Origin of the sequence: Marinobacter sp. UBA2688, assembly GCF_002352785.1 — a bacterium.
GTDB classification, from domain to species: domain Bacteria; phylum Pseudomonadota; class Gammaproteobacteria; order Pseudomonadales; family Oleiphilaceae; genus Marinobacter; species Marinobacter salarius.
Genome location: NZ_DELU01000021.1, coordinates 88,050 through 142,353, shown reverse-complemented (window position 1 = coordinate 142,353; position 54,304 = coordinate 88,050). Strand labels below are relative to the sequence as shown.

Below are 54,304 nucleotides of genomic sequence, written 5' to 3'. Positions count from 1 at the left end.
GCGACGGTTTACTCGTCGCGAGCCTCAATTACCTGCTTGCCACGGTAAAAACCGTCCGGCGACACGTGGTGACGACGATGCACTTCACCAGTCGTGGTGTCAGTGGACAGAGCTGCCGTGCTCAGAGCATCGTGTGAACGACGCATACCGCGCTTTGAGCGGGTTTTTCGATTTTTCTGTACAGCCATGATTATGCTCCTGACCTGATAAACGTGTGTTCGTTAAATTCGCGACGGTTTCCAGGGAAAACGACGCCTGATTAATGTTTCTTTGTCTTGAGATCCGCCAGTACGCTGAACGGGTTGTCTTCAGACTTCCTGACCGGCTCGTCCCCGGATTCATCCGGTTCAAAGGCTTCCAGCTCTTCTCGGGCGGGACATTCGTCACGCTCATGAAGCGGAAACGGCGGCAGAACCAGCAACAGTTCGTCCTCAGTCAAGGACCACAAATCCGCGCTGAAATCGTCCGTCAGAAACGGTTCAAGCTCTTTTGGCAACTGCTGGGCCTGCTCATCGCTGGTCACCAACCCCAATGTAAAGTGGGAGACCAGTGTCTTTTGCATGGGCCCCATGCAGCGCTGACACTCCAGGGTAACCGGTGCTTCCAGCTCACCTGTCACCATGCGTCGGCGTTCGCCGTCCATGGAGAATGACAGGCTCACCCGGCACACTGCGCCGTCCTCAAAACCAAATACAGAATCACCAAAACGAGACAATGCCTGCAGAGGAATTTCTCCCTCCAACACTATTTGTTGCTCTGCCAATCGGTAAGGATCGACAGTTTTGGGCAGCTCGGTGCTTGAGGCTTTTGACATAGGCGCGCAATTTTAGGGACCTGACCGCCCGCTGTCAAAGACTTCATGCGCTTTTGGGCAAGGGTTACACTGCGGATAGGTGTATTCTACGATAATGCCAAGCAATGACATAAGGAACCCAATGCAACACCGCCCACTTCTGCTTGCCTCATCATCACCTTACCGGCGACAGCTGATGGAACGGCTGGGACTGCCCTTCCAGGCCGCATCACCGAACGTCGATGAATCACCAGAGATAAGTGAAGGCCCGGAACAGCTGGCCGTGCGACTGGCGCTAAAGAAAGCCGAAGCGCTCGCCGGGGATTATCCTGACCACTGGATCATCGGCTCTGACCAGGTTGCCTGCCTCGAGGATGGCACCGTGCTGAACAAGCCGGGAAACCATGAGCGCGCCGTGCAGCAGCTGAAGCGCAGCAGCGGCCAGAGAGTCTCATTCCTGACGGGCCTGGTACTGCTGGATTCCGGCACTGACGAACGGCAGAGCCACTGCGAACACTTCCACGCCCATTTCCGGGAGCTAGACGCGGACGAAATCGACAACTACCTACACATTGAGACGCCCTACGACTGCGCAGGCAGCTTCAAAATGGAAGGCTTGGGCATCACCCTGTTCAAGCGACTGGAAGGGGACGATCCGAACAGCCTGATCGGGCTGCCGTTGATCGCACTCACCAGAATGCTGCTAAATTGGGGGCTGAATCCACTGCATCAGCCCCACGACCCTCAGCGCAGCTCCAGCCGCGATTCAGCGAAGTAGCGGGCAATACCACTGCCCACAGAAACGCCGAACTGGTCAACAATTTCCTGGAACGGCGATTCTCGGCGGCTGTAGTCCACAAGATCCTCCTGGCCGATAACCTGTCTTGCCACATGCGAAGAACTGCCAAGACCATCGATCAGGCCAAGCTCAAGCGCCTGCTCACCACTCCAGACCAGCCCTGAGAACAGTTGCTCGTCATCCGCAAGCCGATCACCCCGCCCCTTCCGCACACTCTCGATAAACTGACTGTGAGTGGTTTCCAGAACGTCTTGCCAGAATTGCACCTCTTCTTCTTCCTCCGGTGAGAACGGATCCAGGAACGCCTTGTTCTCACCCGCCGTGTACAGACGGCGGTCGACCCCCAGTTTGTCCATGATCCCGGTAAATCCGAAACCTCCGGCCACCACACCGATGGAACCCACGAGACTCGCCTTGTCGGCGTATATTTCATCAGCAGCCGCAGCAATATAGTAGGCGCCAGAGGCACCAATATCGGAAATCACCGCATACACTTTTTTCTCCGGATACTCACCCCTCAGCCGAACGATTTCGTCATAGACGTAACCGGACTGGACCGGACTGCCGCCCGGACTGTTGATGCGCAGGATCACCCCCACCGAATTCTCTGCCTCAAACGCTTCGCGCAGGGAACCTACAATGTTGTCGGCGCTGGCGAGCTCATCCGCCGCAATAGTGCCCTCGATCTCCACGAGTGCCGTATGCTTTCCCTTGGCAGCGGATTCCAGCGCACCGCTTAGCGGGAACTGGATCATCAGCAGCAAGGCAAAGAGATACCCGAACGTCAGCAGCTTGAAAAATATCCCCCAGCGGCGGCTTTTTCGCTGCTCTGACTGCAGAGACATCACCAACTTTTCGATCAATTTCCAATCACGAGCCGACTCCGGCGGCATCGCCGGCTTGCGGCGACTTCCCTCAGGCCTTTTCGCCCCGCTTTCCGGGTTTTCTGGTTCGCTCCCCCAGCCAGGATGCCTGTCTGATTCCCAATCGCTCATTGCTACTTCCTGTTACTGTTGCGGCTCAGAGGCCGAGTACGTCGCGCAGGTCTTTTACCGAATCGACGACCGCGTGCGGTGCGTAATGCCCCAGCACATCACGTTTATGCACACCCCACTCCACACCAATAGACGGCATCCCGATACGCTGGGCCATCTCAAGATCGTACCGGGTATCGCCGATCATAACCGCTTCCGCCGGCTCAATGCCGTAAAAGCGGATGATCTCTCCGAGCATCGCCGGGTCGGGCTTGGAACGGGTTTCATCCGCGCAGCGAGTAATATCAAAATGCGGCCCAAGCCCGCTGGACACCAAAGCACCTTCCAGGCCGCGGCGGCTCTTGCCGGTGGCCACCGAGCAGCCGCGCCCCGCTGCACGAAGGTCAGCCAGTACGTCCGCCATGCCCGCAAACACATTCTGGGGCGTAGTCACCTTGGAGAAAAAATAACGGGCATAACCTTCGCGAATTGCCGTCATTTCCTCCCGCGTTATACCGGGATACAGCTTTTCCAGAGCTTCAATCATGCCCAGGCCGATGATATCGCGATAGGCTTCCCGCTCCAGTTCCGGATACCCCAGCTCGGTGGCCGCCTGATGAAGGCTGTCGGCAATATGATCAACGGAATCCACCAGCGTTCCGTCCCAGTCAAAAATCACGACCTTTACGTCCATTGATACTACCTTGGTGCGGTCATTCTGCTTGCGAACCACAGAACAACGGATTATTCGGAGGCCTTCCGGCGCGCCGCCAGCTTGGCCATGAGTTCGCTGAAAGCCTCATCATAGGGAGCCTCAAGATGAACTGACTCTCCCGTGGAGGGCAGCGTAAAGTCCAGGGCGCGGGCGTGGAGCATTAAACGCTGACCGCCGGCGGAACGAAATGCCCGCAGGCTTACATCATCCATATACTTGTCATCGCCGGCAATCGGATGCCCCGCCCAGGCACTGTGAACACGGATCTGATGGGTACGACCGGTTACCGGTGAGGCCTCAACCAGGGTATACCCTGAAAAGGAGTCCAATACCCGGAAGCGGGTGAGAGAGTCCTTTCCAGCCTCATCCACGCGAACACGGCGCTCACCGGAACCAAGCTCAAACCGCAGCAACGGCTCGCTGACCTTCCTGACAGCCCCAGGCCAGTCGCCCGCCACCAGAGCATGATAATGCTTACGAATACGCTTGTGACGCAACTCGTCCTGCAAATAACGCAACGCAGAACGCTTCTTTGCAACCATCACCAATCCCGATGTATCCCTATCAAGCCGATGCACGAGCTCCAGAAACCGGGCCTCCGGCCGCGCCGCCCGCAAGACTTCGATCAGCCCGAAATCCAGCCCGCTACCACCGTGAACCGCTATACCGGATGGCTTATTAACCACCAGCATCTGATCATTTTCAAACACCACCGCGTCCTGCATGACCCCCTGAACCCGGGAGCCTGGAACTACCTGCGCCGGCTTTTCCTTTCGGGTAACCGGTGGAATGCGCACCTCATCACCCGTATTCAGACGGGTGTCGGGCTTCACCCTGCCCTTGTTCACGCGCACCTCGCCCTTGCGGATAATCCGATAGATGATACTGCGCGGTACATCCCGGATCTGCGCCATCAGGTAGTTGTCCACGCGCTGACCGTGGTTATCCTCATCAACCACCACCTTTCGCACACCCTGCCTGATTTCGCCACCTCTGGAGCCGGGCACAGAGCTACTCTTTTCGCCACTGACAGGCTGCGATGACGAAGAAGGACGTTTTTGCCTGGTCGATCTGGACATGGATACCTTACCGCTGGAAACCCTGCGGGATTGAAGGAGCCGGCGAATACTGTTATATTCCGGCGTGCTCTGCCGTTTGTCTACGGCCTGGCCAGTATGCCAGAAGCCGGAGCGGCAGGAGTATACCGACACTATTTGAGAGTTTGAACGCCGAAAGCCCAATCATTACCGGGCTCGGCGATTGAAATCCTCCCGGGCCAAAACGGAAGACGCTGATTACAGCGACTGTCCAGAAGCCGGGGGAACAAGAAACCGTACGGAAAACCGTCGGGCGACATCGCGAAGAATCATTACCAGCACGCAGGGCCGGGCCGTCCAGCATACGAATACGACGTGAGACCCAGGCACCCGCGTGAACCTGAAAACGGATAACATGCGCCAACAGACTCTGACCCAAAGCGACTCTTTCCTGCCCACAGGCAGGCGAACCGTCGGCGGTGGCCTCGGAACCCCGGGAAAATTCCCCGCAGGGATCTGATTCGTCTGGCCGTCGGATTACCCCTGTTACAAGGGGCCCACGGCACGCAAGTTCTGCTTCGCTGATGCTATTCCCCAGGTTTTCTGTCCAAACCAAACGACAGGAACCATTTCTTTCCATGAAAAGAATGCTGATCAATGCGACTCATCCCGAAGAGTTGCGCGTAGCCCTGGTTGACGGCCAGCGTCTGTTTGACCTCGACATCGAATCCAGCTCCCGTGAGCAGAAGAAAGCCAATATCTACAAGGGTCGCATAACCCGTGTAGAGCCAAGCCTGGAAGCCGCTTTTGTGGACTTTGGCGCGGAACGCCACGGATTCCTTCCTCTCAAAGAAATCTCCAAGGAGTATTTCAAGAAATCACCCGGCCAGATTGAAGGCAAGATCAACATCAAGGATGTGGTTGCCGAAGGTCAGGAAGTCATTATTCAGGTGGATAAGGAAGAACGTGGCAACAAGGGTGCCGCCCTCACCACCTTTATCTCCCTTGCGGGCCGATACCTCGTGCTCATGCCCAACAATCCTCGCGCCGGCGGCATTTCCCGTCGTATCGAAGGTGAAGAGCGGGCGCAGCTGAAAGAGGCCATGAACGATGTACAGGTGCCCAAGTCCATGGGCATCATCGTTCGTACCGCCGGCATCGGCCGCACCACCGAAGAGCTGCAGTGGGACCTGGACTACCTCGTCCAGTTCTGGGAGGCCATTACCCAGGCCGCCGGTGAGCGCAAGGCGCCGTTCCTTATTCACCAGGAAAGCAACGTCATTATCCGCGCTGTACGCGACTATCTTCGCCAGGACATTGGTGAGGTACTGATTGACGCCGCAACGGTGTACGAGGATGTATTGAACTTCGTTCGCGCCGTCATGCCCTCGTTCGAAAACAAGATCAAGCTGTACAAGGACGAAATCCCCCTGTTCAGCCGTTACCAGATCGAAGGCCAGATCGAGACCGCGTTCCAGCGTGAAGTGAAGCTGCCCTCCGGTGGCTCCATCGTGATCGATCCCACCGAGGCACTGGTGTCCATTGACATCAACTCCTCCCGTGCCACCAAGGGCCACGACATTGAGGAAACCGCGCTCCAGACCAACCTGGAAGCGGCGGAAGAGATTGCCCGCCAACTGCGTCTCAGGGACATGGGCGGCTTGATCGTGATCGACTTTATCGACATGACCCCGGCCAAGCACCAGCGCGAAGTCGAGCAGAAGATGCGCGAAGCACTGGAAATCGACCGCGCCCGGGTACAAGTGGGCAAGATTTCACGCTTTGGCCTGCTTGAAATGTCTCGCCAGCGTTTGCGCCCATCCCTGGGCGAGACCCGCAGCGAAGTCTGCCCTCGCTGTGAAGGCCAGGGCACCATCAGGGGCATTGAGTCTCTGGCCCTGAGCATCATGCGCCTGATCTACGAGGAATCCTCCAAGGAAAAGACCGGCCAGGTCCGTGCCGTGGTGCCCGTCGCCGTTGCCACATTCCTGCTAAACGAGAAGCGTAAGCAGTTGGCCGACATCGAAGCACGCCAGGAAGTGGAAGTGGTGGTGGTTCCCGCACCTCACATGGAAACACCTCACTTCGAGATCCTGCGCATGCGTGACGATGAGACCGGCGTGGAGCATGTATCGAGCTACCAGGTCGCTCAGGAATACAGTGAACGGGAAGAAGAAATCTTCGAGGCCCCTGCTGCCCAGCCACCGGTCCGCGAACAGGCGGCGGTGAAAGCCATTCGCCCGGTTGCGCCCGCACCTGCCCCGGAAAAGGCAGCGCAAGAGACCCCGGCCGAACAGACCGATGGCCTGTTCCGCAAACTTGGCCGTAAGATTGCGGATTTCTTCAGCGGTGAGGAAGTCATCGGTGAACCACCGGTGAAACGGGAACAGCCTAGCGGCTCCAACCGTGACGACCGCCGTACCCAGGACCGCCAGGACCGTCGTAAATCCAGGGTGGCCCGTGACGACAACCGTTCCGGAAATCGCAGTGGCGCTGACCGCCGTCAGGCCGGCGCCAATCGTGGCGACAGCAGCCGCAGCGATGACAACCGGGGACGTAACCGAGGTGCAAACCGCAATCGCGGAGACGACCAGGGCCGCAGTGGCCAGGGCCAGCAGGGAAGTGCTGACAAGAGCGCCGACAAGACAGCCGATAGCCGCAGGGATGGCAACCGCAAAGACGGCCAGGGCCAGGGACGCGGGCAGGGGCGCAACAAGCCCCAGACCAGCAGGGACCAGAAGGACCGCCAGGAACAACAGGACACCAGTTCCCAGAAAAGCGCTGCCGCCGACAAGTCCGGCTCCGATGAAAAACGTCGCAAACCAAGACGTAATCGTAATCGCGACGGCTCCCCTGCTGAAAACCCGGCGTCAACACCGGCAGATCGGAAGTCCGCCCGCAGCGAAAGGCATCAGAAGGATACTCAGCCGGAAGAGCAGACCGACAAGCAACCTGCAACTCAGCCCGCAGGAAAGCCGGACGTAGCCGCGGCCAATACGGCAGAGCCCAAGCCGGCGGAAAGCGTGGCTGAAAAGCCTGCCGAAGCGACGTCAGCGGAAAGCGCGACGGAAGCACCGGTCGAGAAATCGGCGACGAAACCTGCGGAACCAGCGGCCGAAAGTGCGGAGCTCAATAAAGCGCCTGAAAAACAGCCGCAGCCGGCAACGTCTGGCACCGCGAAGCCCGACCAGCCGGACACCGCGGGCAATGAGGCAGTGAGATCTGAATCTGAGTCCGAGACTATTGCTGAGGAGAAGCCGAAACGCCCTGCCCGTCCACGCCGGTCATCCAGGAAACCAGCTGAAAAGAAGGCTGAAACCACCGACGCAGATGCGACGACGACCGACAAGGCTGAAAAGGCAACTCCGGGCAAAGAAACCCCAGAGGCCGTGGTAGAGGCCGAAACCCCCAAGCAGGAAGTGGATGCCAAGCCACAACCAACAGAAGCTGACACCAAACCCAAGGCGGAATCCAAGGCTGACAGCACTGCTGACGCTGAGCCGACGGCAACCAAAACCGAGAAAGCGGAACAACCCGATACCGCCACCCCGGCGAGCGAGCCGGCAGCAGCGGATACGGTGAAAGAACCGCAGGAAACGACCAGCAAACCAGCGGCGGAACCGAAAGCCGAGGCCTCCGAGGCAGAGGAAACGCAAAAACCTGCAGAGAAGCCGGTTGAGCCCGCGGCTGAGCAAGAAAAGCCGAGTGAGCAGGTGAATGTACCGGTAACCCCGGGCCGTGCCTACAATGATCCGAGGGAAGTCCGTAAGCGTCAGCGGGCAGCCGAAGAGGCCAAAAAGGCCGGGAGTAACTGACGAATGCTATCAGATTCGGACATCGAAGCGCTGGAAGACATCCTTTTCGCAGAACCCTGGGGCGACGAGGCCCTGGATTTCTTCGGTTTGCATGGGGTTGTCTGCGCCAGCGTGGTAGGCCCGACATCCTTGAGCACTGAAGACATCTTCAGGCTGGCCACGGGCGCCGAACAGGCGCCCAGCGGCCAGGTTCCGGATGTGTTCCGCCAGGCCGTTGAGCAACTCGGCAGGGATATGGCACACGCACTGGACATGGGCCAGCCCCTTGAGTTGCCGGAACCTGAAGATGGCGATCCGATGAATGCATTGGAGAACTGGTGTGCCGGGTTCGTGGACACCTTCCTCGAGAATGAGGAAGCCTGGCTGGAAGCCGGCGAGGAGGAAACCGCAGACCTGCTGGTGCCGATGCTCACGCTGTCTGGGCTGTTCGAGGATGAAGACTTCCAGAATGTCCGCAACAGCGAGAAACTGTCCCGGCAAATGGCGGACGCCATTCCCGACTCGCTGACCGACCTATACCTGCTGTTCCACGCACCGGATTAAACCGCTGCGGGAACCCCTGCCGGTTGTTTGAAATGATGCCAGACAGGCTCAAGCCCGTCTGGCATTTTCATGATGACCCCAAGCTCACACCAGGGTGCACCGGGAAAATGGAAATCGCTGCCCTGGGAGGCAAGCAGGTTTTCCCGACGACACAGTTCCGCCAAAAAGCCCAGATCACCGCTGGACTGCCCCGACGTTGAGACTTCAATACTCCGGCCTCCCGCCTGACGGAAGTCGGCAACGAGCGCGCGCAGTTTGGTTGCGGTAAGCTTGTACTTCCTGGGGTGAGCCAGCACGGCCACACCTCCGGCCTCTGTAATCCACCGGACTACCTCCGGCAATTCAGGCCAGAAACCCTTTACATCCCCCGCCTTGCCAGCTCCAAGGTAGCGCTTGAACGCCTGGGCGATATCCTTTACCACCCCCTCTTCCACCAGCACCCTGGCAAAATGAGGCCGACCGGGCACGTCGCCGCCCGCCTTATCCGTTGCCTTCTCGAGCAGGTTTTCAATTTTCAGCTTTGAAAGCTTGTCGGTAATGGTGCGGGCTCGGGACCAACGGTTCGTGTTCTGCCGCTCCAATGCCTGCTTCAGACGGTCGTCATCAACGTCAAAATCAAGCCCGACTACGTGTATGGTGTGACTTTTCCAGAGGCAGGACAGCTCGGTACCGGCGATCAGCGTAAGACCAGCCTCCCGTGCGGCCTCCGATGCTTCTTCAAGCCCGGCGATGGTATCGTGATCTGTTATGGCAAGGTGGGTAACACCTCTGGCGTGCGCACGTGCGACCAATTCCTTCGGTGGCAGCGCGCCGTCGGACGCCGTCGTGTGGCAATGCAGATCAATGCAGAAGTCAGCTTCTTGGGTTATAGTCACATCTTTCCCGATTTCAGAGTAAATACCATCAACGCCAGTGTACCAGCCAGGTATTACACTGTGTCAGTAAATATCCGGAGAATATCATGTACTACGCCATCATCAGCGAAGATGTCGAGAACAGCCTGCCGCTGAGGTCTTCTGCCCGTCCTGCCCACATTGAACGGCTAAAGCTGCTCAGAGACGAAGGCCGCCTTCTGGTCGCGGGTCCCCACCCGGCCCTGGACACACCGGAACCCGGTGACGCAGGGTTCACCGGCAGCCTGGTTGTAGCCGAATTTGATTCATTGGCATCGGCCCAGGCCTGGGCCGATGCCGACCCCTACGTGGATGCCGGTGTGTACCAGAAAGTGATCGTCAAACCCTTCAAGGCTGTACTGCCCTGAGGGCGCACGGTTGCCTGCACCTGGCACCATGAGCTTTTTGTAATGAACTCCACCTTGTATGACCCGGCATCTATGACAAAATTGCGCCTTAAATCGCTGTTCCAGGGAATAAAACCAGTGACGCCTTTACGTCTGATTACCTGCATTATCGTTTTGATGGTGGCTGCAACGTCAACCCACGCCAAAACCGTTTATGTCGATGACACGCTCTACGCTCCGATCCGAAGTGGTGAAGGGACACAGTACCGAATCCTGCACTCAGGAGTCCGGAGCGGAACCTCGCTTGAGCTGCTGGAAACATCGGAATCAGGGTATAGCCGTGTACGCACGCCGGACGGCATCGAAGGCTGGATGGTGTCACGCTATCTCACCGACACTCCTATTGCGCGCCAACGTCTGGAAGCCACCAACCGGCAACTGGAACAAGCCCGCAATGAACTGAATAATCTCAGGACGCAGCTTGAGGAAGTCACAACGGAACGGAACGAACTCAGGAGCTCGGAAGAGTCCCTGGAAGCCCGCGCAGGAAGACTCAGCGAAGAGCTTCGTAATATCAAGGAAGTCGCTTCGGACTCCATCAATCTGAATCGGCGGAATAGCGAGCTTCGCGAAGAGAACCAGAAGCTGCGCAACGACCTGGAAGTGCTCACTGCAGAAAAGGAGCGCCTGGAAGCCAGAAAGGAATCCGATTTCATGCTACTGGGTGCAGCCCTTGTGCTGCTCGGGGTGATTTTGGCCCTTGTTATCCCGCTGCTCAAGCCTTCACGGAAAACGGACAACTGGGCATAGAACACCTCCCCATCGCGGGAGACGTTGGAGGAAGCGCCTCTTCGAAAACCCACATATAGTGTCATTCGGGAAACCTAAATACTAAATATAAGGGCTTCCCGAATTTTTATTCCCATGAATTCTTTGACGCTTCCGCCCTTAGCATTTATAACTAACAAAACAACAACCGCGAGGTGCCGGGATGTCTGAAACCATGAAGGACTATTCAGAAAAACGCGATTTCCACCGCATGACAATGAACTCGGAAATCGAACTCACAGACAGCAATGGCGTCGCGATTCCAGGCATTTGCCGGGACCTCAGCGGCACTGGCATGCAGCTTTACGTAGAAAGGGCGTTTGCCGAAGGGGATGAAATCCACACCCTTCTACCTTCCACCAGCGAGCAATTCCCGCCATTCGAAACGGTCTGCCGCGTGCTTCGCTGTGTTCCTGACGGGGATGGGTTTCTCCTGGGGATGGAGATTGTAAAGGTAAAACGCTGACCGGTGCGGTCAAGGGAAATGTAGCCCGGTAGAGTACGGGGGAACTACCGGGCAAACGGCCGTATCAGTCGATCTTCAGTGGCTTTTCGGAAACCACGATACCGTTGTTATCGGCATAGATGTAATGGCCAGGATGGAAGGTCACGCCTCCGAAGGTGACCGGCACGTCCAGATCACCCACTCCACGCTTCTCGGTCTTGCGCGGATGCGTACCCAGCGCCTGCACTCCCAGGGCTGTCTTTCCAATGACATCTACATCGCGGATACAGCCATAGATCACCAGGCCAGCCCAGCCATTACCCGCCGCTTTCTCGGCCAGCATGTCACCCAGCAGAGCGGCCCGCTTTGATCCGCCACCATCCACAACCATCACACGACCGTTACCCGGCAGGGCAACCTGTTCCTTAACGATGGAATTGTCCTCAAAGCATTTCACCGTCACGATCTCGCCCCCGAAGGCGTCCACGCCACCAAAGTTGCGGAAACCCGGCTCTACCACCAGGATTTCGGGGTAATCGTCACACAGATCAGGGGTTACGATAGGCACGCACGTGCTCCTTTTCTCGAAATGGTCAGTCGATTTTCTCGTCCGCGAGGAAGAACCAGGTATCCAGTACCGAGTCCGGATTCAGGGATACGGAATCGATCCCCTGATCCATCAGCCATTTGGCCAGGTCAGGATGATCCGAGGGCCCCTGGCCGCAGATACCGATGTACTTATTCGCCTTCTTGCAGGCCTGGATAGCACTGCCCAATAACGCCTTGACGGCGTCATTCCGCTCGTCAAACAGGTGGGCAATGATGCCGGAGTCCCTGTCCAGCCCCAGGGTCAACTGGGTCAGGTCGTTAGAACCAATCGAGAAGCCGTCAAAGTGCTCCAGGAACTGCTCCGCCAACAGGGCGTTGGCGGGGAGCTCGCACATCATGATCACGCGCAATCCGTTCTCGCCACGCTTGAGACCATTTTCCGCCAACAGGTTCACCACCTGCTCGGCTTCTCCCACCGTGCGGACAAAAGGCACCATGATCTCAACGTTGGTCAGCCCCATTTCATTACGGACTTTCTTCAACGCCCGGCATTCAAGCTCGAAACAATCACGGAAGGTTTCGGAGATATACCGAGAGGCACCACGGAAGCCCAGCATCGGGTTTTCTTCATCGGGCTCGTAAAGGGTACCGCCGATCAGGTTGGCGTATTCATTGGACTTGAAGTCGGACAGCCGCACAATCACCTTCTTGGGCGCAAAGGCAGCGGCAAGGGTGGATATTCCCTCGACCAGCTTGTCGACGTAGAAGTCCACCGGCGAGCTGTACCCGGAGATCCGTTTCTCCACCGTCTGACGAATATCTCGCGGCAGGCCGTCAAAATTCAGCAGCGCCTTCGGGTGAACGCCAATCATGCGGTTGATGATGAACTCGAGCCTCGCCAGGCCGACACCTTCATTGGGTAGCGCCTGGAAGTCGAAGGCCCGGTCCGGGTTACCCACGTTCATCATGATTTTGAACGGTATGGCGGGCATGGAGTCTACCGTGTTTTCCTTCAGCTCAAAATCGAGGCTGCCCTCGTAGATCATCCCGGTGTCGCCTTCGGCACAGGACACCGTCACTTCCTGGCCGTCTTTCAGAATCTCCGTGGCATCGCCACAGCCCACCACGGCCGGAATACCAAGCTCCCGCGCGATAATGGCAGCATGGCAGGTACGCCCACCGCGGTCGGTTACGATGGCGGACGCCCGCTTCATCACCGGCTCCCAGTCCGGGTCGGTCATATCCGTAACGAGAACATCGCCCGCCTGTACGCGGTCCATCTCCTTGATACTGGTGATGATCTTGACCGGGCCACTGCCAATCTTGTGGCCGATACTGCGGCCCTCCACCAGGATGGTGCCGGTCTCATTGAGCAGATAGCGCTCCATCACGTTGGCCGAAGCGCGGCTCTTAACGGTTTCCGGACGGGCCTGCACAATGTAGATACGGCCGTCGTCGCCATCTTTCGCCCATTCAATGTCCATCGGGCGCTGGTAATGCTTTTCGATGATCATGGCCTGCTTGGCCAGTTCTTCCACTTCCGCGTCAGTGATGCAGAAGCGATTACGTTCGTCCTGTTCAACCTTGACCGTTTCCACAAACTGCTCTGCGGCGGGGTCAGTGTGGTAAACCATCTTGATGGCCTTGCTACCCAGGTTGCGGCGCAGAACGGCAGGCTTGCCCGCCGTGAGGGTGGGCTTGTGAACGTAGAATTCATCGGGGTTCACAGCACCCTGCACCACCGTTTCACCCAGGCCGTAGGAGCCGGTGATAAACACGACATCCCGGAAACCGGATTCCGTGTCCAGGGTGAACATAACGCCACTGGCAGCGGTCTCACTGCGCACCATTTTCTGAATGCCAGCAGACAAGGCTACCTGTTTGTGATCAAAACCGTGGTGGACACGATAGGAAATGGCGCGGTCATTGAACAGGGAGGCGAAGACCTCCTTTACTGACGTCCGCACCTGTTCCAGGCCCACAACGTTAAGGAAAGTCTCCTGCTGGCCAGCAAATGACGCATCCGGAAGATCTTCCGCAGTGGCTGACGAACGCACCGCCACCGCGAGGTTGTCGTTGCCGTCACGTAGCTTTGCGTAGGCGTCCGCAAGTGGCTTTTCCAGCGCGTCCGGAAATGGCGTATCAAGAATCCACTGGCGAATTTCGGAGCCGACCCGAGCCAACTCGTTCACATCATTGATGTCCAGAGCGTCCAAAGCGTTGTCGATCTTTTCACGAAGACCGTCTTTGGCCAGGAATTCACGGTAGGCGTGAGCGGTTGTAGCAAAGCCACCCGGAACGGTAACACCTGCGTTGGCAAGATTACTGATCATTTCACCGAGGGAGGCATTCTTTCCCCCGACCCGGTCAACGTCTGACATTCCCAGGTGATCAAACCAGATAATGTAATCTTCCAAAGCGTGTCTCCCTTGATTCATTGTAGCAAAGAGCCAAACCGGACAGGTGGAGCTGATTTCAACCCTGCAATTACTGCATTCTCCACTGCGGGCTCTCGAACTTGGCGTGTATGATACTGTAACCTGTGGAATTTACCTAGGGTAGCCGCCAAATACGGAGCCGGACCGCACACCATGAAACGAACCGCTTTCTTTATATCCGATGGCACCGGCCTGACCGCCGAGGCCTTGGGGCACAGCCTTCTGGCACAATTTGAGAAAATTGAGTTTGAACGCATTACGGTGCCATATATTGATGACGCTGACAAAGCCCGGGAGATGGTCAAGCGCATCAATAAAGCGGAGGAAATCGATGGCATGCGGCCGCTGGTTTTCGACACCATCGTTAATAGCGATATCCGCGATGTTATCGCCGGCGCAAACGGTTTCATGGTGGATATCTTCGGTACCTTCCTGAATCCATTGGAACAGGAGCTGCAGTCCTCGTCGTCCTATACCGTTGGCAAATCACACGCCATCAACAACGAAGGCAGCTACGAACGGCGCATCCATGCTGTTAATTTTGCGCTGGATAACGATGACGGCGCCCGCACGCGTCATTACGACGAGGCAGACCTGATTCTCGTCGGCGCCTCTCGCAGCGGCAAGACGCCCACCTGCCTGTATCTGGCCCTGCAATATGGTGTAAAGGCGGCCAACTATCCCATAACCGAGGAAGATCTGGACGACCAGCAAATGCCAGCTGCGCTGCGGCCTCACAAGGAGAAAATTTTTGGGCTGACCATCGAGCCGGAGCGGCTGGCAACCATCCGCAACGAACGCAGACCGAACTCCCGTTATTCATCCATGAAGCAGTGCATGCATGAAATTGAGGAAATTGAGCTGATGTACCGCCGGGAACGAATTCCTTACCTCAACACAACCGCGTATTCCGTGGAGGAAATCTCTACGCGCATCATGGTCAGCACCGGGCTTAAACGGAACCGATAGAGCAGATAACAAAAAGGCCGACGCCCTCTCCCTTAATGAGCGTCGGCCTTCCGTTTTCGGGTGCTTTCAGGTGCCTTATAGCTCCTGGATTTCCAGCCCCAGTTTTTCAGCGGTATCACGATTTTCGAAGCTGGTGACAACCGCCACACTGGCGCTGCCCGGCTTCAGCCACTCGCGGGCCACTCGTTTCATATCATCCAGGGTCACCGCCAACACCCGTTCCCGGAAACGCGCACGCTGCTCGGGCGTCCGGCCGAACAGGCGATTGTGGAAAGCATGGCGGGCTGCACCAGCTGGTGACCGTGGGCGATCCAGTTGCCCGATCACGCCGAGAATGGATTCTTCCAGCTCCTGAGGATCGTGCTGCTCGGTCTGCAGCCAATCCAGGGCGTTGTCAAAATCCTCCAACGTCTCGCCCAACCGGGGATCGCGGTATGAAAAGAAACGGAACGTGCCGTTCACGCTGTCCTGGCCAGCTCCACCGCCATAGGCGCCACCCTTTTCACGGATCGCCCGGTGCAAGTAGCCGTTGCGCAGGAAACCACCCAAAACGGTCAGTGCCGCTGCGTCCGGGTGGTCGATTGCAACCGTGCTGTAGGCTTTGGCGCAGAAGTTCACCTGGGTTGACGTTAACCACGCCTGACGCGCCTGATAACTGACGGGCTCAAGCTTCCAGGCTGCTTGCTCTCCCGCACCGGAGTCGCCCCAAACGGTCTTCATTTCCGTCAGCATCGGGTCCAGCTGCTCTTCCTCACCGATCAGCAGGAATTGACGGGACTGGTTCCGAATACGTTCGTGCAGTGCTGCAAGCCGCTCACAGAATCTGTCGAGCTCGGCCGGTTCGCTGAGGGACTTATCCAGCGCCTTGACGCCACGGATAGCTTCCAATCCCCCAAGACGGAACGACAGCCACGCACCCGGGCTGATTCCCTGCGATGCCGCCCCCATGGCCAACGCATGGCCACTGCCTGTAACCGCCTGCTCGCGGCGGGAACGAATCTGGGCAATCAGCTCCCGCACCCGCTCCTTCTCATCAAAGCGGGCGCCATCAAAGACGTCGTTCAGGAGGCGAGTCAACGCTTCGCGGTTTCGAGCCAGCGCCTTGCCATTAAAGACGATATAACCCTCAAGATCCTGAACATCGTCGATTTTTCCCTTGGCGGAGAAGGACGCACTGATGCCACCGGATTCCGCCGAAATACGATCCTGCATCTGCAGGTAATCCAAGTCGCCGCAACCCACTTCCGGAATCAGGGTGGTGTAGTACGGCAGCAACAACAGTTCTTCCTCGGTCAGGTTCGGTACCGGCAGGATCACCTGCTCGTACACCAGACCATTGGTGCCACGGGCATAAATGGTCGCAGGCATGTCGCCGGCGAACCGCGCCTCGGGTTCCGGCAACTGCAGGGGAACGTCGGTCAGGTCAACCTTCGGCAGGATGGAATCGTCGTCTTTCCGTGTCTGCCGTTCTTCCAGGGCCTGGGCGCGCTCGATAATCTGGCGAACCTCTTCGTCAGTCAACGAGGCCTTGCGGCGGGCAAGGGCATCGCGAATTGCCGCCTGGCGACGACTCTCCAGCTTGTCATCCGGACGCAGCGTGAGGGTAACGCGGTGCGGATTTTCCAGCAGTTTGCGGCGGATCAGGCCGGGCACATACTGAGGATCACGGATTTTTTCCCGCATATCAGCCAGGACCGGCTCCAAATCCAGGAGCTCAACCGGATCGCCGCCATGGACCATCGGCGAAATCGCGGTCATGATCAGTTGCAGGCCATACGGGAAGCTATCGCCGGCAATCTCGCGCTGATGCAATTCCAACTGGTGCAAAATGGCTTCCAGGCGATCCTCACTGACGCCCTCTTCCACTACCTTCGCCAACGTCTGTTCGATCAGCGCTTCAAGGTCGTCCTGCCTCTCCGGGTCACTGCCCTCAATGCCGCAGACAAAGGTCATTTCACGGTTGGAGTCTTCCAGGCCGCACATCGGAGACGGCGAATGACCAATATCGGTGGTTTCCAGCGCCCGCATCAGGGGCGACGCACTGTTTTCCAGAAGAACACTGGCCAGCAGCTGCCCCTCCAGGTTTTCCTGCAGGTCAAAGCTGTGTCCCAGCAACCAGCCCATCACGATATGGGTCTTGTGGCCGGTTTCCTCGCCCTCACTGACGGCGTAACTCTGGTCGACGCGCACCGGCGAGAACATCCGCTTCTCATCACGTACCGGCAGCTCCACATCCAGACGATCAAACCGCTTCAGAGCCAGCTCCTCGAAGCGTTCATGATGCTCGTGAGCTGGAATGTCCCCGTAGGTCGCAAAGATCGCATTGCTGGGATGGTAGTGATGACGGTAGAAGCGCAACAGGTCGTCGTAGCTCAGATCTACAATGTGGTCTGGCTCACCACCACTGTTGTAGTGGTAGGTGGTGGTCGGGAACAGGTGGCTGGACAGGTTCTGCCACAGCTGTGACGTGGGCGCACTCATGGCGCCTTTCATTTCGTTGTAGACCACACCGCGGTAGACCAGGTCGGTGGACGGATCGTCTGGCGTATCGAATTCGAGGCGATGCCCTTCCTGGGCAAAGTCCAGCGGGTCCAGAGAGGAAAAGAACACCGAGTCCAGATAAACCGTCAACAGGTTGTCGAAATCCTTGCGGTTCATGCTGGCGAAGGGATAAGCCGTCCAGTCACTACTGGTAAAGGCATTCATAAAGGTGTTCAGGGACCGGCGAATCATCATGAAAAACGGATCGCGCACCGGAAAACGCTCGCTGCCACACAGCGCCGTATGCTCCAGGATATGAGCAACACCGGTGGAGTCCATGGGAAAGGTTCGCAGGGCCACAAAGAACACGTTTTCGTCGTTATCCGCCGCCAGGTGCAAGTGGCGGGCACCGGTTTTGCGGTGACGGTATTCCTCGACCGTCACGTTCAGCGTGCTGATCCGGTGACTGCGAAGCTTTTCAAAGGCCGGATGGACGGTGTTTTCGATCACTGCAGCCATTCAAACTGTCCTGTCTTTAACTAAATGGGGATTGTAGGGTAACACGTACTTTCTATTATCATGCACTAACCAGAAGCGACAAGGCAGTACCCAACGCCATGACCACCGAACCCCACGAAATCCACACATCGGACGCTTCGCCAAAGTCGGCCAGATCCGCCCACCAGGCCGCCGGCAATCGCCGCGCCATCCACGCTCCGGAGGTGGCCGCCTATTGGGCCGAGCGCCGACGCTACCTGGAGCGCATACGCCGCGTTCCGGAAATAAGGCAGCGTTACTGGCGCGCCATCGGTATGTATCTGCTTCGCCGGGTGCTCTGGTCCTTTGGTTTCTTTCCGGTTTTCATCGCGTTCTGGGTACCTTTTGTACTTTCCAGCTTCAACCCGGTGGTCATGGCGTCCGACCTGATCCCGTTGCTCGAAGGGTTCGTCGACGCCAACCCGGAAATTCAGGCAAACACCCTGAGCACGCTGGTCATCGCCTGGGCATCGATCGGGTTCTTTTTTCTGGTCTTCGATTTTGTGCTAACGCCGTTCAAATCCCCCTACGAATATGAAGCAGACGTCTACATGCGTTCCTGGGAACAGCTCAACCATGACCAGCTTCCGGACAAAGTGTGATTTGTCCTGCATTCTCGTGAACTTCAGTGACTTTGTGTTACATAACATTGCCCCGACTGGGTAAGATGAAGCGGTGCCATCCCTCATACCCGTTGACCAACGACGATGAAACGGGCGAAACATTGGCAGTTACACGAATGCAGAATTGAGAGGTTGTCCATGGTCGATTTCAGACCCCTCCTGTTTGTCAACGCACTGGCACTGATGCTTCTGGTGACGGCAGGCTTTGCGTCTGTCCGCGATGACCTGTCCAGGGGCATGAAACCGGTAGCCACCGCCCCGGACACCGAAGAGACCATTGCCCGTGCGTCCATGGATACCCCAGTGGACGCGCAGCGTTCGGACGAACTTTACCAGCCGAATAGCAGGGAAGACGTAGCCGAAAACGACCTCGAACTGCCCTTGGAAAACGATGCCCTGGCGGCATCCGGAGAGACGCCAGTCAACGGTTCCGAGACCGCGTCCGACGCCAACCGCATAAACGCAGAGCCTTTTTCCGTTCCCGACCTGCCGGAAGACCCCAAGATGCTGGCGATGGCAGAGCCAGTGTCTGCCATGCCGGAAACGGAGGCTCGGAGCGATGCGCCAGAGCCTCCCACAACCGGGCTGCTGATCCTGCGCTCCAATGTCGTCGGCGACAACGTCACCATCAATGGTAAGAACCACGGGGCCACACGGCTGGATCTGGAATTGGAGCCGGGCAAATACGACATCATCATCCGCAAGGAAGGTTACAAGCCCTGGCAACAGACCGTGGCTATCGCCGCCGGCAATGAGAAAACCCTGGTGGGCAAACTGGAGGCCTATACGAGGGTGGAGTACCGGGACGGTACCTGGGTTGGCGGCATCAAAACCGGCGATGGCACCTACGAAGACGCCGACGGACTCAGGTATGAGGGGCACTTCGTGGACGGCGAATTTGACGGCAAGGGCACCGCCTGGCTCCCGGACGGCAGCCGCTATGAAGGCGACTGGGAAAAAGGCCAGCGTCATGGCGAAGGCACCTGGCGTGACGCGGATGACACCCGCTACACCGGCCAGTTCCGCAATGACCAGTTTGACGGCCAGGGCACGCTCACCATGGCCAATGGCGACATTCTCACCGGACAATGGTCAGGCGGCAGGCTCAACGGGCATGGCTCGCTCACCACCTCGGACGGCATGCTCTATGTCGGCGGCTTCAAGGATGACGAATTCCATGGTGAAGGCACTCTTACCTACCCCGACGGGCGCCACTACGAAGGGGAATTCTCCAACGGCGAGTTCCACGGGAACGGCAAGGAAGTCTTCGCTGATGGAAAAAAATACGAAGGCCAGTATATTGAAGGCTCGTTCCACGGCAAAGGGCTGCTACTGAACCCCAATGGCAGTTCGATTGAAGCGACCTTCCGGTACGGCGAACCCTATGGACAGGTACGCCTGACAACGGCAGCCGGGGAGGTATTTACTGCCCGGACCAAGGAACCCGGTGTTTGTTATCGGGAGAAAAGCTACCGGGCCACCCAGTGCCCGACACTTGAAGGCTGGTAAACGCCGGCCCGATAATGAACACACACGCTGTAAAGGTTGAGGTTGTGACATGGCGATCAAGAATGCACTCCTGGTAGACGACTCGAAAGTGGCTCGATTTGCCCTGAGCAAACTGCTGGAAGGCCGGGACATGGAGGTGAACATGGCTGGCTCGGCAGAGGAGGCATTGGATTTTTTGAGCTCCCATCAACGTCCAGACGTGATTTTCATGGATCACCTTATGCCGGGCATGAACGGTGTGGAGGCCACCAAGGCCATCAAGGGCAACCCCGACACTGCCGCCATCCCCATCATTATGTGTACCTCCAAGAAATCGTCGTCGTTCATGGAGGAAGCCCGCAACTTCGGCGTTTACAACATTCTGACCAAGCCCCCACACACCGAGGGGCTTAGCCTCGTTCTCGACCAGCTCGACAGTGATGTGACCGAAGGCAATCTGCCCGAACCGCCGGAACTGGATGCTGAGCCAAATGAATTGGACGATGACATCCTCGACATTCCCTCCGATGCCTCCCTGGAAATGTCACCAAAAGCCGACGATGGGCTACACGCGAGCGACAACAGCGGCCCCCAGGTTGTCCCACTGACCAGCGATCTGATCGAACAGATCGCCCGCTCAGCGGTAAAAACCCACATTAACAACCGCCTGCACGAGTTACTCAGCTCGCTGTTCGACGAGCAGTTTGACCATCTTAAGCGGGTACTGGACGAATCCAGCAAAAAGCAGGAAACCGCGGTTGAGGAACGCCTGAACACGGTGACCGAAATGATCGAAGAGCGCACCCGCAACCTGCGTGACGACGTGGCGGCGGAAGTTAACCTGAACCTGGGCCGGGAACTGGCTGACCTGCGCAAACACCTCTCTCGCAATACCGGCTTCACCAGTGACCACATGGCGGAACTCAAGGATCACATCACCAGCGTACAAACCATTGATACCGAGTTCTGGCAGACCCTGCAATCCGAGGCCATCCAGCAGGCCCATGAAATTTCCCGGGAAACCGCGGAGGACATCGCCCAGCGCACCATTGACCTGTTCGTGGCACAACAGCGCTCCGCCACCTCTCGCATCTACACCGTCGGCCTGGCCGCCAGCCTTGGTATTTTTGCGGTGGGCATCGCCTGGCTTTCAGGGTTGTTCGCCTGAAGGCAGGACAACAAAACGACGGAAATACCGAGCCGGGTTACCCGGCTCGGTATTTCTGCTCTTAGCACTGACGACGTCTTCTCAATCCCGCTATCAGAACCCCGGTCAACCCCAACGCAAACAACGGAAGACTTGCTGGAGTCGGCACAGATGCCGTTGGAGGGACATCTGGAGTGTCCGGATTGTCCGGGTTGGTACCCGGATCACCCAGGAAAAAGCTGTCTATGCCCAGGTCGGCCCTTGGCCCAAAGGTACTATGCGCTATAACTTCAAGTGTCTGGATCTCAGCAGTCGCGGTAAAAATCATGGTTTCCCACATCCAATCCGCGATTGTGCCCAGGTCGGGCATCTCCATAGCAGAGGAATTCTGACTCTCTGTCCCAAAGATGATCTCCCAATAACCTCCTGCCTCGGAGAACGCGCTATTGCTTATACTCTGCTCAAAGGAAATCTCATACTGCTGCCCAATAACCAGCCCTTCGAGACCAACCTGCAAGGCACTCTCCACATAGGGCGATCCTGCTCGACCATCCCAGCCAATACCATGAAGAAAATCACCGCCGGTGCTGCTTGATTGCCAGGCGAAATTATTCATGGTTGTACCAGCATTGAACACATCCGGCGTGCCCTCTGTTGTAGTCCAGCCGGGAGGCACATCACTGTTGAATGAGTTCGTATTGCCGGTATAACCTTCGAATCCACCGTTTTCAAAAGCGTCAAGTAACGCTGCAGACGAGTTGCCACTGGATAAGAGTAACGCCGATGCCAGCAGGCAAGGCGTCAGTGAGTTTCTAATCAGGTTATGCATGATTAACCCTCCATGCTTGATTTTGGCCTGGGAGCTCGATCAATGCCCAAACCACCACGGAGACAACGCCGAATCCCCAGCCTCCTCACATGACCAAAGCATAGCTCGCGCCAAAATCACAATTCATCGGAGTTTCATAGAGTAAGGGGTGTTTTCGATTTCTATCCGAGCGCTATATGCATAAAAACCTGACACCGTTGAGCCCCCCCAGAGACAGATCCTCTGCACCTGCAATGCCTTAATCGTAGCGGATTCGCTTCCAATCCTCTGGCGTATCCACATCGGATTCAACACCCTTGATGGCAAGTGTCCTGGCCTGATGACGAGTCAGTATACGAGCCGCACCGCGATCACCCTCCAGCATCATTATCTCTTTCCATAGGCGCCTGGGTATGTAGGCGGGAGCGCCGGGATTACCGTAGATATCTGCCGCAATCGGCTCACTCACCTCTTGCCTCGCACAAAATGCCAGAGAGCGAAGATCAGACTCCGAAACTAACGGTTGATCAAGAAGAGTGACAAATACGCCCTTGGCTCGTGGGCCCATAGTCTGGAGCCCGGATTTCAATGAAGCAGCCATCCCAAATACCCAATCAGGCGTGTAACACCAGGCAGAGGGCTGATTACGACATCGATACCGTACCAAGGGGTATCCAGAACCAGAGACAACCGTAACGTTCGCTCCCAATTGCTTGGCCTGGGACACAGCGTGATCCATTAACGTGCCATCATTGAATTTAAGTAGCGCCTTCGGCCTTCCCATACGCCTGGAGGCTCCTGCCGCCAGGAGTAGAACAGGAAAAGCGTGGTAATCGGAACCGGCAATAGTGTGCATTTGTACCTGGGTCTCCTCGCTACCCCTGACGCAAGTCATACAAGGCTGCTAGCGTTGGCGGATTTTTGCTAGAATCTGCGCATCAATCAACCTTTTCTTGCCAGGCCCCTCCGATGAATCACCTTTTCGTAGACAATCTAACGGTTATCGACTTCGCCTACCTGGATGCTTCCAGAGGGCTCGTCGGTGAAAGCTGGATTGTGGATGTGGTGCTCGGTGGCGAACTGGATGACCAAGGCATGGTGTTTGATTTCAGCAACGTCAAACGCACCATCAAGCGGGTCATCGACGAGCGCGTGGACCACCGGCTGGTGATCCCAAGAGCCTATAAGGGGCTTGAGTGGAATGAGGATGAGCCAGACAGCTTCACCTGGCATCTGACCGACGGCACCCGGATTCTTCATCGGTCCCCGGACGAAGCGGTGGTGTGGCTGTCGTCTGACCGTGTAGTGCCATCTGCCGTTGCCCGGCTGTTGGAGCAGGAGTTACGGGCAGTCTTGCCGGCAAACGTGACGGATGTGGATATTGCGTTACGTGAAGATGTGATTGAAGGGGCCTACTACCACTATGTTCACGGCCTGAAGAAACACATGGGTAATTGCCAGCGAATCGCCCATGGGCATCGCTCGCCTATTCGGATCGACCGCAATGAGCACAGAGACCGGGATCTTGAGAACCAATGGGCCAAACGGTGGCAGGATATCTATGTGGGCTCCGAGGAGGACGTAACCCAACGCTGGGTGGCCGAGGATGGCACAGCGTACGTCACCTTTGAATACGAGGCGAATCAGGGGGAATTTGCGCTGACGTTGCCGGAGAGCCGGGTTTATATGCTGGATTCGGACACCACAGTGGAGCTTATTGCGGCGCACATTGCCGGACAGTTGAAATCCGAGTTTCCGGAGGACGCCATTCGTGTCAAGGCCTATGAAGGCGTCGGAAAAGGGGCTATAGCGTCCCGCTGACATTTCCTTCAGACACAAAAAAACCGCCCGAAGGCGGTTTTTTTGATGGCTTACCGGCGGACTAAACCGGTTGAGCCGTATTGGCGTCCCCTAGGGGGTTCGAACCCCTGTTGCCGCCGTGAAAGGGCGGAGTCCTAGGCCACTAGACGAAGGGGACTAGAAATTGGTGGAGCCAAGCGGGATCGAACCGCTGACCTCAACACTGCCAGTGTTGCGCTCTCCCAGCTGAGCTATGGCCCCTCAACGGCTGCGTATATTAAGGATCGACCCTTGGGGCGTCAACCTTTTTTCCAACGTTTTTTCAGTTTCGTGAACATCCCTGTTCTGGTCGCTTACTAATTCAACAGATTGGTTATTCCGCCAGCAATGCCGCGTATTCTTTTTCCACCCGCTTGGTTTCCTTCTTGGAGAATCCACCCATTACCTCAAGAGCATGGCGCAGGCGAGACCGGGTCATGTCCGGACCAAGGATAGCCATGGAGTCCATAACGGACCAGGAGTTAGGGGTACCGGCGACAGCGACGAAGATGGCGAACATGAAATCACCCATCTTCAGCTCCATGGCTTTGGCCAGAGCTTTAACGTCGGCAAAGATATTCTCTTTGCTCCAATGGCGCTGGGCTTCAAGCTTCCACAGGGTAAACTGGAGCACCCGCTTGACCTGGCTTTCATCCAGCTTGTTGTGACCGAAGTCTTCCGGCTTGAGGTTGAGCATGCCGGAGAACATGAACGAGGCCATCGGCGATACATCACTGAACACTTCCGCCCGGCCCTTAATGTGAGGCACCAGATCCCGCAACGCCTGCTCGTTGAACCACCAGTGGCGCATGCGCTCGACGAACTGGTCGTCGCTGAGTTCGTCACGGATCCACTGACCGTTGAGCCAGCGCAGCTTTTCCACGTCGAAAACCGGGCCGCCCAGGGAAACCCGCTGGATGTCGAAGTTTTCGATCATTTCATCCAGGGTGAATTTCTCGCGCTCATCCGGCATGGACCAGCCCATACGGCCCAGGTAGTTGGTAACCGCTTCCGGCAGGAATCCCATGCGCTCGTAGAAGTTGATGCTGGTGGGGTTCTTGCGCTTGGACAGCTTGCTCTTATCCGGATTGCGCAGTAGCGGCAGGTGGCACAGTACCGGCATGTCCCAGCCAAAGTATTCGTACAGCAATTTGTGCTTGGGCGCAGAGTTGATCCACTCTTCTCCACGCAACACGTGGGTGATTTCCATCAGGTGATCGTCAACCACATTGGCCAGGTGGTAGGTGGGCATGCCGTCGGATTTCAGCAGGATCTGACTATCTACCTGAGACCAGTCGATTTCGATGGTGCCGCGTAGCATATCGTCGATTTCACAAACGCCGTCTTCCGGTACTTTCATCCGGATAACATAGGGGTCACCAGCATCCAGGCGACGCTTGACCTCTTCCTCCGTTAGCTCCAGATCGCCCTTGATTCCTGGATTCAGGCCCTGAGCCTTACGCTCTTCGCGAATGGCATCCAGCTCTTCAGGTGTGCGGAAACAATAAAACGCATGCCCCTGGGTGACAAGGTCCAACGCGTATTGACGATACGAATCCTTCCGCTCTGATTGCCTGTAGGGACCATGGGGGCCACCTACGTCAGGGCCTTCGTCCCACTCCAGCCCAAGCCAGCGCAAGGCATTCAGGATGTCCTGTTCAGACTCCTGCGTACTGCGAACCTGATCCGTGTCTTCAATCCGCAGGATGAACTGGCCACCGTGCTGACGGGCGAAGCACAGGTTAAACAACGCCACGAAGGCGGTGCCAACGTGGGGATCACCGGTGGGAGACGGTGCGATTCGGGTACGTACGGTCATGAAAACATCCTGATGGTGTCAGCCTGAAAAAGGCTATGCATTAAAAGCCACGCATTATACCGGCCACAGCCGGATTTCGCATGGTCAGGCGATCGCCCTCTTCATTCGCCGCTCGTATTGTTATATTATAACGTACCATTAATTTTCCAGAGTCTCAGTCACATGACCACTAGCCGCTTTACAGGCCTCATCGCATTGGGTGCCGCCACACTCCTGGCATCCACCAGCACCCTGGCAAGCACCCAGGTTGTCACCTCCCTCAAGCCCATCGAACTGCTGGTGAAAGCCATAGCCACTGACGATGTGGAAATCACCACGCTGGTTCAGCCTGGCGCCAGCCCGCACAACTACTCAATGAAACCCTCACAGCGCAGGGCACTGGAAGCTGCTGACGCCATTTTTTGGGTGGGCCCTGAGATGGAAACCTTCCTGACCCGACTGCTCGGCGGAAGCGAGTTCCGGGATCGCACCTATTCACTCATGCACGGCGAAAACGTGCCGGAAGTGCAGTCAGACAACTATCACGGTGACCATGACGAACATGAACATCACAACCACCATGACGACCATGAAGAATCAGGCGGTCATGACGACCATCACCACGACCACGGCTCCGGAGAGGATCCGCACATTTGGCTGGATCCGGCCCTGGCGGTTGAGATGGCGCGGGATATTCACCGGGTACTCGCAACCCTGAAAAGTGCAGACACCCACGTGCTTGACGCCAATCTGGCGCGTTTCGAGCAGGCTATGGCCGAGACCGAGACAGCGATCAATCGACGCCTGGATCCTGCTCGCGACATTGATCTCTTCACATACCACGACGCATTCACCCGCTTCGTGGGACACTACAACATGAACCTGGAAGGCATTCTGACGCTGAACCCGGAACTGTCTCCAGGTGCCGGCCACATCGCAGAAGTCCAGGAAAAACTGCGCAACGCCAATCAACCCTGCCTGCTGACTGAGCCTCAGTTCAACCGTCAATGGTGGCGCTCAATCACCGAAGGTCTGGACATAACATTCAGTACCTGGGACCCGCTCGCCACCGATATTGAAACCGATCAAGACGGCTACATCACTTTTCAACAGAGCCTTGCAGACGCTGTGCTCAAGTGCTTACCAGAGGATGCCAAGTAGAAGGGGAATAGTCACCATGGCCAGCAAGGTCTGGCCACTGATGATGCCCGCCATCAAGGGCGCGTCACCACCAAGCTGGCGCGCCAGGATGTATGAAGAAGTGGCTGTTGGCAGCGCTGCCAGCAGTATGGCCACCTGAACCATCATCCCCTCCAGGCCCAGCAGCAGTGCCAACCCTGCCGTAAGCAGCGGGAAACCTACCAGCTTTGCCATCGAGGACACCAGGAATGGCATGGAGGCGCCGCGTAGCGCCTTTAGCTGCAGGCCAGCACCCACCGTCATCAAACCCAGCGGCAACGCAAGGTCACTTAATGGCTCGAGAATACCTGCCACCAGTGGATGGAAGCCAATCTGAAAATAGCTCCAGAACATCCCAACCACCGAACCAATGATCAGAGGGTTGGAGACGACAGCCTTGAATACGGGCTTCAGCTTCACCGCACCCTGCCCCGCCACCACGGAGAACATCAGGATGCAAAGCAGGTTCAGCAACGGTACTTTCACTGCCACGGCAATGGCAATCAGCGACAGGCCGTCATCCCCAAGCAACATACCGGCTGTTGCCAGGGCCACGTAGGAATTGAAACGGATACCGCCCTGAAATACCGAGGAAAATACCGGCCCCGGCCAACGCCAGAGCCATTGCAGCGCAATGAGCAACAGGGTCATTGCGGCCAGCATGGCAACGATCAAAATGAGGATATCGCCGTAGGCTGACGCTGGCACCTGAGCCTGGCCCAACTTGAAGATCAACATCGCCGGGAAAAGGACGTAGTAGGTGAAGCGCTCCGCCTGGGGCCAAAAGTCGCCCCCTGGAAAATGCCAGCGCCGGAACAGATAACCCAACAAAATCAATACAAATACAGGCACCAGCGCCTGAACCATTACTGGCATATAAATAGCGTTCCGCAGATGTTAGTAACGCCGTATCGTATTAGAAAGCTCAATGGCATGCATCTAAATAGCGCTTAGTGCGAAATGTGATGCTTTTTGCGACATACGTCCCAGGACAGCCGGCCCGCGCTTGTCGCCTGATCAACCAATAAATACCCTAAGATCGCTAATTATCTGAAAAAAGGATGCTTTCAATGTTCCGCCGTGGATGCCTGATTATCGTCACACTTGCCTCGTTTAACGCCCTCGGCGAGACAACGGCGGGTAACAAGGCAAAAACCACTCCCTCCACTCTCGGCGCCGGCTTTTCAGCTATGACGGAAGACGATCTAATGAATGCCAATGCAGGCCTTGGCAACATGGATGCACTGCAACAAAATTTCGATCAGACAGCGGGTGCTCCCTTGCGTGATCAAACCGGGACAAGTCCACAGCCATTGAATATTAGTGGCCCCACCCTTTCGTTGCCGGCATTTGGTTCCGAACAGATGCAGCAAAGGTACATTGAAAAGGCCACCAACCACCCGCGTTGATCGTCTGGGATGTGATCCGGACCAAAAGCAGACTACTGACGCCAGAGTTTTCTTAACACACGCCGGGTCAGGGACGTGGGCGCGGATTTGGCGATGGGCCACAATGCCCGGAACTGCATGGAAACTGGTCGGTGCAGACGTGGCTGCTCGACCTGAGCCCACACCTGTGCTGCAACGACGTCCGGAGTCAGGTTAACACCCAGGCGCTCAAATAAACGGGATCCCTGCTCGTTCTGCTGCACCATGCCGGTATTCACGAACGGAGGCATCAGATCACACACGCGGATATCGTGTGGCTCCCATTCAATATCCAGAGCCTCGGTCATCGCACGTACGGCGTGCTTGCTGGCGGAGTAAGACGCGAAGTCCGGAATCCCATAGGCGGCAGATGCCGAGCTCATGTTCACCACCTGGGCACCCGGCGTTGCCTTCAGATACGGGAAGGCGCCGTGCAGAACCCTCATCAGCCCAATCACATTGACCTCTACCACGGCCCGATGCGCGGCCAAATTGATCTTCTCGAACGGGCCGACTTTCAGAATGCCGGCATTATTGTGAAGCAACCTCAACCGGCCACCCGTACGACTGGCAAAGTCTGCCAGGCTCTGCCTGACCGATGTCTCGTCCACCACGTCCATAATGTGGGTACTGCACCGCTCATCCCCAAGTTCACTCTCAAGCGATGCCAGGGCCGCCTCATCCCGGTCAGCAGCACCGACAAACCATCCCTTGGAGGCGAAAAGACGGGCGGTCTCCCGGCCAATACCGGCGGCAGCGCCAGTGATAAAAATGCAGTTGTTCATGAGGCAACCCTGTCTTTGTTATCGATCGAATGTGGATGATCTCAGGAAGTTGACGACAAAGATTGGCCAACAGGGCCATCTTCAGCATGCTCACGATAAAGTGCTCCACCCAGTGCCATAAAGTAGCCTTCAAACGCGTCGTTGATTCGCTGGCGCTGCTTTCCTTCCGGATAAAGACCTGCCCTGGCCTCGTCAGAGTAGACGGTCCCCCTGACCAGAAAATTGCTCTGCGGCTGACTGTCTTCAACAAACGCTTCAAATGCCCGGGCACAGAGTTCTTCAGGCCTCGCGTAATAAAGCACCTTCATCTGCGTATCCGCCCGCTTCGAACACTGAAACAACGAACTGGGGCTGGTGCCATCCTCATTCAGCAAGATGGCCTGAAAACAGGCGCCCAATCGTTTGTTGAGAGGATGCTCCTTCTGGTCAGCGCTATCCAGCCAACCACTGGACGCGAATCCGCCACTCCCCAGGCGGCGGAACGCCTTATGCCCCATGTAATGATCGAAAGCGTGAAACCATTCGTGGGCCAGGCTTCCTGCCCCCGCATTCTTCGCAAGCGCCAATTGTCGGGTTGCAGGGATGTAGTGCGCGGCAACGCCCGGCCGGCCGCCGATCCCATACTGCAACCCCAGTGATCCACGCAACGAGATCAGATGTTCCGGGCCCTGGAGGATACTCATAAGATCGCACAAAGCCTCATAGAACCTGCCTGCCGCCCGGTCCCGTTCAGGCGGTGTAACCCAACGACCCACTTCAATGCTCCGGAATTCGAACCGGCGCCTAACGTCAACAAAAGATACCGGGCCTTGTCCAGTCATGACGGATCCACCTGCCTGGTTGAAATTTTGAAAGGCCGAATCGAGCATGCCTTCGACCCAATACTGATTATTTATACAGTATTTTGTCGCGCATTGATCGCCACGTCAACGACTCGTGAATCCAGTCGCGACATCCGTGTTTACACTACCTTTCGCACACCCCCTCACGCCAAAAGGTGCGCTTTCCTGATAAACTGTGCCCCCTCGAATCACTTGTGAACGGTATAACTGAGCAGTCAATGAACATGAACGCGCCCCAGGAAACTCCCACTCTGAAGCCCTCCCGCCGCTTCTGCGTGGCCCCGATGATGGACTGGACCACCAGCCATTATCGCTATCTGGCGCGCCAACTCAGCCGGCACACCCTGCTCTACACCGAAATGGTCACGACCGGCGCACTGATCCACGGTGATACCGTTCGATTTCTGCGGCACGACCCGACGGAATACCCGCTGGCGCTGCAACTGGGTGGCAGCAATCCGCAGGAACTGGCCCATTGCGCCAAACTGGCTGAACAGTACGGGTTTGATGAAGTAAACCTGAACGTGGGCTGCCCCAGCGACCGGGTGCAGAACAACATGATCGGTGCCTGCCTGATGGCACACCCCGATAAAGTGGCTGAGGGCGTGCAGGCAATGATCGCCGCCACCAGCCTGCCGGTAACCGTCAAACACCGTATCGGGATTGATGGCCGTGAATCCTGGGATGACCTTTGTGAGTTTATCGAGAAGGTATCCCAGGCCGGTTGTCGTACCTTTATCGTGCATGCCCGGATTGCCGTTCTCGAAGGTCTAAGCCCAAAAGAGAACCGGGACATACCCCCGCTGAAATACGACTGGGTCTATCGCCTTAAAGCCCGCTACCCGCATCTTGAGATCATCATTAACGGTGGCATCAAGACCTTTGCCGAATGCCGGGAGCACCTCGAACATATCGACGGCGTCATGCTGGGGCGCGAGGCCTACCATAACCCCTGGCTGCTGGCTGGCGTGGATACCGAGTTTTTCGGGCAGCCCATGCCGATTTCTTCACGGCACGAAGCATTACGAGCTGTATTACCATTCATTCAGAGTGAACTGGACCGTGGCGTTTACCTCAGTCACATCTCTCGTCACCTGATGGGCCTGTTCCACGGGCAGCCCGGGGGGCGCCAGTTCCGGCGCTACATCAGTGAGAACGCCCACAAGCCCGGGTCCGGCATTGAAGTCATCGAACGGGCCATGGCGAAAGTTCCCGAGCCTGCCGAGGCCACGGTAGTGCCAGCCTGAGCACCTTGTTACCTTAATACTGCCTTGTTCCTGTCAGAGCGGCCCGTTATTGTAGGCGTATGACCCAAAGTGCCCGCCAAACGGGCGATCAATAACAAATCGATCAGGATGACAGGACGAATGACCAGCAAGCTCGAACAACTGAAAGCCATGACCACGGTGGTTGCAGACACCGGGGACCTGGAGGCCATTGCCCAGTGGAAGCCGGAAGACGCCACCACCAATCCGTCGCTTCTTCTCAAGGCCGCGGCATCCGAGGCCTACCGCCCGATGCTGGACGAAGCCGTGGCAGCCGCCCGCAAACACGGCGGTTCCGATGCGGAGCAGCTGACCTACGCGACTGACATACTGGCCGTACTCGCAGGCAAGCAGATTCTCGGGCGCATACCTGGCGTGGTTTCAACCGAAGTGGATGCCCGGTTGTCCTTCGATACCGATGCCACCCTCACCCGCGCACGTCGCCTGGTCGAGCTGTATGACCACCTCGGCATGGATACCAGCCGGGTGCTGATCAAGATTGCGTCCACCTGGGAAGGCATTCGCGCCGCTGAACAGCTGGAGAAAGAGGGTATACACTGCAACCTCACCCTGCTGTTCTCTTATATCCAGGCCGCTGCCTGCGCCGATGCCGGCGCCTTCCTGATCTCGCCGTTCGTGGGCCGTATCCTGGACTGGCATCTGGCTGCCACGGGGCGTGATGCCTTCCCGGCGGCAGAAGACCCCGGGGTCCAGTCGGTAACCCGCATCTACAACTACTACAAGGCCAATGGCTACAAGACGGTGGTGATGGGGGCCAGTTTCCGCAACACCGGCGAAATTGAAATGCTGGCTGGTTGTGACCGCCTGACCATCAGTCCGGCCCTGCTTCAGGAGCTGGAGAACGACTCCGGCGCGCTGACACGCCAGTTGTCCGCAGAGGGCGCAAAGAGCTCAGACAGGCCAGGCGACATTGATGAGCGCCTGTTCCGCTGGGAGTCCAATGAAGATGCCATGGCCACGGAAAAACTGGCCGATGGCATACGTCGTTTTACCAACGACCAGATAGAGCTTGAAAACCGCGTCCGCCGGCTGTCCCAGGCCGCCTGACGCCAGCCACCACCGGGAGGAGATTCCTGACACCATGATTGAGCGCCTGAAAAGCCTGTTTGGCTCGCCCGAAGATGAACCGACACAACCTGACAGCCACCAGCTTGCGGTGGCCGCCACGGCGCTGATGGTGCAGCTGTCCAGGGTCGACAACGATCAGGATGACGAAGAACTGAAGACGATTGTCAACTTTGCGGTTGAAGCGCACCAGGTCACCCGTGACGAAGCCGAAGAGATCCTTCAGGATGCGCTCAACCAGGCAGACGACGCCACTTCCCTTTATGAGTTTACCGGCCTTATCAACGAGCAGTTGAGTCAGGAAGAAAAACAGGCACTTCTTGAAAGCATCTGGCGGGTTGCATTTGCTGACGGCCGAATTGACAAGTACGAGGAACACCTTATTCGCCGCATGTCGGATCTGCTGCATCTTAACCACAGGGAGTTCATGCAGGCCCGCCATCGTGCTGAAGGCGCTGACTGAACCTCAAGGAGCAAGTATGTTAGCCATTCTCCACCCGGATACCGCGCTGGACAGTGAAGCCTATCGCCAAACCATGCATTTTCTGGAGAACCTGCCAGGGGTATCGGTCAGGGTGCATGAAGTCCAGGGTGCCAAGCAGCGCCTGACAGAGGTGTACCTGTTGGGCGACACCAAATCCCTGGACAAGGACGAGATCGAGGCCCTGCCTGCCGTGGAGCGCGCGATACGCATCTCCGACGACTACCGGATTCTGGGGCGGCACAAGGACGACAAGCGCCAGAGTGGCTTTACCTATAACGGCGTGACCTTCGACCAGTCCAACCTGAACATTTTCGCCGGCCTGTGCGCCGTCGACGTGCCAGAGCACGTGGAGCAGATGATGCAGGCCCTTGAGGACAATGGCCAGGTTTGCACCCGCATGGGCGCCTACAAGCCCCGGACCAACCCGTATTCCTTTCAGGGCCACGGCAAGGGTTGCCTGCCCTGGGTGTTTGAGAAAGCCGGCAAACATGGCATCAAGGTGATTGCCATGGAGATCACCCACGAGAGCCACATTGAAGAGATCGACCATTGCCTTGAGCAACTGGGGCGCCCTACCGGTGTCATGCTGCAGGTAGGCACGCGCAACACGCAAAACTTTGAGTTGCTCAAAGCCATTGGCCGCCAGAGCACTTACCCGGTGTTGCTTAAACGCGGCTTCGGCATCACCCTGAATGAATCTCTGAACGCGGCCGAATACCTGGCCAGCGAAGGCAACGCCAATGTGATTTTCTGCCTGCGTGGTATGAAGACCGAGGCTGGGCAACCCCACCGCAACATGGTGGACTTCGCCCATGTCCCGGCGGTAAAGCGCCTTACCCGCATGCCGGTATGCGTTGACCCATCCCACTCAGTCGGCAGCCGCGAACGCGCACCCGACGGCGTCCTGGATGTCATGCACGCAACCGCACAGGGCGTGATAGCGGGCGCCAACATGGTACTGGTGGACTTCCACCCGAAGCCGGAGAAAGCCTTGGTGGATGGCCCTCAGGCCCTGCTGATGCGGGAACTACCGGCGTATCTGGAAGACATTCAGCTGTGCCACGACACCTGGAAGCAACGCCAGCAAATCTATAACCGTCTGAAGGAATCTTCTCCAGAATGATCGTGTATGGACACAGGGGCGCTAAGGGGGAAGCCCCCGAAAATACCCTGGCCGGTTTTACCCACGCCTACCGCCACGGGGTTCGGCACTTTGAGCTTGACCTGGTTCTATCAAAAGATGGTATGCCAATGGTCATTCACGACCTGACCGTTGATCGCACAACCGGACAGGAAGGCAACGTTGCCAACTACACGGCATCCGAACTGGCAGACATGGACGCCCGGCGCAACACCACAGCCTGGCCGCGGAAAGCAGGCATTCCCACTCTGGAGGCGTTGCTCAACGAATTCCCGGATTTCGAGCACCTGCAACTGGAGGTAAAGAAAGACAACCGTCACCGACTGAATATTCTGTGCAATCGCCTGACAGAAATCATTCAACGTCGCGATCTTTACAAGCGGGTGGTCATTACCTCCTCCGACAGCTGGTTCCTGCAGGAAGCCCGCCGCCGGGACCGCAAGGTGCGGATCGGACTCGTAACGGACCGGAAGTTTCCGAGACCGGTCAATACCGCAGCCCGTTTGCACTGCGACTTTCTCTGTATCGGCTGGCGTATCTGCACCAGTGCCATCGTTGACGATGCCCACAGGCGCGGCATGCACGTATCCACCTGGACGGTAAACCGCATTCACGACATGGTTCAGCTTGAAGCCAAGGGCGTCGATAGCATCATCACCGACTATCCGACAAGCACGCGGATGTTCTTCGACAACCGCGCGAAAGCAGCTCTCCACCTTCCAACGCCCCAAGAGAGCGCGGAAAGCACGGACAGCACTCGGCCCGCAATCAGCAGCTAGAAAATCCGATTGAGACCGTTGAGCGCCGCTACCCGATAAGCCTCAGCCATGGTCGGGTAGTTAAAGGTCGTATTGATGAAATAGTTCAGGGAGTTGGCCTCGCCTTCCTGATTCATGATGGCCTGGCCGATGTGAACGATTTCTGCGGCCTGGTCGCCAAAACAGTGAATTCCCAGCAGTTGACGGGATTCGCGGTGAAACAGGATCTTGAGCATGCCAACCGGGTCCCCGGTGATCTGGGCCCGCGCCAGGTCCTTGAAGAACGCCTGCCCCACTTCGTAGGGAACCTTGGCTTCGGTTAGTTCCCGCTCGGTTTTACCCACCGAGCTGATCTCCGGCAGGGTATAGATACCCGTCGGCACATCCGATACCAGCCGGAAATAGTCGTCCTTCACGATGTCGGAGGATGCAGAGCGCCCCTGATCGTAGGCGGCGCTGGCGAGGCTTGGCCAGCCAATCACATCACCGGCCGCGTAGACATTCTCCACTTCAGTCCGATAATGGTCGTCAACCGCCAACTGTCCACGGCCGTTGGGCGTCAGACCGATGTTGTCCAGGCCCAGCTTTTCGGTGTTGCCGCTACGGCCATTGCACCAGAGAAACGCATCCGCACGGATTTTCTTGCCGGACTTCAGCGACAGCACGACCCCGTGATCATCACCATCGACCGATTCATACTCCTCGTTGTGTCGAACCAGCACACCGTTATTGCGCAGGTGATAACTCAGAGCATCCGAAATCTCATCGTCCAGGAACGTGAGCAAGCGGCTTCCCGGGTTGATCAGGTCCACCTTCACACCCAGGCCGGCGAAAATCGAGGCGTATTCCGAACCAATGACGCCCGCTCCATAAATAATCAGCGTGCGGGGCGTGTGGGACAGATTCAGAATGGTATCTGAGTTGTAGATGCGATGGTGACGGAAGTCTACATCCGGCGGAAGGTACGGACGAGAGCCCGTTGCAATAATCGCCTGCTTGAAATGCAGGACTTCATGGGATTTATTACCCCGTATCTCGAGCCGGTTGCTATCGATAAAACTGGCACGGCCGTTAATCAGATCCACGCGGTTCCGTGCATAGAACTGGGTTCTCAACTTGACCTGCTTGCCGATCACCTTCTGTGCATTCTGCAAAACACGGGGAAAAGAAAACCAGCGTGGCTCGCCGATATCACGGAACATCTGGTTGGTATTAAAGGTGATGATCTGCTTGACCGAGTGACGCAACGCTTTGGAAGGAATAGTGCCCCAGTGGGTGCAGTTACCGCCAACCGTGGGTTTATCTTCGATGATTGCGACACGCTTGCCGTGTTTCGTCGCATTCATCGCTGCACCTTCTCCCGAAGGGCCTGCGCCGATAACGACGACGTCGTAATGATGTTCTGCCATTCTGCAGTGACTCCTTATCTACGTCGTGAGGGAGCCTCTGAAAAGACCCTGCAGGCACGCACTGGCAGGGCGCAGGCGCTTTTCAGAAGCTCCCGGAATTTTTATAGGTTGGTGGACGCCGGATCAGCGGTCGTCTGAGCGGGAGGCGTCATACGTCAGTGCCTCCGCGGACTTGCCGTCGTTGGCAAGACGTTCGTTTTCTTCTTCACACTTCTGGGTGTTGCCGCCACAGATATCACAGGACTTGCTGATACCCATGGCACCAATGCCACCGCAAGTGCCACTGATCGGCTTGCGGCCGAAAATTACCCCGACGGACATCGCTGCAACCAGCAGCACGACAATCATCAGGACCAGCAGAAAAGTACCCATAAGGTCTCTCCGTCAATGTGTCAGGAACGAGGAAAACGCAGGCGTGTAATCCGTTTCAAACCCGTTGTCACCCCGCACAATAAAATACGCGGCTATGTTCTCACGCGTGGCAAGCGCCTTTGCCCGATCATGCCCCATCACATTAAAGGCCGTGGCGAGGGCATCTGCCGTCATGCAGTCATCCGAAATGACCGTTACCGATGCCAATGTATGGCTAATCGGTCGACCGTCTTTCGGGTCTATTGTATGCGAAAACCGGCGGCCATCCGATTCGTAGTAGTTACGATAGTCACCCGAGGTTGCCATTGCATGTCGGTCAAGGGCAACCACACGGTTGATTTCACGCATTTCCGACACCGGCTGCTCAATGGCCAGGCGCCATGCTTCACCATCCGGCTTATGCCCATGAGCCTGAACTTCGCCACCTATTTCGACAAGATACGCGACGATACCTTCATCTTTCAGGTAACGGGCCACCGCGTCCACGCCGTAGCCCTTGGCAATGGCTGACAGATCGATGTATTGATTGGGACTCGCTCTCAGTGCCGGAGGATCCGCCTGAAGGTCCAGTTTACCGTAACCGGTGGCTGCCATCCTGGCCGCGAGCTCATCGTCGCTGGGGATCGTCTCCGGACGGGCATCCGGCCCAAAACCCCACAGATTGACCACCGGGCCAATGGTGACATCGAAAGCGCCACCGGTCAGTTCGGAAACCTGATCAGCTGTTGCAAGCACTTCGTAGAGCGGCGTTGAGATCTCCACCCACTCAGACTGATCGTCCAGACGGTTAAAGCGCGAAAGCTCGGAATCTTCACGCCATGTGGACATCGACGCGTCCACGCCTTCCAGAACCTTTTCAATGCCTTGCGCCAGATTCTCCAGCCGCTCCGGATTGTCCGTCAATACGACGTTGATATGATAACGCGTACCAAACACCGGCCCGGCGATTTCCCAGACTTTTTCCTCTTCCTCAAACGAACAACCCGCCAGCGCGGCCAGGGCCAGCACCAGTAAGGCGCCGGCCGCAACCACCCTGACGGGTCGGAACATGCTGAATGTCATGTGAGCTAATTAACCCCCGAAGTCATCCAGCATGATGTTTTCGTCCTCAACACCCAGATCCTTGAGCATCTTGATGCACGAGGCGTTCATGATTGGGGGCCCACACATATAGTACTCGCAGTCCTCCGGAGCCGGGTGCTCCTTCAGGTATTTTTCATAGAGCACGTTATGGATGAAGCCGGTCTCGCCTTCCCAGTTATCGGTTGGCTGCGGGTCTGATAGAGCCACATGCCACTCGAAGTTGTCGTTTTCTTCCGACAGCTGGTCGAAATCCTCGACGTAGAACATCTCCCGGACGCTTCGTGCGCCGTACCAGAAACTGATCTTACGCTTGGACTCCAGGCGCTTGAGCTGATCAAAGATATGGGACCGCATGGGCGCCATACCGGCACCGCCGCCGATGAACACCATTTCAGCTTCGGTCTTCTTGGCGAAGAACTCACCGAATGGCCCCATAACCGTCACCTTGTCACCGGCCTTCAGGTTGAAGACGTAGGACGACATGATGCCCGGCGGATGATCCGTGCCCGGAGGCGGCGTGGCAATACGGATGTTGAACTTGAGAACACCCTTCTCTTCCGGGTAGTTGGCCATGGAGTAGGCGCGAATGGTCTCCTCCTTGTTGATGGCCTTGTAACGCCAGATATCGTGCTTGTCCCAATCTTCATGGAACTCCTCCTCAATCTTGAAATCCTTGAACGGGATTTCGTAGGGGGGGCACTCAAGCTGCACGTAACCACCGGCACGGAAGTCGACTTCTTCACCTTCGGGAAGCTTCAGTACCAGTTCCTTGATGAACGTGGCCACGTTATGGTTGGAGATAACCTCACATTCCCACTTCTTGACGCCAAAGAACTCCTCTGGCACTTCCACTTTCATGTCCTGCTTCACCGGAACCTGACAGGACAGGCGCCAGCCTTCCTTTTCCTCGCGATTGGTGAAGTGGGTCTTTTCGGTGGGCAACATGGCACCGCCACCCTCCAGGACCTTGCACTTACACTGGGCGCAAGTACCGCCGCCGCCACAGGCGGAGGACAGGAAGATGCCACTTCCGGCCAGGGTTCCGAGCAACTTGCCGCCGGCTTCCGTTGTCAGCGTATGCTCTGGGTCGTCGTTGACTTCAATGGTCACATCACCGGTGCTTACGAGTCTGGACCGTGCCGCGAGAATGACCGCGACAAGGGCCAGCACGATAACGGTGAACATGACCACGCCGAGAATAATTTCTGTATTCATGGTCTCGCCTTTTCGTTAAACCGAATCACCGGGTTGATTACAGTGAAATACCTGAGAACGACATAAAACCGAGGGACATCAAACCAACCGTAATGAAGGTGATACCCAGGCCTCGTAGCCCTTCGGGAACATCGCTGTATTTAAGCTTTTCGCGGATACCGGCCAATGCGAGTATGGCCAACGCCCAGCCGACACCGGCACCAAATCCGTAAACCACGCTTTCACTGAAGGTGTAGTCCCGCTCGACCATGAACAGTGATGCACCCAGGATGGCGCAGTTCACGGTAATCAGCGGCAAAAACACCCCAAGAGCGGCATACAAAGCCGGCATATACTTGTCCAGAACCATCTCCATGATCTGGATAAGTGCCGCAATGACACCAATGTACGTAATAAGGCCCAAAAAGCTCAGGTCAACATTCGGTAGACCCGCCCAGTCCAACGCACCTTCCCTGAGGATAGTGTTGTAGAGCAGGTTGTTCACCGGCACCGTGATCGTCAGTACCACGACAACGGCAATACCGAGGCCAGCGGCCGCTTCAATCTTCTTGGAGATCGCCAGGAAGGTACACATCCCCAGGAAGAAGGCCAACGCCATGTTTTCAACAAAGATGGCCTTCAGGATCAGGCTGATATAATGCTCCATCAGAAGGCCTCCTTAACGGTGTGGCGGGACATTTTGAAGTCCGCTTCTTCTACCTGCTCAGGCTTCCAGGTACGCAGACCCCAGATCGCCAGGCCGATGATAAAGAACGCACTCGGCGGCAGCAGCAACAGACCGTTGGGAATGTACCAACCACCCTCGTTGACGACCGGCATCAGAGACACGCCGAACAGCGATCCCGCGCCCAGCAGCTCCCGGAAGAACGCCACGAAAATAAGCAGAACGGAATAGCCCATGCCGTTACCAACGCCATCCAGGAAGCTCAGCCAGGGGCCGTTCTTCATGGCGAAACCCTCAGCACGGCCCATGACGATACAGTTGGTGATGATCAAACCAACGAATACCGACAGCTGCTTACTGATTTCGTAGGCATACGCCTTGAGGACCTGATCAACAACGATAACCAGGGAGGCGATAATGGTCATTTGCACGATAATCCGGATACTACCGGGAATCTGCGTGCGAACCAGCGACACGGCCAGGTTAGAGAAGGCCGTTACCGCGATAACCGCCATGCACATAACCAGAGTTACGTTCATGCTGGTGGTCACCGCCAGTGCCGAGCAGATACCGAGAATCTGCAAGGCAATAGGGTTGTTACTGAATATCGGCTCGAAGAGAACCTGTTTGGCTGAAGCGTCTGCCATGATCAGACCTCCCCTTCACGAAGTTTTTTCAGGTACGGTGCGAAGCCCCGGTCACCCATCCAGTAGTTGACCAACTGCTCAACACCTCGGCTCGTCAGGGTCGCACCGGACAGGGCATCTACCTTGTGCTCCTTGTCGGATGCACCGGCGCCCACGCCACCCTTGACCAGGCGAATCTGCGGCTCTTCCAACTCATCGCCGTACACTTCCTTGCCGACCCATTGGCTTTTCCAGCGGGGGTTATCCACCTCGCCACCAAGCCCCGGAGTTTCAGCGTGGTCATAGAAGCCCAGGCCCTCAATGGTGTTGGCATCGCCCTCAAGCGATACGAACCCGTAAAGGGTGGACCACAGACCGTAGCCATGGATCGGAAGGACTACCCTGACCAGTTCACCGTTTTCACTCAGGGTGTAGATCTTGGCAACGTTCGGACGGCGCTTGATGCCGGCCTTGTCTTCCGATGCAGGAATATTGACCGACATGGACGGATCAGAAGCCGCCTTGTACATGTCGTACTTCATCGGCTCCTTCACACCAACGGCCCCGGGATCAACGTAATCACCAGACTCGAGGTCAACCAACCGAACGTCGAAGCGAGAGAAGGTCTCCTCAATCTCTTCAGCCGTTGCGCCCTCTTTCAGCATTCCGGCAGCCGCCAGGATGTTGGAACGAATGTCCAGGTTCTGGTTCTGGATCTGCGCCGGTCGAAGCATTACCGCCGCTGTCGATACCACGACAGAAAACGCAACGCTCAGCACCAGAGCAACCATCAGTGTTCTGGAGACAGTTTCTTTAGCTTTAGCCACGGGCAAGCCTCCGTTTGATGTTGGCCTGAACCACATAATGGTCCATCAGCGGTGCAAAGAGGTTGGCAAACAGAATTGCCAGCATGATGCCTTCCGGGAATGCCGGGTTGATCACGCGAATCAGTACGGTCATCACGCCGACCAGGATACCGAAGCACCAGCGACCCGTGTTGGTCATCGCCGCCGACACCGGATCGGTCGCCATGAACATCATGCCAAAGGCAAAGCCACCCATCACCAGATGCCAGTGTGCCGGCACGTCAAACATTGGGTTGGTATCCGAGCCAATCACGTTCAGCAGCAGCGACATGGCAATCATACCGATCAACACGCCACCGACGATGCGATAGGACGCGATTTTCATCACCAGCAGGATAATGCCGCCGATCAACACCGCCAGCGTTGAGGTCTCACCCATAGAGCCCTGAATCGAACCCATAAAGGCTGACATCCAGCCAATCTGGGTTTCCAGTGCTTCCAGGCCACCACTGGCAGCCCAGCTCAGCGCGGTCGCGCCACTGAAACCGTCGACGGCCGTCCATACCGTGTCACCGGAAATCTGGGCCGGATAGGCAAAATACAGGAACGCACGACCGGTGAGGGCCGGGTTCAGGAAGTTCTTACCGGTGCCGCCAAACACTTCCTTGCCAATGACCACACCGAAGGTGATACCAAGGGCAACCTGCCACAGCGGAATGGTTGGCGGGCATATCAACGCGAACAGCACGGATGTCACGAAGAAGCCTTCGTTCACTTCGTGACGACGTACCGTGGCAAATAGCACTTCCCAGAAACCGCCCACCACGAAGGTGACGAAGTAAATGGGTACGAAGTACGCCATGCCGTAGACAAAGTTGTCCCAGATGCTGGCGGCATTATTGCCGGCCAGGGCACTGATAAAGGCAGTACGCAGACCACCGTCACCCATCAGCGCGTCAGGATTCTCAGCCAGGAAGCTGTTGGCCTGGAAGCCAATGTTCCACATACCGAAGAACATTGCGGGGAAGGTACACAGCCATACCGTAATCATGATGCGTTTAAGATCAATACCATCACGCACATGAGAAGTAGTGGATGTCACGCTAGCCGGTGAATAGAAAATCGTATCCACCGCTTCGTAAAGCGCATACCAGCGCTCGTACTTGCCACCTTTTTCGAAATGATGCTCGATACCATCGAGAAACTGTCGGATTGCCATCGTTTTAGCCCTCGATCTCGATTCTGGTCAGGTTCTCACGGAGAATCGGACCGTACTCGTATTTACCCGGGCACACGAAGGTACACAGCGCCAGATCTTCTTCATCCAGCTCCAACGCACCCAGTTTTTGTGCCATTTCAGTGTCGCCCACGATCAAAGACCGCAACAACTGGGTAGGCAGAATGTCCAGAGGCATGACCTTTTCGTACATCCCTACTGGCACCATCGCCCGCTCACTGCCGTTGGTCGTGGTCGTCATATCAAACCGCTTTCCGCCGACCAGTTTGGACAGGTAGATGTTCATAACCGAGAACTTGTTGGCTCCCGGCGACAGCCAGCCCATAAACTCTCGTTTGTTGCCCTCTTCCAGAACCGAAATCTGGTTGGCGAAACGACCAAGGTAGTTACAGGGCCCGTCACCACGACGACCACCGAACACAGAGCCGGAAATTTTGCGAACCTCGCAGTCCGTGGCGATTTCACCATCAAGAAGTTCATCAAGGTTGGCGCCGACACGGGTACGAATCAGGCGCGGCTTGAGGGCCTTCGGACCACCGACCGCAACAATACGGTTCACCGACAGCTCGCCGGTCTCGAACAGTTTTGCGATATCAATGACGTCCTGGTAGCCGATACTCCATACCACTTTGTCCCCGGCAATGGGATCGAGGTAATGAATATGAGTACCTACGTTACCCGCCGGATGAACACCCTCAAACTGCTGAACTTCCACGCTGTCGTCAGACGGAACCGGCACATCAGAGCCCGGCTTGCCGGTCACAAACACCTTACCGGTGGTCAGCTTGGAGAGAATCTTCAGCCCCTGTTCGAAGGCCGCACCGTTTTCACGGATGATCACTGTGGGATCTGCTGCCAGCGGGTTAGTGTCCATGACGGACACGAAGATGGAATGCGGCGCCGTATCAATGGCAGGCACCTTACTGTAGGGACGGGTCTTGAAGGTTGTCCACAACCCGGACTCGACCAGGTTATCGACGACTTGCTGACGCTCCAGACCAGCAACATCAGACGCATCGTAACGCGCAAAGGTCTCAGCTTCGTCGCCGTCGATTTCAACGACAACCGACTGAAACACACGGCGCTCGCCGCGGTTGATTTCCTTGACCACACCGGCTGCCGGTGAAGTATAACGAACGCCTTCGGTCTTCTTGTCCGTAAACAGCAGCGTGCCGCGCTTTACACGGTCACCTTCTTTCACAGCCATCGTTGGCTTCATGCCTACGTAGTCAAAACCGATCAACGCCACATGGCGAACGGGTTTGCCGTCTGTAATGGTCTGTTCAGGAGCGCCGCTGATGGGAAGATCCAGGCCTTTTTTGATCTTGATCATTAGCCTCATCCAATCATCAGAAACTATTCGATGGATTTGTAACGCCCGACGCGTGCCGCCCAGTTGTGCCAATCCGGCCTGAACCGAATGATGGCGCCAGGGCAACGGATCCACCGGCGTTAATCACAGCCAGGCATCCGGTTAAGGAAAAGCGATGGGAAGCGGGTGTCAGACGTACCCAAAATCGCGCCAATTATAGAGATTAAGGAATACTATTTCCACCAGAAACCCTACGGAGTTTGTGCCTTAACGTAATCAGAGAGTGGTTTACATGGGCCCAAAAAGAAACCCCGGTCGCGAAAACGACCGGGGTTTCTTAATTGCCTCAGAGCACTTTTGGGCTCGTCAGCCTCTAACCCGCTTCGGGAAGATCGGATAGGTAACACCCGCCATCTGATTAACCACGCGAATCACCTGGGCGCTGTAACCAGCCTCATTGTCATACCAAACGTAGAGGATCAGGCGCTTGCCATTGGCGATGGTGGCCTGCGCATCCACAATGCCGGCATGGCGGGAACCGACAAAATCGGTGGAAACCACTTCCGGCGAGTTGACGAAGTCAATCTGCTTCTGCAGCTCGGAGTGCAGCGCCATATCGCGAAGGTATTCGTTAACACCCTCCACCGTTACGTCTTTTTCCAGGTTGAGATTGAGGATTGCCATGGACACGTTCGGAGTGGGAACACGAATGGCATTACCGGAAAGCTTGCCCTTCAACTCCGGAAGCGCCTTGGCGACGGCCTTCGCAGCACCGGTTTCGGTAATAACCATGTTTAGTGGGGCACTGCGACCACGACGGCTACCCTTGTGGTAGTTATCGATCAGGTTCTGGTCGTTAGTGTAGGAGTGAACCGTCTCGACATGACCGTCCTCAACACCATACTCATCATAAATGGCCTTGAGCACCGGCGTAATGGCGTTGGTGGTACAGGACGCCGCTGACAGGATCCTGTCTTCGCGGGTGATCCAGTCGTTGTTAATGCCGTGAACAATATTCTTGATATCGCCCTTGCCCGGCGCAGTCAGCAAAACCCGGCTGACGCCCTTGGATTTCAGGTGCAGCCCAAGACCAGCCTCGTCACGCCAGATACCCGTGTTATCAATGACGATCGCATTGTTGATACCGTACTGGGTGTAATCCACCTGATCAGGGCCCGGCGAGTAGATCACCTTGATAAAGTTGCCATTGGCGATCAGCGCAGAGTTCTCTTCATCCACGGTAATCGTACCGTTGAAAGGACCGTGAACCGAATCACGGCGCAGCAGGCTGGCACGCTTTTCGAGGTCATTGCTTGCCCCACCCTGACGGACCACGATGGCGCGCAGGCGCAGGTTGTTGCCGCCACCGGCCTTTTCGATCATGATCCGCGCCAGCAGCCGCCCGATCCGTCCGAAACCGTACAGCACCACATCCTTGGTGTCGTTTTCGGCATCTTCCTGAGACTGGGTCTGGTACTCGCCGATAATCGGGCCAATCTCACGTTTGAGGAAGTCGTCAAGAGACCCACCTTCTTCCTTGAACTTCACCGCAAGCTTGCCAATATCGACATGGCCACGCCCGAGATCCATCTTGTCCATCGCCTGCAGAATAGGCAGGGTGTTGTGAACGGACAGTTCGCTGTCTTCAACCTGACGCACGAAGCGGTGTGCGCGGATGATGTCGATGACCGACTGGTTGATAATGGACCGGCCATACACGGACGTGACCACATTGTTTTTACGGTAGAGGCGACCGATCAGCGGAATCATGGCTTCCGCAGTGGATTCTCTTTCCGTCCAGTTAGACAGGTGCTGGTTGATCTGTTCGTGACTCACGCTTGAACCTCTGCAGTTGGAACCTGGAAAATTGGGGCAGTATTATCCAACGTTATTTCTCAGACAGCAAATACACCCCGTTAATCCTTTCGTAACTGTTGGACCGCTGTCATGACAGCGACACTTCTGGCCGGTAGAATACGCGCCTCGCCACTCCCCGGCTCCCAATGCATCCAGGAGAAAGAACCAGCCCATGACGCAAGCCGCCGCCCACTCCGACAGACACACCGCACTGGTTGCGCCGGTCGCACCTGTCAAGGCTGCGGATCACCGCATCTGGGGGCAACTGCATGGCAGCAGCGACGCCCTGGCCATCTGCGAGAGCGCCAGGGCCCATCAGGGCCTGACACTGGTAATAACCCGCAGCACCGAGGAGTCCATCCGCCTCGAGCAGTCCATGCGATTCTATCTGGGCCTGCCCACCGATGAAGACCAACCGGCCATCACACCGGATGGACTCGAGCTACTGTCGCTGCCCGACTGGGAAACCCTGCCCTACGATCTGTTTTCACCACACCAGGACATTACCTCCCGTCGAATCCGGGCTCTACACCGGTTGCCAACCACAAACCACGGCGTCCTGGTGGTGCCCGCCCGCACCCTGATGCACCGGCTGCCGCCGGTCAGTTACCTGCAGGGCAACACTCTGCTTCTTGAGGTTGGGCAGTCACTGGATATCGACAACTGGCGAATGCAGCTGGAATCAGCCGGCTACCGGCACGCCGATAATGTCTATGAACACGGCGAATACGCAGTGCGCGGAGCTATCCTGGACATTTTTCCCATGGGCGCCACCCGCCCCTACCGCATCGATCTGTTCGATGATGAAATTGAAACACTGCGAACCTTTGACCCGGAAACCCAGCGCTCGATCGACCGAATCGAACGCATTGAGCTGTTGCCCGCCAACGAGTTTCCCTGGCATAAAGAAGCCCGCTCAGGGTTCCGCAATCGATGGTTCGAGCAGTTCCCCCACGCCGACAAGGACGCCCCGATCTACCAGGATGTCACCCACGGCATTACACCGCCGGGGATCGAGTACTATTTGCCCCTGTTCTTCGACCAGACCGCAACGCTCTTTGACTACCTGCCCGGCGAAACCCTGGTATTCACAGCATCCGGACTTAACGAGGCCGCCAGCGCCTTCGACGCCGACACCCGTGCACGCTACGAGGACCGTCGCCACGACCGGATGCGTCCTATCCTGCCGCCAGCAGAACTGTTTCTCCAGAAGGACGAGCTGTTCGGCCTGCTCAAGGGATTTCCCCGGGTAACAATGACCACGGAAGCCACCGAGTCCAGCGGCGGCCGCAATTGCCAGACCGACGTCATGCCCGATGTTGCGATGGATGGCCGCGCCGCAGACCCGGCTGGGCGCCTCAAGCGCTTTATCAGTGAGTTCAACGGTCGGGTCCTGATCTGTGCGGAGTCCTCTGGCCGACGCGAGGCACTGATTGAGAACCTGGCCGACCATGGCCTCAAGCTGTCGACTCTGGAAAACTGGCAGGCCTTTGTCAGCGACCCCTCCGCCACCCTCGGCATTACCGTCGCACCCATGGAGTATGGGCTGCTATTGCCTGACCATCACCTCGCCCTGATCACTGAAACAGCCCTCTTCGGCGAGCGGGTGCTGCAGCGGCGGCGCCGGGAGAAACCAACCGAGGCCGACGATGCCGGCTACCGGGACCTGTCCGAGCTACGCATTGGCGCGCCGGTGGTTCATATAGACCATGGCGTTGGCCGCTATCAGGGCCTGGAAACCATTACCGTTGAAGGCGAAGCCAGCGAATTCCTGATGCTGGAATACGCCGGCGGCTCGAAACTCTATGTACCGGTTTCCAGCCTGCATCTGATTTCCCGCTATACCGGTTCGGATACTGATCACGCGCCTTTGCACAAGCTGGGCACGGATCGCTGGAGCAACGCCAAACAAAAGGCTCTGGAGAAAATCCGCGATACTGCGGCGGAACTACTGGATGTCTACGCGCGCCGGGAGGCCCGCAAGGGCTTTGCCTTTGAAGACCCCAAAGAAGCCTACCGTGCCTTCGCCGCCGGTTTCCCCTTTGAGGAAACCCCGGACCAGCAGGCGGCCATTGAGGCTGTGTTCGAGGACATGGTCAGTGAAAAACCCATGGACCGCCTGGTCTGTGGCGATGTTGGCTTCGGCAAGACCGAAGTGGCCATGCGCGCTGCCTTCATGGCGACATACTCCGGCAAGCAGGTCGCTGTGCTGGTGCCTACCACCCTGCTGGCGCAGCAGCATTACGAATCCTTCCGCGACCGCTTCTCGGATACCGCCGTCCATGTCGAGCTACTCAGCCGTTTCCGGAGCGGCGGGCAAACCACCAAAGCGATGGCCGCCATCGAAGCCGGCAAAGCCGATATTGTTATCGGCACACACAAGCTGCTCCAAGGTGACATCAAGTTCAAGAATCTGGGCCTGGTGATCATCGATGAAGAACACCGGTTCGGCGTCCAGCAGAAAGAACGTCTGAAGGCCCTGCGTGCCGAGGTGGACATGCTGAACCTGACCGCCACGCCGATCCCCCGCACCCTCAACATGGCCATGGGGCACCTGCGGGATCTGTCGATCATCGCCACGCCCCCCGCGCGACGCCTGTCGGTAAAAACCTTTGTGCGACAGCGGGACGAGGCCATGGTCAAAGAAGCCATCCTGCGGGAGGTACTGCGAGGCGGCCAGGTGTACTTCCTGCACAACGATGTGGCCACCATCGAGAAAACCGCCGAGGATCTGCGCCAACTGATCCCGGAAGCACGCGTGGGCGTTGCCCATGGCCAGATGCGCGAGCGCGAGCTGGAACAGATCATGTCGGACTTCTATCACAAGCGCTTCAACGTGCTGGTGTGCACCACCATTATCGAAACCGGCATCGACATTCCCAGCGCCAACACCATTATCATCGAGCGCGCGGACAAGTTCGGGCTGGCACAGCTGCACCAGCTCCGCGGCCGTGTCGGGCGCTCTCACCATCAGGCCTACGCCTATCTGCTGACACCACCACCCCGGTCCATCACCGCCGACGCGAAAAAGCGCCTTGAAGCCATCTCGGAAGCGCAGGACCTGGGTGCCGGCTTCATGCTGGCCACCCACGACCTCGAAATTCGCGGCGCCGGGGAGTTGCTGGGAGAAGAGCAAAGCGGCCAGATCGAAAGCATTGGTTTTACGCTTTACATGCAGCTACTGGACGAAGCCGTGGAAGCAATACGCGACGGCAGAACGCCTAATGCCGAGTTGCCGCTGAGCCACGGCACGGAAATGAACCTTCGCATACCAGCGCTGATCCCCGAGGATTACCTGCCCGATGTCCACAACCGGCTCATGCTTTACAAGCGAATCGCCAGCGTGAACGACAAAGATGGATTAAAAGAACTTCAGGTTGAAATGATCGACCGCTTCGGACTATTACCGGAACCGGCAAAAAACCTGATTCGACAGTCCGAGCTCCGAATCCACGCGGAAGCCCTGGGAATCGTGAAGGTGGACGCCGGAAAAGAATGGGCCAGGCTGGAATTCGGCAGTTCTACGCCAGTGGATCCGCTGGTTCTGGTTAAAAAAGTGCAATCCTCGCCAGACCAGTATCGGCTGGAAGGCGCCAACAGTTTCCGTTTCCGGCTGAAGGATGCCTCAACCAGTGGTAAACTCGACGGCATTTCCGACATGCTGGGGCAGCTGGCCTCCTGAAACAACCGGTTCAGCGCCCCCTGATGATCACAGGAACATTGGAGCAATGCCCTTGCGAACGCCCGGTAAACCGTTGTACGGAACACGCGCCCTATTTCTGGCGGCCCTGCTGGCCCTGTCACCCTGGGTGTCAGCCCAGGAATCATCCGGGCCCGCCGCAGGCGCAACATCCGAAGAACAGGGACGCGACAACGCTGCGTCACAGGCCCAGCCTCCCCGTGAAGACTACTACCGGGCTGAGTTCGTAATCCTCGAAAGGATCGTCGATCCGGCCGATGTCAACGAGAAAATGGCCAACCGAATTCCAGAGCCGACCAACCTGGACATCACCGAAATACTTCGAGCCGTGGATCGCAACGGAACCGCGGAAACCACCCGACAGTTGGTCCCGCGAAGCCAGCTTCACCTGCGGACAGCCGCCAACCGACTGGAAAACAGTGGCCGCTTCCGGATACTCCTGGCCACAGGGTGGTACCAGTCTTTCCCCCCTGACTTTGACGGAGAACCCCTGAAGGTCGCTATTGGCGATTGGCTGGCCGATGCCGGGCTCCGGGAAGTGGAAGGCCATATCACCATCGATCGACAACGCTATCTCCACGTGGATGTCCACCTCAACCACTGGCAGCCCCTGTCATTGCAACAGACCACGCTCAGCCAGAGTTCAGACGAAGCAGCGACGGCAAGCGGTAACAATCAGCCAATGGACGACGGTGCTGGGCAGGAAGCTACGGGCAATGACCAGCCTGCCCTCGAAAACGATGAAGCCCGGGACTCGCTGGCCTCAATGGCAACGGGTGGCGACATTGCAAGAGCAGATCAGACGCAGGTTTCCAGCGCCAGTCAGCCAAAGGCGGAGTTAATCACCTGGATACGGGAAACACGCCGCATGCGCAGCGAGGAAGTCCATTTCCTCGACTCCCCCACCATTGGCGTGCTGGTGTTTTTCAAGAAGGTTGAGGAGTAAGGGCTCCAAGCCCGCCAATGGCGATTTCGAGGATCCGCTTGACGCCGGACATGCCCTGGTCGATAGCGACCTCGATCTCAGTCATCGTTATGATGTGATCCGACTTCCCTGCCGCGCGGTTAACCACCAGCGCCAGGCACACGTAATTCACCTTCAGTTCAGCCGCCAGAGCCGCTTCCGGCATTCCCGTCATACCGACAAGGTCACAGCCGTCCCGCTCAAGGCGACGTACTTCCGCTGCGGTCTCCAGCCTGGGCCCCTGTGTTGCACCGTAAACACCGAAATCCGAGAACGAACAACCCACTGTACGAGCTGCATCAATCAACAGCGCCCGGGCCAACTCTGAATATGGGAAGGTGAAGTCAATGTGCGTGGTTTCCTCCAACTCGCCCTCAAAGAACGTACTCGCCCTGCCCCAGGTGTAGTCAATGATCTGATCGGGAATCACGATATGGGCAGGCCCCATATCGGCATGGATCCCGCCAACCGCATTAACACCGACCACCGTACGTACTCCCGCCTGCTGGAGCGCATGGAGATTGGCGCGATAGTTCACCTGATGCGGAGGAATACGGTGAGGGTTTCCGTGGCGAGACAGGAACACCACCGGCTGATCCCCGAGCAGGCCGTCCACCAAAACCGACGACGGCTCACCCCAGGGCGTGTCGACAACCCGCTCACCCGTGATTTCCAGCCCAGACAACGTCGTGAGCCCGGTTCCCCCGATGATTCCCACGGGGGCAACTTGGTTATTCACACCCATGATCAGTCCCCGTCCGCCTGGTTACTATCGCCACGTGTTTCCGAAGAGTGTTCGCTTCCAGAAACAGGCGCACGTCCCTGTTCAACATCTTCGTCAACGGCCTCATCTGACGAATCCGAATCGCTACGACCTTTTGCCGGCTTGCCGTTCGACGCGACACGCACCCCGTCAGGCAGGTGAAGCGTGCGGGTCGGAAAGGCAACTTCGGCACCATGGCTTTCAATGATCTCGCTAATCCTCAGCAGTACGTCCTGCTTGACCTCATGAAACCTCACCCATTCGATGGTCTTGGTAAAGGTATAAACCATGATATCCAGCGACGAGTCGTTAAAGGCCAGGAAATTCACGATCAGGGTCTGGTCCTGGTCGATGTCCTCGTGGTTCTCCAGCATGGACCGGATGTCCGCCACAACCTCAGTCATGCCACTGACATCCACGTAGCGTATACCAATGGTTTCAGAGATACGGCGGTTGTGCATGCGCGAGGGGTTTTCTACGGCAATGGTCGTAAAGGCAGCATTCGGCACGTAGAGCGGGCGCTTGTCAAAGGTGCGAATCGTAGTCAGCCGCCAGCCGATGTGCTCCACCACGCCCTCGATATTACGATCGGGAGAGCGAACCCAGTCGCCGACCTTGAATGGCCTGTCCAGATGGATAATGAACCCGCCAAAAAAGTTGGCCAGCAGATCCTTGGCGGCAAAGCCCACAGCGATACCACCAACACCACCAAAGGCCAGCACCCCGGATATGCTGTAACCAAGGGATTGCATGGCAATCAATACCGCGGTGATGATAACAACGGTCCGGGACAGCTTGCTCACCGCATTGACCGTGGTGTAATCCATCGGCTTTTTCATCTTCAGCGGAGAAGCGAGAATCTGCTCCCCCTGTTTGATCAGCCGAAGCAGCGTCCAGACCAGCAGGAAAACAAAGCCAATCTGCAAAATGGTTTGATTGACTGAAAAGATTTCGGCTTCCGAGTAGTGGTGAGCAACCTCTGCCGCCCAATACACACCCTGCAGCCAGACGAACGCGACCACTGGCTTCCGCGCAGCGTGAAGCAGTGCGTCGTCCCAGAGGTTGTCGGTTTTCTGGAAACGTCGTTCGACGGCGCCCACGATGAAACTCGCAATGTAGGCCACCACCGCGGTGCCAGCCACCAGAGCGAAAACCACGAGCCCCACTCGCCAGCTCTCTGACAGCAGATTCCAGTCCTGAATCCAGGTATTGAGTATGGAAGGTGCTTCTTCGATCATCGTTTCCCTCGGTTTGATGACAACCGGTTTAGTGACAACCGCCGGCGCTATCGTATCGTGACGGGCAGGCCCGGCGAGACACGGTCGTATAGGTCAGCAACGTCGGCATTCCTCATGCGTATGCAACCATGTGAGCGCGGAACGCCCATGGGTTCGGCATCCGGTGTGCCGTGAATGTATATGAACCGACGAAAACTATCGACCCCGGAGCCCCGATTTCTCCCCGACTCAAGCCCACATAACCAGATAATTCTGGACAGTATCCAGTCACGTTCGGGAAACTGACGCGCCAATTGTTCGGAATAAACCTCCCCGGTGGGCCGGCGGGCGATGAATACGGTATTCAGGGGAAGGCCATCACCCACCATCGCGCGCACGTAATGCCGGCCCGTGGGCGTGCACCCACTGCTCTGGCGCTCACCGGGGCCATTAAGTGCCGTCGAAACGGGATAGGAGAGAGGCTTTGATGTGTCGCCAGGAAACAGTGTCAGCGTTTGCGCATTGAGACTGATCTCGATTCCGGGAACAGGTATGGAAACAGAATTACGTGGCATGCGGCGTCAGGCTCCCGGTGAACAAACCAACCGGAAGCCTAACCGAGAGCGAGCGACTCAGGCAACCGAGGTTTTATGGGCAGGTGGCACCAGCATGGCGTCATCAGCCTGCATACCTGCCGCCAGGAAGGGCACAAGTCGTGCTGCAATTTCCTGGACCGTGGTTTCCACACCCAGCTTGTTCTGCAGAATATCCCGCAGGGCATCACTGCTGGACATGGTAAATGCTGTCGCACCAAGCATGAACTGAATGCGCCAGTAGCGGTCGACCGCGGACAATTGCGGCGTCGCTTCCTTGAGCAGGCGCATAAAGCGGCTGAACGGCTGGCTATATTCCTGCTCAAGAAATTTCCGAAGATGGCCTTGGGACTGCGTATAGGCCAGGCCGAGCAAACGCATGAATATGGAAATACCTTTTTCATTGCGCTGCGGCATGCGTACTGCGCTTTCAGTTAGCGCCCATAGAGTCTGGTTCAACGTTGGCGGTTCGCCGTCGCATTTCGCCTCCAGATCATCGAACGCATCCTCCAGCGTGGCGGAGAATGGCGTCAGGAAGCGGGCAAACACCGCATGGATCAGGGCGTTTTTAGAACCAAAGTGGTAATTGACAGCAGCGAGATTTACCTTAGCCTTACTGGTAATCATGCGAAGGGAAGTTTCGGAGAAACCCCGCTCGGCGAAGAGCTCTTCCGCTGCATCAAGAATTCGGTCAACCGTATCAGACTGAGCCATTTTATTATCAGTGCCTCTAAGCAAACGTCTGTTTGAAACATACGTTTGACCGGCAGCTATGTCAAGCTCTGTCCCCCGGCTCTGCAGCTACCGATGACCAGCCCCGGTCAATGGCCTGCTGGTGCCCCTCGAAAAAAGCCTGCTGAGCCCGGCCGTAAGCTTTCTCAGCCTCCAGAAGATAGATCAGATAAAGACGGATATGTTCCCGCCGGGTCAGGTTCCGAGCCAATACCCGCCGTTCGGATAATGCCAGCAGTTCACTGAACCGGGTCGCTTTCAGAGCCGAGTTAAACTCAGCCATACGAGCACACTGCCACACCAGCCCCTCTTTCCCTTCCAGGTGTTCGATGTGCTTGCGTGCGTCGCGAATCATCCTCTGACGGCGGATGACCAGATCCAGATACGAGGGCCGCGACGTATAAAGGCGGCGAACACCTGGCACTCCCAGTAGCAGGATGATGACAAAGGCACCAAAACCACCGCCGGCAATCCACGCTGGCACAAAGCCGGTCATACCGCTGAGAAAAACCACCGCCGCCAACAACGCACCAAACAGCCAGATGTCACGATTGCGCCGGGCCGCAGCAAGCGTGTAATTATCCGGCCAGTCAGGCAGAGCCAACAAGTCGAAATCTAGCAGCAACACACGGTCGCACTGGCGCAGCATCAAACGAAGCTTACGTTGACGCGACTCCGCCAGGGTTTTTTCGATGTTCTGAGGGCTCTCACCCGTCGACGATTCCTTAACAGACTCATCGCTCGCTGGAATGTCGTCAGTCTCAAGCCGGCCAGCAGAGGCCGTTGCACCCCGCTCGGGGCGGTTGGCAGGAACTTCAGCACCAGTAGCAGCACCGGCCACCCGCCCCGCATCACCCGTTTCCGGATGAGGGTCCGCGGGCCTCCCCCTACGCAGCAAGGGCTCTCCTCCACGCGCGGTAT

50 protein-coding genes and 2 tRNA genes (1 of these 52 running past the window's edge) are annotated in these 54,304 nt (G+C 57.0%); 20 read left to right on the top strand and 32 right to left on the bottom strand.

Annotation, left to right across the window (positions count from 1 at the left end; translation table 11 throughout):
- Positions 1–8: 8 nt before the first annotated feature.
- Together rpmF and B3M52_RS10110 are read right to left on the bottom strand one after the other, a co-directional pair.
- Positions 9–188: a 50S ribosomal protein L32 gene (rpmF, locus tag B3M52_RS10115; RefSeq protein ID WP_036205010.1), complete on the bottom strand. Its 180-nt coding sequence runs from the start codon at positions 186–188 to the stop codon at positions 9–11.
- 71 nt (positions 189–259) lie between these two features.
- Positions 260–814, bottom strand: coding sequence for a YceD family protein (locus tag B3M52_RS10110; RefSeq protein ID WP_075194781.1), 555 nt, complete (start codon positions 812–814; stop codon positions 260–262).
- Positions 815–935: 121 nt separating this feature from the next.
- Here B3M52_RS10110 and B3M52_RS10105 point away from each other — a divergent pair, with 121 nt between their 5' ends.
- Entirely contained in the window at positions 936–1,571 is a 636-nt protein-coding gene (locus B3M52_RS10105; protein WP_075194780.1) for a Maf family protein, read from the top strand.
- Here the strand turns inward: B3M52_RS10105 and B3M52_RS10100 are convergent.
- From B3M52_RS10100 to rluC, 3 genes are read right to left on the bottom strand one after another with little or no spacing between them, the layout of a single operon-like run.
- On the bottom strand, positions 1,538–2,587 hold the full coding sequence (locus tag B3M52_RS10100; protein ID WP_036205005.1) for a S49 family peptidase: 1,050 nt from the start codon (positions 2,585–2,587) through the stop codon (positions 1,538–1,540). The genes B3M52_RS10105 and B3M52_RS10100 overlap by 34 nt on opposite strands.
- A gap of 25 nt (positions 2,588–2,612) precedes the next feature.
- Positions 2,613–3,260 (bottom strand): HAD family hydrolase, encoded by a 648-nt coding sequence (locus tag B3M52_RS10095; RefSeq protein ID WP_036205004.1) that lies wholly within the window; start codon positions 3,258–3,260, stop codon positions 2,613–2,615.
- Between the two features lie 50 nt (positions 3,261–3,310).
- Positions 3,311–4,252 carry a 23S rRNA pseudouridine(955/2504/2580) synthase RluC gene (gene rluC, locus B3M52_RS10090; protein ID WP_178380760.1) on the bottom strand — a complete coding sequence of 314 codons (942 nt, stop codon included), beginning with the start codon at positions 4,250–4,252 and terminating at the stop codon, positions 3,311–3,313.
- A 704-nt stretch (positions 4,253–4,956) separates the two neighbouring features.
- On the opposite strand from rluC, the gene rne reads away from it, so the two are divergent.
- Both rne and B3M52_RS10080 read left to right on the top strand, forming a co-directional pair.
- The gene (gene rne / locus B3M52_RS10085; RefSeq protein WP_075194778.1) at positions 4,957–8,133 is read left to right on the top strand and encodes a ribonuclease E; all 3,177 of its coding nucleotides are present in this window, start codon (positions 4,957–4,959) and stop codon (positions 8,131–8,133) included.
- A 3-nt stretch (positions 8,134–8,136) separates the two neighbouring features.
- Positions 8,137–8,676 carry a YecA family protein gene (locus B3M52_RS10080; protein ID WP_007154080.1) on the top strand — a complete coding sequence of 180 codons (540 nt, stop codon included), beginning with the start codon at positions 8,137–8,139 and terminating at the stop codon, positions 8,674–8,676.
- On the opposite strand, the gene B3M52_RS10075 is transcribed toward B3M52_RS10080, so the two are convergent.
- A complete protein-coding gene (locus tag B3M52_RS10075) occupies positions 8,673–9,551 on the bottom strand; it encodes a PHP domain-containing protein (RefSeq protein ID WP_075194777.1) in 879 nt (292 codons plus the stop codon). The genes B3M52_RS10080 and B3M52_RS10075 overlap by 4 nt on opposite strands.
- Positions 9,552–9,637: 86 nt before the next feature.
- Between B3M52_RS10075 and B3M52_RS10070 the strand changes: the two genes are divergently transcribed.
- The 3 genes from B3M52_RS10070 to B3M52_RS10060 all read left to right on the top strand — a co-directional run bounded on the left by B3M52_RS10070 (position 9,638) and on the right by B3M52_RS10060 (position 11,210).
- On the top strand, positions 9,638–9,937 hold the full coding sequence (locus tag B3M52_RS10070) for a YciI family protein (protein ID WP_007154082.1): 300 nt from the start codon (positions 9,638–9,640) through the stop codon (positions 9,935–9,937).
- Positions 9,938–10,054: 117 nt separating this feature from the next.
- Positions 10,055–10,726, top strand: coding sequence for a TIGR04211 family SH3 domain-containing protein (locus B3M52_RS10065; protein WP_075194794.1), 672 nt, complete (start codon positions 10,055–10,057; stop codon positions 10,724–10,726).
- Between the two features lie 181 nt (positions 10,727–10,907).
- A complete protein-coding gene (locus B3M52_RS10060) occupies positions 10,908–11,210 on the top strand; it encodes a PilZ domain-containing protein (RefSeq protein WP_226909933.1) in 303 nt (100 codons plus the stop codon).
- 64 nt (positions 11,211–11,274) lie between these two features.
- Here B3M52_RS10060 and rraA read toward each other — a convergent pair whose 3' ends face one another.
- Both rraA and ppsA read right to left on the bottom strand, forming a co-directional pair.
- A complete protein-coding gene (gene rraA, locus B3M52_RS10055; RefSeq protein ID WP_036205000.1) occupies positions 11,275–11,757 on the bottom strand; it encodes a ribonuclease E activity regulator RraA in 483 nt (160 codons plus the stop codon).
- Between the two features lie 25 nt (positions 11,758–11,782).
- Complete coding sequence (gene ppsA / locus B3M52_RS10050; RefSeq protein WP_369810883.1) at positions 11,783–14,176, bottom strand: phosphoenolpyruvate synthase; 2,394 nt, start codon at positions 14,174–14,176, stop codon at positions 11,783–11,785.
- Positions 14,177–14,329: 153 nt separating this feature from the next.
- Between ppsA and ppsR the strand changes: the two genes are divergently transcribed.
- Positions 14,330–15,145, top strand: coding sequence for a posphoenolpyruvate synthetase regulatory kinase/phosphorylase PpsR (ppsR, locus tag B3M52_RS10045; protein ID WP_007154087.1), 816 nt, complete (start codon positions 14,330–14,332; stop codon positions 15,143–15,145).
- Positions 15,146–15,220: 75 nt separating this feature from the next.
- Here ppsR and B3M52_RS10040 read toward each other — a convergent pair whose 3' ends face one another.
- On the bottom strand, positions 15,221–18,145 hold the full coding sequence (locus B3M52_RS10040; protein WP_286749480.1) for an insulinase family protein: 2,925 nt from the start codon (positions 18,143–18,145) through the stop codon (positions 15,221–15,223).
- 98 nt (positions 18,146–18,243) lie between these two features.
- On the opposite strand from B3M52_RS10040, the gene B3M52_RS10035 reads away from it, so the two are divergent.
- The 3 genes from B3M52_RS10035 (at position 18,244) to B3M52_RS10025 (ending at position 21,442) form a co-directional block, all read left to right on the top strand.
- A complete protein-coding gene (locus B3M52_RS10035) occupies positions 18,244–18,765 on the top strand; it encodes a hypothetical protein (protein ID WP_226909934.1) in 522 nt (173 codons plus the stop codon).
- Positions 18,766–18,924: 159 nt separating this feature from the next.
- Positions 18,925–20,295, top strand: a complete 1,371-nt coding sequence (locus B3M52_RS10030) for an MORN repeat-containing protein (protein ID WP_075194775.1) — start codon at positions 18,925–18,927, stop codon at positions 20,293–20,295.
- A 49-nt stretch (positions 20,296–20,344) separates the two neighbouring features.
- A complete protein-coding gene (locus tag B3M52_RS10025; protein WP_075194774.1) occupies positions 20,345–21,442 on the top strand; it encodes a response regulator in 1,098 nt (365 codons plus the stop codon).
- Positions 21,443–21,503: 61 nt separating this feature from the next.
- On the opposite strand, the gene B3M52_RS10020 is transcribed toward B3M52_RS10025, so the two are convergent.
- Both B3M52_RS10020 and B3M52_RS10015 read right to left on the bottom strand, forming a co-directional pair.
- On the bottom strand, positions 21,504–22,250 hold the full coding sequence (locus B3M52_RS10020; RefSeq protein ID WP_075194773.1) for a hypothetical protein: 747 nt from the start codon (positions 22,248–22,250) through the stop codon (positions 21,504–21,506).
- 238 nt (positions 22,251–22,488) lie between these two features.
- Positions 22,489–23,085: a nucleotidyltransferase family protein gene (locus B3M52_RS10015; protein ID WP_083637152.1), complete on the bottom strand. Its 597-nt coding sequence runs from the start codon at positions 23,083–23,085 to the stop codon at positions 22,489–22,491.
- Between the two features lie 113 nt (positions 23,086–23,198).
- Here B3M52_RS10015 and B3M52_RS10010 point away from each other — a divergent pair, with 113 nt between their 5' ends.
- A complete protein-coding gene (locus tag B3M52_RS10010; RefSeq protein ID WP_075194771.1) occupies positions 23,199–24,050 on the top strand; it encodes a 6-pyruvoyl trahydropterin synthase family protein in 852 nt (283 codons plus the stop codon).
- An 81-nt stretch (positions 24,051–24,131) separates the two neighbouring features.
- On the opposite strand, the gene B3M52_RS10005 is transcribed toward B3M52_RS10010, so the two are convergent.
- The 3 genes from B3M52_RS10005 to gltX all read right to left on the bottom strand — a co-directional run bounded on the left by B3M52_RS10005 (position 24,132) and on the right by gltX (position 25,887).
- Positions 24,132–24,207: transfer RNA gene (locus B3M52_RS10005), tRNA-Glu, on the bottom strand.
- Between the two features lie 7 nt (positions 24,208–24,214).
- A tRNA-Ala gene (locus tag B3M52_RS10000) sits at positions 24,215–24,290 on the bottom strand.
- 112 nt (positions 24,291–24,402) lie between these two features.
- Complete coding sequence (gene gltX, locus B3M52_RS09995) at positions 24,403–25,887, bottom strand: glutamate--tRNA ligase (RefSeq protein WP_075194770.1); 1,485 nt, start codon at positions 25,885–25,887, stop codon at positions 24,403–24,405.
- A 162-nt stretch (positions 25,888–26,049) separates the two neighbouring features.
- On the opposite strand from gltX, the gene B3M52_RS09990 reads away from it, so the two are divergent.
- Positions 26,050–27,027 (top strand): zinc ABC transporter substrate-binding protein, encoded by a 978-nt coding sequence (locus B3M52_RS09990; protein ID WP_075194769.1) that lies wholly within the window; start codon positions 26,050–26,052, stop codon positions 27,025–27,027.
- Here the strand turns inward: B3M52_RS09990 and B3M52_RS09985 are convergent.
- Positions 27,007–27,921 carry an AEC family transporter gene (locus tag B3M52_RS09985; RefSeq protein ID WP_075194768.1) on the bottom strand — a complete coding sequence of 305 codons (915 nt, stop codon included), beginning with the start codon at positions 27,919–27,921 and terminating at the stop codon, positions 27,007–27,009. The two genes, B3M52_RS09990 and B3M52_RS09985, sit on opposite strands and share 21 nt — an antisense overlap.
- 194 nt (positions 27,922–28,115) lie before the next feature.
- Here B3M52_RS09985 and B3M52_RS09980 point away from each other — a divergent pair, with 194 nt between their 5' ends.
- Positions 28,116–28,454 (top strand): hypothetical protein, encoded by a 339-nt coding sequence (locus B3M52_RS09980; RefSeq protein ID WP_075194767.1) that lies wholly within the window; start codon positions 28,116–28,118, stop codon positions 28,452–28,454.
- 32 nt (positions 28,455–28,486) lie between these two features.
- Here B3M52_RS09980 and B3M52_RS09975 read toward each other — a convergent pair whose 3' ends face one another.
- Together B3M52_RS09975 and B3M52_RS09970 are read right to left on the bottom strand one after the other, a co-directional pair.
- A complete protein-coding gene (locus B3M52_RS09975) occupies positions 28,487–29,257 on the bottom strand; it encodes an SDR family oxidoreductase (protein WP_075194766.1) in 771 nt (256 codons plus the stop codon).
- A gap of 41 nt (positions 29,258–29,298) precedes the next feature.
- Positions 29,299–30,078 (bottom strand): CLCA_X family protein, encoded by a 780-nt coding sequence (locus B3M52_RS09970; protein ID WP_041333739.1) that lies wholly within the window; start codon positions 30,076–30,078, stop codon positions 29,299–29,301.
- A gap of 245 nt (positions 30,079–30,323) precedes the next feature.
- On the opposite strand from B3M52_RS09970, the gene dusA reads away from it, so the two are divergent.
- The 5 genes from dusA (at position 30,324) to B3M52_RS09945 (ending at position 34,854) form a co-directional block, all read left to right on the top strand.
- Positions 30,324–31,346, top strand: coding sequence for a tRNA dihydrouridine(20/20a) synthase DusA (gene dusA / locus B3M52_RS09965; RefSeq protein WP_075194793.1), 1,023 nt, complete (start codon positions 30,324–30,326; stop codon positions 31,344–31,346).
- Between the two features lie 120 nt (positions 31,347–31,466).
- On the top strand, positions 31,467–32,432 hold the full coding sequence (gene tal / locus B3M52_RS09960; protein ID WP_075194765.1) for a transaldolase: 966 nt from the start codon (positions 31,467–31,469) through the stop codon (positions 32,430–32,432).
- Positions 32,433–32,466: 34 nt separating this feature from the next.
- Positions 32,467–32,913: a TerB family tellurite resistance protein gene (locus tag B3M52_RS09955; RefSeq protein WP_041333737.1), complete on the top strand. Its 447-nt coding sequence runs from the start codon at positions 32,467–32,469 to the stop codon at positions 32,911–32,913.
- A 16-nt stretch (positions 32,914–32,929) separates the two neighbouring features.
- Positions 32,930–34,057, top strand: a complete 1,128-nt coding sequence (locus B3M52_RS09950; protein WP_007153903.1) for a 3-deoxy-7-phosphoheptulonate synthase — start codon at positions 32,930–32,932, stop codon at positions 34,055–34,057.
- On the top strand, positions 34,054–34,854 hold the full coding sequence (locus tag B3M52_RS09945; RefSeq protein ID WP_075194764.1) for a glycerophosphodiester phosphodiesterase: 801 nt from the start codon (positions 34,054–34,056) through the stop codon (positions 34,852–34,854). The genes B3M52_RS09950 and B3M52_RS09945 overlap by 4 nt, the downstream gene beginning before the upstream one ends.
- Here the strand turns inward: B3M52_RS09945 and sthA are convergent.
- From sthA to B3M52_RS09895, 10 genes are all read right to left on the bottom strand, one after another.
- Positions 34,851–36,242: a Si-specific NAD(P)(+) transhydrogenase gene (gene sthA / locus B3M52_RS09940; RefSeq protein WP_036204970.1), complete on the bottom strand. Its 1,392-nt coding sequence runs from the start codon at positions 36,240–36,242 to the stop codon at positions 34,851–34,853. The genes B3M52_RS09945 and sthA overlap by 4 nt on opposite strands.
- Positions 36,243–36,365: 123 nt before the next feature.
- Entirely contained in the window at positions 36,366–36,614 is a 249-nt protein-coding gene (gene nqrM / locus B3M52_RS09935) for a (Na+)-NQR maturation NqrM (protein ID WP_036204968.1), read from the bottom strand.
- Positions 36,615–36,626: 12 nt separating this feature from the next.
- The gene (locus B3M52_RS09930) at positions 36,627–37,676 is read right to left on the bottom strand and encodes an FAD:protein FMN transferase (RefSeq protein WP_075194763.1); all 1,050 of its coding nucleotides are present in this window, start codon (positions 37,674–37,676) and stop codon (positions 36,627–36,629) included.
- 9 nt (positions 37,677–37,685) lie between these two features.
- Positions 37,686–38,912, bottom strand: a complete 1,227-nt coding sequence (gene nqrF, locus B3M52_RS09925) for an NADH:ubiquinone reductase (Na(+)-transporting) subunit F (protein ID WP_036204964.1) — start codon at positions 38,910–38,912, stop codon at positions 37,686–37,688.
- Between the two features lie 37 nt (positions 38,913–38,949).
- On the bottom strand, positions 38,950–39,558 hold the full coding sequence (gene nqrE / locus B3M52_RS09920) for an NADH:ubiquinone reductase (Na(+)-transporting) subunit E (protein ID WP_007153909.1): 609 nt from the start codon (positions 39,556–39,558) through the stop codon (positions 38,950–38,952).
- A complete protein-coding gene (locus B3M52_RS09915) occupies positions 39,558–40,223 on the bottom strand; it encodes an NADH:ubiquinone reductase (Na(+)-transporting) subunit D (protein WP_007153910.1) in 666 nt (221 codons plus the stop codon). The genes nqrE and B3M52_RS09915 overlap by 1 nt, the downstream gene beginning before the upstream one ends.
- A 2-nt stretch (positions 40,224–40,225) precedes the next feature.
- Positions 40,226–41,029: a Na(+)-translocating NADH-quinone reductase subunit C gene (locus B3M52_RS09910; protein WP_036204962.1), complete on the bottom strand. Its 804-nt coding sequence runs from the start codon at positions 41,027–41,029 to the stop codon at positions 40,226–40,228.
- Positions 41,022–42,227, bottom strand: a complete 1,206-nt coding sequence (locus tag B3M52_RS09905) for an NADH:ubiquinone reductase (Na(+)-transporting) subunit B (RefSeq protein WP_036204961.1) — start codon at positions 42,225–42,227, stop codon at positions 41,022–41,024. The genes B3M52_RS09910 and B3M52_RS09905 overlap by 8 nt, the downstream gene beginning before the upstream one ends.
- Positions 42,228–42,231: 4 nt before the next feature.
- Positions 42,232–43,578: a Na(+)-translocating NADH-quinone reductase subunit A gene (locus tag B3M52_RS09900; protein ID WP_036204959.1), complete on the bottom strand. Its 1,347-nt coding sequence runs from the start codon at positions 43,576–43,578 to the stop codon at positions 42,232–42,234.
- 345 nt (positions 43,579–43,923) lie between these two features.
- A complete protein-coding gene (locus B3M52_RS09895) occupies positions 43,924–45,327 on the bottom strand; it encodes a glyceraldehyde-3-phosphate dehydrogenase (RefSeq protein ID WP_369810894.1) in 1,404 nt (467 codons plus the stop codon).
- A gap of 259 nt (positions 45,328–45,586) precedes the next feature.
- On the opposite strand from B3M52_RS09895, the gene mfd reads away from it, so the two are divergent.
- Both mfd and B3M52_RS09885 read left to right on the top strand, forming a co-directional pair.
- Complete coding sequence (gene mfd, locus B3M52_RS09890) at positions 45,587–49,096, top strand: transcription-repair coupling factor (protein WP_075194762.1); 3,510 nt, start codon at positions 45,587–45,589, stop codon at positions 49,094–49,096.
- 46 nt (positions 49,097–49,142) lie between these two features.
- Positions 49,143–50,060, top strand: a complete 918-nt coding sequence (locus tag B3M52_RS09885; protein WP_075194761.1) for a CsiV family protein — start codon at positions 49,143–49,145, stop codon at positions 50,058–50,060.
- Here the strand turns inward: B3M52_RS09885 and B3M52_RS09880 are convergent.
- The 5 genes from B3M52_RS09880 to B3M52_RS09860 all read right to left on the bottom strand — a co-directional run.
- Positions 50,041–50,823, bottom strand: coding sequence for an S-methyl-5'-thioinosine phosphorylase (locus tag B3M52_RS09880; RefSeq protein WP_075194760.1), 783 nt, complete (start codon positions 50,821–50,823; stop codon positions 50,041–50,043). The two genes, B3M52_RS09885 and B3M52_RS09880, sit on opposite strands and share 20 nt — an antisense overlap.
- A 2-nt stretch (positions 50,824–50,825) precedes the next feature.
- Complete coding sequence (locus B3M52_RS09875) at positions 50,826–52,079, bottom strand: mechanosensitive ion channel family protein (RefSeq protein WP_075194759.1); 1,254 nt, start codon at positions 52,077–52,079, stop codon at positions 50,826–50,828.
- A 47-nt stretch (positions 52,080–52,126) separates the two neighbouring features.
- Positions 52,127–52,633, bottom strand: a complete 507-nt coding sequence (locus B3M52_RS09870) for a L,D-transpeptidase (RefSeq protein ID WP_075194758.1) — start codon at positions 52,631–52,633, stop codon at positions 52,127–52,129.
- Between the two features lie 57 nt (positions 52,634–52,690).
- Positions 52,691–53,365: a TetR/AcrR family transcriptional regulator gene (locus B3M52_RS09865; protein WP_007153921.1), complete on the bottom strand. Its 675-nt coding sequence runs from the start codon at positions 53,363–53,365 to the stop codon at positions 52,691–52,693.
- A gap of 61 nt (positions 53,366–53,426) precedes the next feature.
- Positions 53,427–54,304, bottom strand: the 3' portion of a protein-coding gene (locus B3M52_RS09860) for a hypothetical protein (protein WP_075194757.1). It continues 37 nt past the right edge of the window; the window shows 878 of its 915 coding nt (coding positions 38–915); its start codon lies beyond the right edge, outside the window — the gene reads right to left on this strand; it ends in the stop codon at positions 53,427–53,429.

Excerpts from the sequence above, each read along its gene's own strand:
- B3M52_RS09930 (WP_075194763.1), bottom strand. The coding sequence starts at position 37,676 with ATGACATTCAGCATGTTCCGACCCGTCAGGGTGGTTGCGGCCGGCGCC.
- B3M52_RS09870 (WP_075194758.1), bottom strand. The coding sequence starts at position 52,633 with ATGCCACGTAATTCTGTTTCCATACCTGTTCCCGGAATCGAGATCAGT.
- ppsA (WP_369810883.1), bottom strand. The coding sequence starts at position 14,176 with ATGAATCAAGGGAGACACGCTTTGGAAGATTACATTATCTGGTTTGAT.
- rne (WP_075194778.1), top strand. The coding sequence starts at position 4,957 with ATGAAAAGAATGCTGATCAATGCGACTCATCCCGAAGAGTTGCGCGTA.
- B3M52_RS10025 (WP_075194774.1), top strand. The coding sequence starts at position 20,345 with ATGGCGATCAAGAATGCACTCCTGGTAGACGACTCGAAAGTGGCTCGA.
- tal (WP_075194765.1), top strand. The coding sequence starts at position 31,467 with ATGACCAGCAAGCTCGAACAACTGAAAGCCATGACCACGGTGGTTGCA.
- B3M52_RS10080 (WP_007154080.1), top strand. The coding sequence starts at position 8,137 with ATGCTATCAGATTCGGACATCGAAGCGCTGGAAGACATCCTTTTCGCA.
- B3M52_RS09880 (WP_075194760.1), bottom strand. The coding sequence starts at position 50,823 with ATGGGTGTGAATAACCAAGTTGCCCCCGTGGGAATCATCGGGGGAACC.
- ppsR (WP_007154087.1), top strand. The coding sequence starts at position 14,330 with ATGAAACGAACCGCTTTCTTTATATCCGATGGCACCGGCCTGACCGCC.
- B3M52_RS09970 (WP_041333739.1), bottom strand. The coding sequence starts at position 30,078 with ATGACTGGACAAGGCCCGGTATCTTTTGTTGACGTTAGGCGCCGGTTC.
- B3M52_RS09875 (WP_075194759.1), bottom strand. The coding sequence starts at position 52,079 with ATGATCGAAGAAGCACCTTCCATACTCAATACCTGGATTCAGGACTGG.
- B3M52_RS09985 (WP_075194768.1), bottom strand. The coding sequence starts at position 27,921 with ATGCCAGTAATGGTTCAGGCGCTGGTGCCTGTATTTGTATTGATTTTG.
- B3M52_RS09975 (WP_075194766.1), bottom strand. The coding sequence starts at position 29,257 with ATGAACAACTGCATTTTTATCACTGGCGCTGCCGCCGGTATTGGCCGG.
- sthA (WP_036204970.1), bottom strand. The coding sequence starts at position 36,242 with ATGGCAGAACATCATTACGACGTCGTCGTTATCGGCGCAGGCCCTTCG.
- mfd (WP_075194762.1), top strand. The coding sequence starts at position 45,587 with ATGACGCAAGCCGCCGCCCACTCCGACAGACACACCGCACTGGTTGCG.
- nqrF (WP_036204964.1), bottom strand. The coding sequence starts at position 38,912 with ATGAATACAGAAATTATTCTCGGCGTGGTCATGTTCACCGTTATCGTG.
- B3M52_RS09900 (WP_036204959.1), bottom strand. The coding sequence starts at position 43,578 with ATGATCAAGATCAAAAAAGGCCTGGATCTTCCCATCAGCGGCGCTCCT.
- B3M52_RS09955 (WP_041333737.1), top strand. The coding sequence starts at position 32,467 with ATGATTGAGCGCCTGAAAAGCCTGTTTGGCTCGCCCGAAGATGAACCG.
- B3M52_RS10010 (WP_075194771.1), top strand. The coding sequence starts at position 23,199 with ATGAATCACCTTTTCGTAGACAATCTAACGGTTATCGACTTCGCCTAC.
- B3M52_RS10015 (WP_083637152.1), bottom strand. The coding sequence starts at position 23,085 with ATGCACACTATTGCCGGTTCCGATTACCACGCTTTTCCTGTTCTACTC.
- gltX (WP_075194770.1), bottom strand. The coding sequence starts at position 25,887 with ATGACCGTACGTACCCGAATCGCACCGTCTCCCACCGGTGATCCCCAC.
- B3M52_RS09915 (WP_007153910.1), bottom strand. The coding sequence starts at position 40,223 with ATGGCAGACGCTTCAGCCAAACAGGTTCTCTTCGAGCCGATATTCAGT.
- nqrM (WP_036204968.1), bottom strand. The coding sequence starts at position 36,614 with ATGGGTACTTTTCTGCTGGTCCTGATGATTGTCGTGCTGCTGGTTGCA.
- B3M52_RS09990 (WP_075194769.1), top strand. The coding sequence starts at position 26,050 with ATGACCACTAGCCGCTTTACAGGCCTCATCGCATTGGGTGCCGCCACA.
- B3M52_RS10060 (WP_226909933.1), top strand. The coding sequence starts at position 10,908 with ATGTCTGAAACCATGAAGGACTATTCAGAAAAACGCGATTTCCACCGC.
- B3M52_RS10030 (WP_075194775.1), top strand. The coding sequence starts at position 18,925 with ATGGTCGATTTCAGACCCCTCCTGTTTGTCAACGCACTGGCACTGATG.
- B3M52_RS09885 (WP_075194761.1), top strand. The coding sequence starts at position 49,143 with ATGCCCTTGCGAACGCCCGGTAAACCGTTGTACGGAACACGCGCCCTA.
- B3M52_RS10110 (WP_075194781.1), bottom strand. The coding sequence starts at position 814 with ATGTCAAAAGCCTCAAGCACCGAGCTGCCCAAAACTGTCGATCCTTAC.
- B3M52_RS09865 (WP_007153921.1), bottom strand. The coding sequence starts at position 53,365 with ATGGCTCAGTCTGATACGGTTGACCGAATTCTTGATGCAGCGGAAGAG.
- dusA (WP_075194793.1), top strand. The coding sequence starts at position 30,324 with ATGAACGCGCCCCAGGAAACTCCCACTCTGAAGCCCTCCCGCCGCTTC.
- B3M52_RS09950 (WP_007153903.1), top strand. The coding sequence starts at position 32,930 with ATGTTAGCCATTCTCCACCCGGATACCGCGCTGGACAGTGAAGCCTAT.
- B3M52_RS10020 (WP_075194773.1), bottom strand. The coding sequence starts at position 22,250 with ATGCATAACCTGATTAGAAACTCACTGACGCCTTGCCTGCTGGCATCG.
- rpmF (WP_036205010.1), bottom strand. The coding sequence starts at position 188 with ATGGCTGTACAGAAAAATCGAAAAACCCGCTCAAAGCGCGGTATGCGT.
- B3M52_RS10035 (WP_226909934.1), top strand. The coding sequence starts at position 18,244 with ATGACCACCGAACCCCACGAAATCCACACATCGGACGCTTCGCCAAAG.
- B3M52_RS09945 (WP_075194764.1), top strand. The coding sequence starts at position 34,054 with ATGATCGTGTATGGACACAGGGGCGCTAAGGGGGAAGCCCCCGAAAAT.
- B3M52_RS10070 (WP_007154082.1), top strand. The coding sequence starts at position 9,638 with ATGTACTACGCCATCATCAGCGAAGATGTCGAGAACAGCCTGCCGCTG.
- B3M52_RS09980 (WP_075194767.1), top strand. The coding sequence starts at position 28,116 with ATGTTCCGCCGTGGATGCCTGATTATCGTCACACTTGCCTCGTTTAAC.
- B3M52_RS09895 (WP_369810894.1), bottom strand. The coding sequence starts at position 45,327 with ATGATTCCGCTGATCGGTCGCCTCTACCGTAAAAACAATGTGGTCACG.
- B3M52_RS10095 (WP_036205004.1), bottom strand. The coding sequence starts at position 3,260 with ATGGACGTAAAGGTCGTGATTTTTGACTGGGACGGAACGCTGGTGGAT.
- B3M52_RS10105 (WP_075194780.1), top strand. The coding sequence starts at position 936 with ATGCAACACCGCCCACTTCTGCTTGCCTCATCATCACCTTACCGGCGA.
- B3M52_RS09905 (WP_036204961.1), bottom strand. The coding sequence starts at position 42,227 with ATGGCAATCCGACAGTTTCTCGATGGTATCGAGCATCATTTCGAAAAA.
- nqrE (WP_007153909.1), bottom strand. The coding sequence starts at position 39,558 with ATGGAGCATTATATCAGCCTGATCCTGAAGGCCATCTTTGTTGAAAAC.
- B3M52_RS10040 (WP_286749480.1), bottom strand. The coding sequence starts at position 18,145 with ATGGCTGCAGTGATCGAAAACACCGTCCATCCGGCCTTTGAAAAGCTT.
- B3M52_RS10100 (WP_036205005.1), bottom strand. The coding sequence starts at position 2,587 with ATGAGCGATTGGGAATCAGACAGGCATCCTGGCTGGGGGAGCGAACCA.